Origin of the sequence: Mesobacillus harenae, from assembly GCF_013343715.1 — a bacterium.
GTDB lineage: Bacteria > Bacillota > Bacilli > Bacillales > Cytobacillaceae > Mesobacillus_A > Mesobacillus_A harenae.
Window position 1 is genome coordinate 57,274 of record NZ_JABUNR010000010.1, and the last position, 57,671, is coordinate 114,944.

Here is a 57,671-nt window from a genome sequence, read left to right on the forward strand (position 1 = left end):
CGGTTTTTATTTTCTCTGACACCTACTGCCAAAGTTTAAAGAAACGATCCCTAAATCTGTTAATCGGTGTTTCAGGCTTGCTCGCTGATTGCAATGAGGTTTTTATATCAATTAAACCATATCCAAAATCATGATCCTTTCCCTTAGAGCCAAGATCAATAGCAGAGGATTTTATCTTATCCATTACTTCTTTATTCGAAAGCTCTGGATTAGCCGAGAGCATTAACCCGGCTAGCCCGGCAGCATGTGGAGCAGCCATCGAAGTCCCCGAAAGAGCAGCGTACTGTTTATCAAAAAACGTGCTTAAAATATACTCTCCAGGTGCAGCGATATCAATATAATCTCCGTAGTTTGAAAATGGAGCCCTTGATCCGTCAATACTCACCGCCGAAACACTGAGGACTTCAGGGTACGAAGCCGGGTAGGTCGGCTGATTCGAACTATCATTTCCAGCTGCTGCCACGATTACAGCATTTTTACTATATGCATACTGAACAGCTTCCTCAAGAAGAACAGAAGGCTGGTAGTTGCCCAGGCTAAGATTAATAACATCTGCTCCGTTATCTGCAGCCCAGATAATCCCCTTTGCAATATCAAATGTCGTTCCATATCCTTCAGGACCCATCACTTTTACAGGCATGATTTTATTGAACCAAGTAACACCGGCAGTTCCTTCACGGTTATTAGTTTCAGATGCAATAATTCCAGCTACATGGGAGCCATGTCCATTATCGTCATCAGGATTATTATTATCATCTACCACGTTATAACCTTTAACTAGGCGATTTCTCAAATCAGGATGATCAAGGTCAACTCCTGTATCGACAACTGCAATAGTAATATCCTCACTTCCTCGTGTAATGTTCCAGCCCAGCTCGGCTTCAATTAATGGGAGGTTCCATTGGTACTTTTCCCGATACAGCGAGTCATTTGGTGCATTTATTTCATTTTGCAATAGTATGAAATTAGGCTCTGAATATACGACGTTTTCCAGACTGCGGAAGTAATGCAGGAGCTCAGCAGTTGTTTTATCTTGTGATTTAAATATATGAGTTTGATCAAGTTCCTTTAATACCTTGCCATTAATCTGTTCTTCTATACGGTCCATTTGTTCAGGGCTAGGATGCCGACTGAACTTTACTGTTGCTTGATTTTGATAATAATGGCTTTTATTTTTTTTATTATGATAGATGAGGCGGATGGAAGGGTCCTTGTCTAGTCTTTCCTTTATATTTTCTCCTCTTTGAATGTTGTTAACCTTGACCATATTATTTTGTTCAGTATTCTGAGAACTGAGCCCCCTGACTGCCCAGATTCTCGACCCAGAATGAATCCTCTCCAAGTCATCATGGTGTTCATTTCCAAATGGCAAAAAAATAAATAGACCTAAAACTGCCAGGGCAACCACCGTGAAAGCAAGCACTCTGTTATTCCTCATATCTGCACCCCGTTCTAAAACTCTTTTTGCTATTAGGTTGCAATAACAACAGAGAAATAAATCCGGGAATAATTGGAATAACAAAAGCGGAGACGACTGGCCAGAAACGCGAAAACTGGAAGGTCCTCCGGCAGAAGCGTCCTTTGCTTCTGCCGGAGGAACTGAAGTTTTCCGAGTTTCTAGGAGTCGCAGCTAGAGGAAGCAAAAGTGGTACGCCTTTAGCAGTTTTTAAAAAAGTTTATGGTTCCTTGTATATCAGAAGGAAGAGACATATCTTACGCCGAATAAAACAAAGTTGCTTTCTCAGTTTTTTAAATTTGGCTCAGGTGCAAGGCAGCAAAATTGTTTTTAGTCTGAATTTTATTTATGGAGGAAAGAAAATGAAATGGGTTAAATGGATCATATTTACTTTTGCAATCGGCTGGGCCGCTGTAATCGGTTTATTCATCATCGTGAATTTAATCGACCTTACAGCTGACTTCAATAAAATGAGCAAAAAGGAAGTAACCGCAGCCTCTTTAGATTATCTTGAGACCAAATATAATGAAGAATTCTCAATCTTAGACATTAGTTACAGCAGGCCTCGCGGAGATGACCACGGTACCTTTACCGTGGAAGCGATCCCAGTTAAACAGCCAGAGATTAGCTTGCATATACGAGCCAATGAACGGATGGAAGAACCCGTGGATGATTATATCGAAATGAAATGGAGAAGAGATGCAAAAGAAATGCTTCGCCCGGTAATCGACAAACTATTTCCCGAGCGTTTAGGCTATTTTGTGAATATAGGTTATCAGCCAGAAGCTGCCGAACATTTGAAGGCAGATACATATGAGCAGTCAGCCCTGCCAAGAGAGCATAATCTTTACTTATTTATCTATCCGTATCGTGATAACTTGGAGGAACATCTTGATGAGGAATACAAAAAGTTCTATGAACTTTATCAGTATATGAACACCCATCCTTTAGGTGAATTTTCAATTGGAATCAATTATTTAAATACTAAAAATCAAGAGGAGGAAGCAAAACGGTTTGAATATGAAGATCTACATAACCAAAAGGTGATTTACTACTTTAACCTTGATACGAGAACCACTTCCCATCAGCAAGCACTTAAATCTGTAGATGGACCAGGAGATATGGCGGAATTTGGCCATTTTCCTTACAAAAATTAATACGTTTTTTCCGATCAGCCTAGGAATTCAAATCCTCTAGACTTTATATAGTAGTTATTTATTCTGAAATTTAAACTTGACTACCGTCTAACTCCTTCTTCTAGCAAGTTTCCTTCAAGAGCTAACTTCCGTGAGTATCTTGCCAAGAAGCCATTCAGGTTGATGCCTAGCTGATGAAGTCACAGAACGACTTCACTTCGCGTGTCGGTGCTGTTTAAGACGCTTGCGGTTTTGTTCTTCTCAAGACATTACGAGAATAGGAGTAAAACGTGTTTTTATGGCAAATTTACGCGTTATTCACCAGTATATTTTTCAGCATTAAGAGAAATCAGTTTGCCAAATCCCAAGAAACCGCTACAATTAAGCATAGACGTCTCTTGAATGTATGTTAAAATACAGTATCAGGAACGCTTGTTCTATATACATTTTTTCATCACTTCAAAGGATTAGAAAGTCCTTTGACGAATACTTAATCAAATCATTGACAATATACAAAGAAAGCGTCAATGTGTGTTGCAAGAAATGAAAGGGGTATGTTCGTGGCAAGAAATCAGCAAGCATTTGACTACAATGATGACGCGATACAGGTGCTCGAGGGTCTTGAGGCTGTCAGAAAGAGACCCGGAATGTATATCGGGAGCACCGATACCAGGGGTCTGCACCATCTTGTATATGAAATTGTAGATAACTCTGTCGATGAGGCACTAGGCGGTTATGGTGACCATATCATAGTTAAAATACACAAAGATAATTCAATCAGTGTCCAGGATAAAGGACGAGGAATGCCGACGGGAATGCATAAACTAGGTAAACCAACTCCTGAAGTAATCCTTACAGTGCTTCATGCGGGCGGTAAGTTTGGCCAGGGAGGCTATAAAACTAGTGGAGGTTTGCATGGTGTTGGTGCCTCTGTCGTTAACGCCCTGTCAGAATGGCTGGTTGTAACGATTAAAAGGGACGGAAGTATTTATCAGCAAAGATTCGAGAATGGCGGAAAGCCGGCAACCACGCTTGAGAAAACCGGTAAGACGAACCAGTCTGGAACGATGATTCATTTTAAGCCAGATCCACAAATCTTCTCTTCACTTACTTATAATTATGACACGCTCTGTGAGCGCCTTCGTGAATCAGCGTTTTTGCTAAAAGGGTTAAAAATCGAGATCATTGATGAACGTCATGATGTCCGTGAAGTCTTTCATTATGAAACAGGCATTGAAGCTTTTGTAACCTATTTAAACGAGGAGAAAGATGTTCTTCACCCTGTCCTTTCTTTTGAAGGTTCAAACAGCGGGATAGAAGTCGATTTTGCGTTTCAGTTTAATGATGGTTATTCAGAAAACGTTTTGTCCTTCGTAAATAATGTTCGCACAAAGGACGGCGGCACTCATGAAGCAGGCTCTAAAACGGCAATGACCCGAGTATTTAATGAATACGCAAGAAAAGTTAGCATTTTAAAAGAAAAAGACAAAAACCTCGAGGGTGCTGATATCCGTGAAGGTTTGGCTGCTATTATTTCGGTAAGGATACCAGAAGAAATCCTTCAATTTGAAGGGCAAACAAAAGGCAAGCTCGGAACAAGTGAAGCACGTTCTGCCGTTGATTCAGTTGTTTCCGAACAGCTGTCTTACTTTCTTGAAGAAAATCCTGATATCAGCTCACTCCTTATTAAAAAGGCAATTAAGTCTTTCCAAGCGAGAGAAGCAGCTCGTAAAGCCCGTGAAGATGCACGAAGCGGAAAGAAGCGAAAACGTTCGGAAGCTGTTCTATCCGGCAAGCTGACTCCGGCTCAATCGAAAAATCCCAACAAAAATGAATTATACCTGGTTGAGGGTGATTCCGCAGGCGGATCAGCCAAACAGGGGCGTGACAGAAAGTTCCAAGCCGTACTGCCGCTGCGAGGCAAGGTTATCAATACCGAAAAAGCCAAGCTTCAGGATATCTTTAAAAATGAGGAAATCAATACGATTATCCATGCTATTGGAGCAGGTGTTGGTGCTGATTTTAATCTTGATGATATTAATTACGAAAAAGTTATCATTATGACAGATGCGGATACAGATGGAGCACATATACAGGTTTTGCTTTTAACATTCTTTTACCGCTATATGAAGCCTTTATTAGAGGCAGGCCGCGTTTTCATCGCCCTTCCTCCGCTATATAAAGTAAGCAAAGGGACCGGCAAAAAGGAAATAATCGAGTATGCCTGGAGTGATGATGAGCTTCAGGGAGCAATGAAGAAAGTCGGAAAAGGCTACATGATCCAACGGTACAAGGGGCTAGGCGAAATGAATGCCGATCAGCTCTGGGAAACGACAATGGATCCAGAAACAAGAACGCTAATCCGTGTCCAAATCGATGACGCAGCTCGCGCAGAGCGCCGTGTGACGACTCTAATGGGCGATAAAGTTGAGCCTCGCCGAAAATGGATTGAATCAAACGTAGCATTTGGGCTAGAAGAGGATAGCAATATACTAGAAAACGAGAATATCTCCGTAACAGAGGAGGTTAACCCAGAATGAGTATCGAAAAATTTCGCGACCTTCCGCTAGAAGATGTACTTGGAGATCGGTTTGGCCGCTATAGTAAATATATTATTCAAGAGCGGGCACTTCCTGATGCCCGCGATGGCCTGAAGCCCGTGCAGCGCAGGATTCTTTATGCTATGCATGTTGAGGGCAACACCAATGAAAAAGGATTTAGAAAATCAGCGAAAACGGTCGGCAATGTTATTGGTAACTACCATCCACATGGAGATTCATCTGTATACGACGCGATGGTCAGGATGAGCCAGGATTGGAAAGTAAGGAAGTATTTAGTTGAAATGCATGGAAATAACGGAAGTGTTGACGGAGATCCCCCAGCAGCTATGCGTTATACGGAAGCCCGGCTTTCTGCGATTGCTTCCGAGCTTTTAAGAGATATCGATAAGCAAACAGTAGAGTTCATCCCAAACTTTGATGATACCTCAAGTGAACCCACCGTACTGCCGGCAATGTTCCCAAATTTGCTTGTTAATGGATCAACCGGGATTTCTGCCGGTTACGCCACGGACATCCCTCCCCATCATATAAACGAAGTAATTGACGGCGTGATTATGAGAATGGATAAGCCTGATTGCTCTGTTGAGGATTTAATGACGGTCATTAAGGGACCAGATTTTCCTACAGGCGGGATCATTCAGGGTGTTGAGGGAATTCTCAAAGCCTATAAAACAGGTAAGGGCAAAGTTATTGTCCGCGGACAAGCCGCTATTGAAGATATAAGAGGCGGTAAACAGCAAATTGTGATCACTGAAATTCCTTATGAAATCAACAAAGCAAACCTGGTCAAGCGGATCGATGAATTCAAACTTGATAAGAAGGTTGAGGGCATTTCTGAGGTTCGGGATGAGACAGACCGTACTGGAATGAGGATTGTCATTGAATTGAAAAAGGACGCAGATGCTGAAGGCGTCCTTCATTATCTATACAAAAACAGTGATTTGCAGATAACTTATAATTTTAATATGGTCGCCATACATAAGAAGCGCCCTAAACTTATGGGACTAGCCGAACTCCTTGACGCTTACATCGGCCACCAGAAGGATGTTGTCACGAAACGGTCTGAGTATGACCTTCGTAAAGCTAGAGACCGTCAGCATATTGTTGAAGGCCTGATGAAGGCACTCTCCATTTTAGATGAGGTTATTGCAACAATCAGAGCATCAAAAGATAAGCGTGATGCAAAAAACAATTTGATTTCACACTTTCAGTTCACTGAAATCCAGGCGGAAGCCATAGTCTCCTTACAGCTTTATCGGTTAACAAACACGGACATTACTGCATTACAGGCAGAAGCTGAAGAACTTAGAAAAAAAGTGGAAGAACTGCTTTCCATTCTAGAAAGTGAAAAGAAGTTAAACTCAGTTATTAAAAAAGAGTTAAGAGATGTTCGCAAACGTTTTGCTGACGAGCGGCGCACAAAGATCCAAGCCGAGATTGAAGAGATAAAAATAAACCTTGAGGTACTTATAGCAAGTGAGGATGTCATTGTAACGGTTACTAAGGATGGCTATGTAAAACGGACAAGCCAGCGTTCTTTTGCAGCCTCGAGCGGCCTTGATTTTGCTATGAAGGATACAGACCGGCTCCTTGCACATTTAAACATGAACACAAAAGATGTGCTTCTCCTGTTCACAAACAAAGGAAGCTATTTACACCTGCCTGTTCATGAACTTCCAGATATTCGCTGGAAAGACCTTGGGCAGCATGTTGCTAACATTGTCCCATTAGACAGGGATGAAGAAATTATTAAAGCTGTGCCTGTTACTGATTTTGAACAGCAATCATTCCTCGTATTCGTAACCAAAAATGGGATGGCCAAGAAAACTGAGCTGAAGCAGTATAAAGCACAGCGCTACTCAAAACCGCTAACTGCTATTAATCTTAAAGGCGATGATATCGTTGTTGATGTCCATCTAACTGATGGCTCAAAAGAACTGTTCCTAGTCACAAGTCTCGGCCATGCCCTTTGGTTCCCTGAGGATGAAATCAGCCCAATTGGAATTCGGGCAGCCGGTGTAAAGGGAATCAATTTAAAAGATGATGATTTTGTAACTGCCGGAAAATTGGTCGATAAATCAGCAGAACAGTCAGTGCTGATTGTAACCCAGCGGGGTGCTGCCAAGAGGATGAAGCTGTCAGAATTTGAGATCGGCTCCCGTGCAAAGCGAGGAGTTATTATGCTTCGCGAACTTAAAGCGAATCCACATAGAATTATAGGTGCAGAGATTGTCCGAAACGGTGATCAGATCTTTGTACAAACAGAGAAATCAGTCGTAGCAACTTTTGGTTCTTCTGACCTTCGTTTTAATGATCGATATTCAAACGGATCCTTCCTGGTTGATGAACAAGAGAGCGGCAAACTTAAAGCAATCTGGAAGGTAGAAGCCGAAACTGTTCAATCGGATAAGGGAATCCTTCCGACTTAATAATGACCAAAACCTTGCATAACCCTTGGGTTCATGCAAGGTTTTTTGGTTTTCCATTTCCAGCAAATGATGGCATGTATTTCCTTATTACTGGACATAATAGCAATATAGCTTTATGGAGGGTGATTCGTAATGAGAAGAGAATTGCTAATTGCATTCACGGCCTTTTTCTTTATGTCTTTATCTGCTTTAACCGGTGTCTATGCAGTGGAAGAGAAGGCTAAAATAGAAACTCTTTTAACAAAGCAGGTGGATGTAACAGGAGATGCTAAAAAAGATACCATTTATTTACGAGGCAATCCTTATGAGGATGGTTCTCTATTTTTAAAGGAAATCTACCTCGATATTGCTGCTACAGACGGGAAAACCTACAAAATCAACCTAGAAGGCGGATATGAACCTGCCATCCATTTTATAGATCTGAATAATGATGAGGTAAAAGATATTTTTATCGGGATCCCAACAGGAGACAGCGGAGGGATTTCCAATTACTTTTTATACACCCTAAAAGATTCTTCAGTAACAGACTTAACCCCTCCCGAGCCGCTTGTCATAGAAAGCCAGTTTAAAGATGGCTATCAGGCATCGTTAACCATCCAGGAAACCGGACAGTCCTATAGCTTCGATTTAAGTGACCGGGGGAAGGATTACGAACGTATGGGCCTTTATTTGAATGGAAAATTAAATGAGCCTTCTGAACTGATGGTTTTGCCTTACGGTACATTGAAACCAGTGAAAGTTAGTGGGAATAAGTATGGGCTAAAGGGTATTCAGAGGCTAAGCGGAGTTTTTAATGCAGACTCCATTGCGTATGTTAAATCAACGTGGTTTTTTGAAAAGGGAAAATGGATTCTTCAAGATGTTTCTGTAGAAAAAATCGTTCCTTCTAAGAATCAATAGGCAAGTGTAACCTTTTTGGCAAGCAATACATAGGCTATGGCAGGGATGGTTTTGGGAAAGGAGTCAACTGACCATGAGCAAATTTAATCCTGCCAAATTGAGCGTTAAAAATATTCCTCCTGCAACTCCTTTTGAGCCGGTTGAAGGTAGAAGATATACATTAACACATTCTGACGACACCGGTGAGCTCTTTTTAAGTATTGGCTATTTATATGATAAACAATCGATTAACCAGAAGCTTCGTGATGAAGTGCTTGCAGAATGGGCAGCTCAAAATGGAGAATTCCTTTTAATTGGAAAAGTCTATATAAGTAATGGGGACTATGATGAAAAATTCTCACGAATCCGGTACCTCATCTTCAAAAGAGAGCTTGAGCTTGCGTTGACTGGCATTATATATGGAGACCAGAGCTTGTTTGAATATTATCCTTGGCTGCTCGATGCTCCTATTTATATCCGATTCGAATCTATTTACCCTGAGTTCCGGGAAACCCTTTTCTGTGGGACCCCAAGACAATATTTAATCGCTTCAAGAACAAAAATTTCCGAGACATAGGCGGTATGGCCTGTGTTTTTTCTTTTGTAAAGGAAGCTTCGGAGCATTCGCCGCTTTATTGACAGCAATGCTAGTGCAACAATGCCAGTGAAGCAAATGGCTATTTGCATGCATCATTCTTATTTTCTGGCTCCTGTGCTGATAAAGGCCTATCGTCCCAAAGAATAAGAGGGAGTAAGGCATTTACAACATTTATCAAATTGGTAATCCATTTAGATTTAAGACTCTGAGAAACAAGACTAGTAAGTGAATTAAATGCTGCTCAGCAGAAATAAAAGGCTTTAAAAGCTGAATAAACGATAGCAATAGATACATAATAACATTATGTAAACTTAAAAGATTATAAAAGGATAGATTGTACAGTAAACTTAAAAGATCTATATTAATTCAGATCGTTAAATTTTAATAAATCTAAAAATCAATTCTTTAAAGATTTCAAAAGTGGCAGCTAAAATATTGAGTAGAATTACTGGAGAAGTAAAATGAACGTCCAGGAATTTAATGATTTTTAAAAATGGTTTAAAAATCACATTAGAACAAATAACACAAATCGTTGAAAAATTTCTGATTCCGTCTCACTATCATAAGTATACTCCTAATATGAGACTAGTTGTTTATCTCTTTATTTAACTTCCTAGAATATATATTATGGTCGGGGCGTAGTTTTAAAAAGGCAAAACATCTTTATTGCTGCTCTACCCTATGCTTATAGCTTCTATCTCTAACGTTTTCAATATCTATATAACCCATGCTGTATTCAATAACATCGTTAATAAATAAATTGTGGTTCTTTGCAAAGTCTTTAACATCCTCTAACAATTCTTGATCATAGGTGGTTTTGTACTGAATTCTATCTTTTGGTCTTAACTCTTTATTGAATGTGATATACCCTTGAGATAAAACTCTTCTTAATCCACTTTCAATTAGGTAGTTTACGAAAGTATCATTCTCAGTAGCCAATGCATTTAGTTGATCCAGTAAAGCTTTGCTTACATTTGTTCTGAATTTAACCCTCGAAGTGTCAGTTGTTTGTATCAGTCTTCCGTTTACTAATTTCCACATTATAAACACTCCCATTATAAAATTGGATGGTCAATGAGACGCTGTGTCAACCGTTCTCTTTTATAAGACACATACTCATTAATATTTTCATTGTATATGATTTTTCCAAGCTTAGGGAGATCATATTTACCTTTAACCCAAATACGGTAAATAGGATTGCCAACCTGACTAAATTCAAGTGTAATCTCTGAACGCAGTTTCCAATTTTGAAAGACCGATAACAGCCCCTCAGCAAATAGAAGACTTCCAGATGTAACATTCATAACATATCCTCTTTTTTGAACCCACCCATCCCCATCAATCACCCCTCTGACAAATGCAGGCAGGAATTCATTAGGAATGTCAGGAAAAGGAACGGTCAGGGATTTATTCGAGCTGATTCCCATCATCTCCAGATCGGTTTTAATCTCTTTTGAATTAATTATTAAAGTTGGAGTTAATCGTGTCTTTCCGGTTGGTGCCAGTATATAATCAGCCTCCATAAATTTCGCAACAAGCTGAAGAATTCCTTCATCCTTTTGTGAAAAAGTAATGGTATTTGTACGGGCACTGACACAGCCATCCGTCAGAAACAAGCCAAGCACCCAGGCCATTTCATTTGACCAATTCTTAAAGAAGTTTTCATTAACCTTATGCTTACGCGGCTGTCCGGAAGACTGACCTCGATTCATAGCAATTCCGTGTTTATATAAGATATTGCGAATCGCCCGGTCCGATAATCCAACTACCGGTATGATTTCTTTGTATAAATTTCCATCTTTGTACATCTTGATGATAAGCTCGTCGGTAATGCCCGGCTTTCTTGGCATGCTTCCTCCCCCTTATCGCTCCCATTCATAATTACCTGCTTCTATATTCATTATACAAACACGTGTTCGTATTTGCAATTTAGAGCATAAATTAATTTATAACATCCAACTTAAGCAGGTTGTTTATCAGACAATTTCCATTTTAGCTAACTTTTTTTAAAAAAATGCATAATCCCTCAGGGATTATGCATTTTTGGGGATGTTTTAAATGGTTAGACAGGTGCCATTATTGTTTCTATAGTTCAATTTTTCCCTTCTAAAACTTTCCCTAATATCTGAATTCCCTTGACAATCTCTCTTTCATCAGCATAGCTAAATGAGAGACGCAGATACTCTTTTCCTTCCTCTTTATCTAGGAAAAAGTATTGACCAGGGACAAAGGCCACACCCTTAGATAAGGCTTGTGATAACAACTGGCCTGTATCGATACCAGGTACCTTAACCCAAACAAAGTACCCACCTTTTGGCACGAACCATGAAACAGATTCTGGCATGTATGTTTCTAGTGCAGCCAATAATCTATCGCATTTTTTCTGATAGCTTTCTTTTAACTTAATTATATGTTCCTCAAAATTTAACTTGTTTAAGTATGTAGCCATTGTCGCCTCAGCATACGAATGTTCCAAGTCTTTTTTGAACCAAAACAACGCTTCAATCAGCTCCTTAACTCCCGATACCCAACCGATCCGAAGACCTGGTGCCACTATCTTAGATAAGGAGCCGACATAGATAACCCGATTGGCTTGATCCATTGACTTAAGGGTCTGTGGACTATTGACGAAGCCCAATTCTCCGTAGGCATCGTCCTCGACAATCAAGAAATTATAGCTTTCTGCCAGTTCCAGTAAATGTTGACGGCGCTTTGGTGTAAGGGTTGTCCCAGTAGGATTTTGAAAGGTCGGAATGCAATATAGAAATCGCGGTAAAGGTTGGCCATTACTCTTTCTATCCGCTAAAATTTGCTCGAATAGATCTGTACGAAGTCCTTCTTCGTCGATGGGCACAGTGATAAAACGATCCGTATAATTTTGAAAAATCTCAATAGCCTCCATATAAGTAGGAGCCTCAACCGCCACAACAGTATCTTTATCTACTAGAACCTGTGCAATTAGATCAATAGCCTGACAAGCCCCTGCAGTGATCAATAACTCTTCTTCACTAACAATGATACCCCGTTTCTCCATCCTTGCTTGGATATGCCTTTTAAGCCTATCTTTGCTTGGACTCCCTAGATACTGAAGAGGTAAATCTTGCTCCGATTCCAATAAATAAACTGCTGCTTCCTTTACTTCAGCGCTTGGAACTAGAGATGATTCTGGATAACCTGAATTCAACCGAATACAATGGTCAGGGACATCTGCTATCCATGAACCTGGTGGTTCATTCTTTAAAGCTAGTTTTGTATGATTTGAAAAAAAGGATTCAACCTTCATAACTATGTTAACCTCACTTTGGTAGTTTTCAATTCATCGATTCTTTTTCCGGCAGACAGATACTTACATACGTACAATTGGCAGTTGCCGTAATTCTTTTACATTATTAACACCAGACAACATCATAGAAGTTTGAAGATCCTGAAGAAAATTAGCTAAAAATTGTTCGACCCCTTTTTCGCCCCCTGCAGCTAAGCTATAGACGAATGGCCGGCCAATCAAGACAGAATCAGCCCCAAGAGCTAGTACCTTTAAGGCGTCAATCCCTCTTCGAATCCCACTATCAAATAAAACAGGAACCTGGCCATCTACGACCTTTACGATTTCAGGCAGAGCATCAATGCTAGAAATAACACCGTCTAATTGCCTTCCGCCATGGTTTGAAACGATTATTCCATCAACGCCATATTCAATGGCCCGAAGAGCATCTTTAGGGTGTAAGATCCCTTTTAATAGGATTGGCAATGACGTTCTCTTTTTCAACCTTTTGACATGCTCCCAATTTAACGCTGGGTAATTAATATTCGTTATAATACTTTGAAGTATCGTCTGGGAATCCACTTTATCCAGTGTTGATAAGAATACAGGATCTGATTCATAGTTTCCTTGACCAAAGCCTTGTGCTAATGGTGAAAAGCGATGGCGCAAATCGGCCTCCCTATAGCCTAGTGTAATCGTATCTATTGTTAATACTATTGCTTCATAACCTGCTTCTTCAGCTCGTTTCACCATATTAAAGGAAATTTCCTCATTTTTGGACCAATATAATTGAAACCATTTAGAACTGCCGCTTGCAGCTTGAGCTACATCTTCAATTGAATAACTCGATACAGTACTTTGGATAAACGGAACCTGATATTTAGCCGCTGCCCGGGCAACAGCCAGATCTCCCTGTTCATCAGCTAACTTTAAAACTCCAACTGGTGCAAGTAACAGTGGAGTAGGGTATGTACGTCCAAACATGGTTATACTCGTATCTAAATTAGACATATCATTTAAAACTCTCGGAATTACTGAATATTTCTTAAAGGCATCGGCATTTTTCTTTACTGTTTCCTCACCGCCAGCCCCAGAAGCGATATAACTAAAAGCAGGAGCAGACATAGCTTGTTTTGCTGCACTTTCTATTTCCTCGAAACTAATTGGAAAATAGTCCTCTGTATTAATAGATTGAACGATATTATCATTACTTTTAAAAGACGAAGACATCCCTTCACCACCCTTTATATTTTTTCATATCCGATAATAAAAATAAGTTTACCATTTTCTCATTCGTCAAAAAAGCAAAAATATTCTTGGTCTTTCCTCCGAAATTTTAATTTCTCAAATTATCCATAAAATTGTATTGCATAAATATACATTTTAATGTTATTTTAATTCTATTAACTTTTTAAACAAAGGGGTTTTTGAAATGTCTGTCGGATCTATTAAAGCAATTAAAAAGGGGACTGTTGAAGAAAAAACACCATACTCGGTAAAGCAACTTTTAAAATTTGCTATCCCTTCTCTATTCGGAGTGCTATTATTTTTAATTCCTATTTCTATTAATGGAAAGGTAACAATTGGCCTTGGTGTCATGGCTGATTGGCTTCAGAACGCGATTGGCCCATACATACCTGCGTTTATGACAGCTGTTCTTTGTGTATCGGCAGTCAGTGCATTAGCCGTCAAACTTAAACCGGTATCTTTTGTTAAGAATAATAGCTTTTTAGATTCACTTCTTAATATTAGTCCGTTTTGGTTAGTGTTTCGTGTAATTGGAGCTATTTTTGCTATTATGACCTTAACACAAGTTGGACCTTCTTTTATAACTTCCGACTTTACAGGTGGAGTTGTATTAAATGATTTAATACCTGTTCTGATGGTTTGGTTTTTATTTGCTAGTTTATTTATGCCGTTATTATTAGAATTTGGACTAATGGACTTCATCGGTACAGTCGTTCGTAAAGTAATGCAGCCACTCTTTAAATTACCAGGCCGTTCTTCTGTTGATGCTATGGCATCATGGATGGGAAGTGGTACAGTGGGAGTTTTACTGACAACACAACAATATGAATCTGGATATTATACAAAACGTGAGGCTGCCGTTGTAGCCACAAACTTTTCCATTGCTTCGATCGCCTTCAGTTTAGTTATTGCAAAATTTTTAAGCATTGATCATATGTTTGTTCAGTTTTATTTTACTGTTGTTGTAGCAGGGATCATTGCTGCTATTATCTGTCCGAGAATACCGCCTCTTTCTCGTAAAAAGGATACCTACTATGAACCAATCGGACAGCAAATTGATGAAATTGTTCCAAATGGGGTCTCATCTTTTCAATGGGGCCTTAAACAAGCAGTTGACAAGGCTGACCAAGTTAAGAGCGTAAAGGATATTGTGAAAAAAGGGGTATATAATGTATTAGATATTTGGATGGCACTGATTCCACTTGTTATGGCACTAGGTACAGTTTCTCTTATCATTGCAGAATTCACACCTATTTTTAATTACCTTTCCTATCCATTTGTACCATTACTGAATTTACTGCAGCTTCCTGAGGCAGAAGCAGCCGCACCTGCAATGATTGTTGGCTTTGCAGATATGTTTTTACCAGCTGTTATCGGGAGTGGCATCGAATCAGAGATTACAAGATTTGTGATTGGCGTAATGTCCCTAACACAGTTAATCTACATGTCTGAAATTGGAATTTTACTAATCAAGTCAAAAATTCCTCTATCTATTTTGGAGCTATTTATCATTTTCCTTCAACGCACGATCATTACATTACCCATAACAGCTATAGTGGCACACGTGTTATTTTTCTAATTCATTTAAAAAGGTCCTTACCCACAAACCTTAGGCTTTGTAGATTTTTTCAGGTATCATCATGCAAGTTTTAAAATAGCCTTAAATAAAAGTATAATTATACTAGTTATCTTAACCTTTAAATGAAATATACAAATGGCGAACATGGCAGAGACAACCCTTGCCTTGTTCGCTTTTTTTATTTAATGGTTATTTTTGTACTTTTTCCTTTTGAATATGCCAATATCCTCGTTCGCTATTCCACGATCTTATATGAATTTCCTTATATATATATTCTGATGGTAGGCTCGTCGGTAATGCCTAGATTTCTCCGCATCCTTTCTTTTACTTATCCCCCCCCTTCAGAAACTGCTTTTTTCACAAACAAATGTTTGTGTGAATGAATTAAAGCATTATTAACAATTAAAAAATGAGCTCACTGCCGTGTCCGCTGAAATGGGTAGAACTCCCTCACACAAAACTGTCAGCACTGAAATAAAGAAAATAACCCTACAAGAACACTCACAGAATCTTACCTGCAAACGCCCTCATAGGGTTTACTAATACTTATGCAGTTCCAAACGTTATGCCTGTTTCCTTCAGCAGCTTTCGATAGGCGATGCTCATCCGGTCACAGTTGAGATGCAATTCTGCCTGGAGATCCAGCGGCAGCAGCTCTGGTTTTTGGTTTTCAACAATAGCCCGATCCTGCTCAATCAGCAGGTCCTGGAACTCAACGAAAACCTGATCTCCTTCCTCTAAAGCATAATTCCGCTCCATTACCATAAATGCTGTGCTTTGCTGTTCATTCACCGGTAATACGATGAGAAACAGCTGAAAAAATTCATTTGTATTGCTGATTTTCTTTGTAAATGCTGCACATAGCGGATTATACACTTTATACGTATACTGGGATTGAACACCATGCCCTCGACCATCAGGATCAGGCTGATACACTTCAATTTCATCACTTACCAGGACTCCATTTTTCTGATGAACTTGATAATCACTAATTTCAGGAAATTCACTGTCACCGAGCAGCCCTTCATGAACAAACATCAGATGGGAAACATCCAAGAAATTTTCGATTACGCGCGGGCCCGCAGCGTTAAGCTTATAAGGGCCCATGTGAACTTTTGTGAAATCAGGACTATTTAATTTTCCTCCGCCGATCATTGGCTTTTCATCCTGTGGCTGTTTGATGCATACCCAGATAAAGCCAAACTCTTCCGTACAAAAGTATGAGTTCGTTCGAGCTTTTGCAGGAATCGCCCTGTTCTTTGGCATGGAAGGAATACGAGTGCATTTTCCGCAGCGATCATAGGTCCAGCCATGATATGCGCAGACAATTCCATCATCCACAACCTTGCCAAGCGATAAAGGGACACCACGGTGAATGCACAGATCCTTTAGAGCATGGACTCCATAGGCAGTGCGGAAAACGGCAATCTTTACACCAAGCACTTCCACTGCTTTTGGAGAGTCAGTTAAATCAACTGAAAGGCATACAGGATGCCACTGTTTAAGTAAAACGGGATCTTCGATCAACACCTCCATCTCCCTTCCTTTATTTTGGAATCGTACCCTTCACTCCTTCTACAAACCAATTCATTCCAAGAATATCTTCTACAGACACTGTTTCACCATCAGCCACCTTAATTTCTCCTGTTTGATCTTTAATTGGACCTGTAAAGACATTTAATGTGCCATCAATTAATTCCTGCTTTTTCGCATTTACTAAATCCTGTACGTCCTGTGGCACATTTTTACCAAAAGGAGCAATGTCAACCATGCCCTCTTTCAGGCCATTCAGGGCTGCTCCCGATTTCCATGTTTCATCGACAACGCTCTGAACAACTTCAACATAATAAGGGCCCCAATTTAAAACAGGATTTGTTACGTACGTTTCGGGTACATAATGGCCCATATCTGAATCATTGCCCATTCCCCAGACACCGCGTTCAGCTGCAGCCTGGATGCCGGCTGGTGAATCCTGGTAGTTTGCTAGCAAATCTACACCTTCATCCAGCAAACTGATCGCAGCTTGTCTTTCTGTTGCAGGGTCAAACCAGGTATTGCTCCAGACAACCGATACTTCAATATTTGGATTGACGCTTTGGGCACCTAGAGTAAAGGCATTAATCGTATAGATGACCTCTGGGATAGGAAATGCACCCACATATCCAATTTTATTGTTTTTTGTTAATTTTCCGGCAGCAACTCCAGCTAAATACCCTGGCTCATACCCTTTTCCCTGGTAGGTTCCTATATTTTCAGCAGTTTTATAACCAGTAGCATGCATAAAGACAACATCTGGGTATTTTTTCGCTACATTAACCGTGGGATCCATATACCCAAAGCTTGTTGTGAAAATAATATCGTGATTTTGGGCAAGCTCCTCAATCACTCGCTCTGCATCTGGTCCTTCAGGAACGTTTTCAACTGTTGTGGACTCAATTGAAAAGGTTTCGTCCACCATTTCTCTTCCTTTGTCATGCTCAAACGTCCAGCCTCCATCTCCTGGCACACCAATATAAACAAATGCGACTCGAGGTTTTACAATTTTCTTAGGCTCGGTAGATTCACTATCAACAGCTTTTGCAGGTTCTTCCTTGACCGGATCGCTTGCTGATTCCTGTGAACATGCAGCTAGGATTGAAAACATCATAATAAGTAAGAACAAGCCCAACAATTTTTTCATTTTATTTCCCCCTTGGATTTTTAACGTTTTATTCTCGTTAATGCTGGACCCCATCACCACCTTTAATAAAAACATTCAATTAAAACCGTTGTTCCCGGAAGTAGGGTATTCCTAATGATGTCGGTTCAGCAGGTGGGTTGTGCCGGTTTTTCCAGCCGATAAACATTAAAACAAGTATCGTTGACACATACGGCAGCATTTTTAAAAAGTAGGATGGAATACCAATATCAAACAGCTGGATTCGGAATCCGAGTGCATCAAGCCCACCGAAGAAATAGGCACAAAGCAAAGCGTACAAAGGGTTCCAGCGGGCAAAAATGATAAGTGCAATTGCAATCCAGCCCCTGCCTGCTGTCATTCCTTCGATCCAGTTTGGTGAATACACCATGATTAAGTAAAATCCTGCAAGACCCATAAGCATTGATCCGGCAATTACATGAAAGTATCGATAGCCCGCGACTGAGATTCCCATCACATCGGAAGTTGATGGACTGTCCCCAACTGCTTTTAAATGCAGTCCCAAAGATGTTTTGTACATATACAAATACAACAGAACAGCCAGTGCGACGCTTACCCATATAAATAAATCCAGGTTAGAAAAAATTCTGCCGATAAATGGGACTGACTCCAGCCAGGGGAGCTTTATCTTTGGGACCGATACGGCCAGAGCTGTTCCTGCTATCGCTTTCCCCAGATAAGCGCTTAGACCTGTTCCAAACAATGTAATCGCCAACCCGCTGACAATTTGGTTTGACCGCAGACTGATGCAGAGAAATGCGTGAATAAATCCAAGCCCCGCAGCTGCAAAAACAGCAGCAACCAGCGTGACAAAAAGGTTTCCTGTTTGAATAAACACGATGCAGGAGATCACCGCTCCGATGAGCATAATTCCTTCTGTTCCTAAATTAATGACACCCGCTTTTTCACTAATGATACCCCCGAGCACCGCAAACAGAAGGGGCGTGCCCGAGGAGATCGCTGCAGTTATTAGTAATATAAATAAATCCATTAAAGATCTCCCTCTCTTTTCTGCTGAATCTGGTGAACTATTTGCCCTCCTCGCTTACCCTCTTCAAACGATATTTGCTGAGCATCTCTCCGCCAATCAGGCAAAAAAGAATCGAACCCTGCAGCATTAAAGACATGGATGATGGAAGCCCGATCGTTTGAACGCTGTATCCGCCGACAATTAATCCTCCAATAAAGACAGATGAAACTATCATTGCCCACGGGTTAAGTTTTGCAATCCAAGCGATGATAATTGCTGTATAGCCATACCCTGGGGAAATGCCATACATAAGCCTGTGCGCTGTGCCGGAAACCTCCAGCATCCCCGCAAATCCTGCAAGCCCGCCGCTGATCATCATCACTATGAGAATATGTTTGTTCGCTTTTATTCCTGAATAAGCTGCAGCTGACGGGTTTGCACCAAGCAGTCTTAGCTCATATCCCCAACGGGTTTTTGAAAGCAAAAATGCGAAAACTGCGACAGCAATCAAAGCAAAAATCAATCCGAAATGAAGCCTGCTTCCGCCGATAGTTGCCAGCATTTGAGACGGGGTGAAAATTGGTGTTCCCGGGAAGTTAAATCCCTCAGGATCACGCCAGGGGCCAAAAACGAAGTAATCTAATAGCAATAGAGCAATATAATTGAGCATCAGTGAGCTTATTAACTCATTAACCTGAAAGAAGGCTCTCGGGATAGCGGTTAACAAGCCCCAAGCCGCGCCAGCAGCAGCACCCGCAAGCATCATCACCGGAATATATAAGGGTCCTGGTAAATTAGGGGCAAAGATCGTGACGGCTGTTGCTCCGATTGCTCCTGCGATTAGTTGACCCTCTGCTCCAATGTTCCAGATTGAAATTCGATAAGCGATCGCTACGCCAAGACCGCAGAGCAGGAGCGGGATAGCTTTGACAAGTGTTTCACTAAATCCAAAGCTTGATCCGAAGGCTCCTTGCAGCATTTTGCCATAAACAACAGCGGGGTTCATCCCGTTTAAGGCGATAAACAGTGCACAAATAGCAAGCGCGGCTCCGATGGACAGGAGAGGGATCCACCAGCCACCTGACTTTTTATGTGGGTCGTATTCGATCCTGAATGGGAGGCTTCTGAACCTTCTCAATCCTTTTTTCATTGGTACAGATGGTTGGCCCGCCGTTATTTTCTGATTCATAGAACAGCTTCCTCCTTCCCAGTTAGTCCAGCCATTAACTGGCCTATATATTCTTTATTTGCCTGTGCTCGATCAAGCTCTCCGATAATCTCGCCACTGTAAAGGACAAGAATTCTGTCTGACAACTGAATAACTTCGTCTAAATCCTCTGAAATAAGGAGAATTCCGCTTCCAGAGCCGCGCAAATTGACAAGCATGTGATGCACCGCTTCTGTTGCACCAACATCAAGTCCTTGGGTAGGATGAACGGCTATCATCAGCTTTGGATCTTGATCAACTTCCCTTGCAAATAAAAGCTTTTGCTGATTCCCTCCAGAAAGCTGCCGGACTGGGCTATGCAAATCCGAAGCGCGGACATCAAACTTTTTAATAAGCTCCTCTGCCCATGTCTTGTTCTTTTTCTTTTGGAGCAAACCATACTTTGTTCTGCTTTTTGTCCGATAGGTTTTTAATAGCAAATTGTCGACAATTCCCAAACTCCCTGCCAGACCGCTTTTCATCCGATCTTCCGGAATATGGGCAATTCCTTTATCAATTAAATTCTTTACGGTCGGTACCTTTAAGTTTGCATTGTTAAATGCAACCCTCCCGCCAGTCCAGGGAATCAAACCAGTTAAAGCTTCTGCCAGCTCCTTCTGCCCATTTCCAGCTACCCCAGCAATGCCGATAATTTCATGTTCAAAAATGGTAAAGTTTATATCCTTTAACGCATCATTCCCATGAGTGCCACGGACAACAAGGTCTTCAACTTCTAGAATCGGCTTTCCACGCTGTTTTTTCTTAATTGAAATGCCGTTTGACATCTCGCGGCCGACCATAAGCCGGGCAAGTTCCTGGACATTTGTATTTTTGCTTTCCAGGTTGGCAATCATTTTCCCTTTTCTCATAACCGAGATTCGGTCAGACACAGCCATTACTTCCTTCAATTTATGGGTGGTGATAATCATGGTTTTTCCATTCTGTTTCAATTCCTGCATCGTCCTAAACAGCTGGTCGGCTTCTCCTGGTGTCAACACGGATGTTGGTTCATCAAAAATGATTATATTTGCGCCTCGATAAAGAGTTTTTACGATTTCAACCCGCTGCTGCTCTCCAACCGATAACTGCCAAACTGGCACTCCGGCTGGGAAACGAAGGCCGAACCGATCAGCAATATTTTCGATTTCCCGCTTCTTTTTGTTCATCCATGAGGTCCCGCGCCACAGTGAGCCTTTTTCACCGAGAATGATATTTTCAAGTGCTGTTAGTGTTTGGACAAGCCTGAAATTTTGGTGGACCATCCCAATCCCAAGTTCCATTGATTCTTTTGGAGAGCGAATCCGAACTTCCTTTCCTTGGATAGAAATAGTGCCGCTATCTGCTTTATAAAGTCCAGAAAGCATGCTCATAATTGTGCTTTTTCCGGCTCCATTTTCACCAAGCAAAGCATGGACTTCTCCTTTTTCAACCATAAAACTAACATGGTCACTGGCGGTTACCTCACCGAACCTTTTAACAATATCTTTCATATCAATTGCATACTGCGGCAACCGAATTCACCTCCATTACAATGTTGTTTTTAAATAAGACTTGGCTTAATCCCGTCAGCGTAAATTCAATTTATTTTTTATCATCCAATAAATCGTAAAGCGTACATGCTAAAATTTTTGCTGCATCGTTTAAGTCTTCAAGCCTGATATTTTCATCGGCCCTATGACCATTGGCTTCTTCCAGTACTTTAGGTCCAACACCAAACATAATGGTCGGAATATCGGCAGCATAAAAGTGCCGTGCATCGGCGTAAATCGGAACACCGTTTATTTCCAAGCTGCCTTTATTTTTCATAATCATTTCCCAGTTTCCGGCTAGTGCAGAAATGAGCGGAGTATCCTCTGGTACCGGTCCAAAGCTTTTGGCGTCAAGGATTTTTCGGATTTCTATCTTTATTCCGTCCATGTCTGCCGCCGCCTGCTCAACTATTTCTCTAAATTCTATTTCTGCTTTGTTTCCATCTTCCTCAGGGATCACTCTTCGGTCGACCCTGATTTTGCATTCATCTGGGACGACATTCGTGTTGATCCCGCCAGAAATAAGACCGACAACAAGAGTAGGAGAATCAATTCCTGAAATGGATGAAATATTAGCTCCAAGCGTTTGCCGGTATTCGTATAAAGCCGCCAAAATTTTGGACCCAGCTTCAATTGCATCGGCTCCAGTATGAGGCAGCGCGGCATGGGCCGATTTACCGGTAACCTTAATTTCAAAATGCAAACAGCCGTTATGAGCATTGACAGCTGAATAGGTAAATCCGGCAGCAATCACCTGGTCCGGCTTTATTACTTGCTGATCCAGCAGCCTTTTCGGTCCTAACTCTCCTCCTGTTTCCTCGTCGAACGTGAATGCAAGATCAATGCTGCCTTCTAGTCTTCGATTAAGCTGTGTTTGCTTTAAAGCCATAACGGCATATGTATAAGCTGCAATATCAGATTTGGAAACAGCTACACCTCGGCCAAACATCTTGCCATCGATAACCTCTCCTCCATATGGATCAACGCTCCAGCCCAGACCAGGGGGAACAACATCTCCGTGGGCATTTAGAGCGATGCGCGCTCCGTTTCCAGCACCGAAAACTACTTTAGCTACAACGTTGGCCAAACTGATCATTCCGGCTTCCTTCACTTCATTAGCATCCACTTCCAATAAACTGGTGTGGCCGAAGCCAAGTTCACCAAGCTGCCGATGCAAAAGCGAGGCTATTGGATAGCAGTCTCCTTTCGGATTATCTGATGGGATTTGCACTAGTTTTTTCAAAAATTCTGTCATTTCTCCTTGATGCTCATCAATCCATCTAACGAGCGCTTGTTTATCTTGAATCATGTAACTCCTCCTCTTTGCTGCTAATATGCTAGCTGGTACAATAAATCGACCAAAACATTCAATCCGTTTTCCAGATCCGTTTCCTCTGTGAATTCCAATGGTGAATGGCTTATTCCCGCTCGGCTAGGTACAAACAATAAGGTAGTTGGGTAAACCTTGGCAAAAAACTGTGCATCATGCCCAGCACCGCTGTTCATTTTATGGAAGGCTAGCTCGTTTGCTGTACAGATCTTTTGAACTAAACGATTAAGCATTCCATTCATCTGAACCGGCTTAACCTCGTGCCATTTTTGAATAGAAATCTCCAATCCTTTGTCTTTGGCGATTTCTATAAATTCCCTTGAAAAACATTCACAGAAAGCATGTAAAACAGATTCTGACGGATGTCTGGCATCTACGGTGAAGATGATCTCGCCAGGGATTACATTTGATACATTCGGTTTGGCGTGAATTTCGCCAACCGTTGCAACCAGATCCTCATCGTATTCTTTTGTAAATTCAAATAACTTTGTGATCATCGTTGAAACTCCATGAATTGGGTCCTTTCGCCATTTCATTAGTGTTGTTCCAGCGTGGTTGGACTCCCCGGTTACAGTAACGTGAAACCGTTTCTGTCCGACAATCGCCTGCACAATACCGATCGATTTTTGATAGTTTTCAAGAGTTGGACCTTGTTCGATATGTAGCTCAATAAACGTCTGAATATCTCTGCGGATCGGATATGGATGATCCGGCTCAAAACCTGCCCCTTTCATTGCCTCTCCAAACCTGATCCCAGCTGAATCTTGTAAGCTCTGAATATCCTGCATCGAGTATATTTTGGTCATCATTCCAGAACCCCAGCATGCAATAGGGAAACGGCTTCCTTCTTCCTCACAAAGGGAGACAGCTTCGAGATTGACGGCTGGCTTTCCATACTTCTGGCTAAGCTTTTCTATAGCGAATATGGCAGCAAGGATCCCATAAGCTCCGTCATATTTTCCGCCTGATTTAACTGTATCCACATGGGAGCCAACAAGAATGGTTGGAGCGAAAGGATCATCTGCAGCTAGCCTTCCGAACAAGTTTCCAATCGTATCATAGCTTGTTTGAAGGCCAACCGATTCCATCCACTCTTTTAGTGCCTGCTGCGCATCCTGCCAAGCTTTGGAATAAAGCGTTCTGGTCACCCCTCCTTCAGGCACTGCTCCGAACGATGCCAGCCACTCAATGGCTTCTTTTAGATTATCTGGAAATTGTTCCATTGCACACCTCCCTTAGGTTTAGATACAAACACCTGACTTTTCCTGTGATAAACCTGACCGGTCGTCATAAATAACCTTCCCGCGTAACATGGTTTTTTTTATTTTCAACTGAAAAGTCCTGTTTTCGTAAGGAGAAAAAGGATTTCGAAACAGAAATGATTCTTTATTGGCGAAGGTTGATTCATCCAAAGAAATGAATACCAAGTCAGCATCGATGCCAGCCTGGATACACCCTTTCCTGCTGCCTATACCGAACCTGTCTGCCGGATTTGCTGTTCCGAGCGGCAGAATTTTCTGAAGGCTGATTTTCCGCTTCAATGCTTCATCAATCAATCCTAGCCACGTAAATTGGACTCCTTGTATGCCGCCCCACGCATCCCAAATTGAATCTGTTGATTTCATCGAATAAAGGCATGGTGAATGGTCAGATCCGATCGTATCAATCCAGCCATTTTCCACGCAGTCCCACAGGGCTTCCACTTCATGTCTGGGCCTTAACGGCGGAGCGCATTTGAGGATAGCGCCTGTTTCTAAAAAATCATCTTCATCAAATATCAGATAATGAGGACACGTCTCAACCGTTGCATCGACACCGCTTCTTTTTGCCTGTTGAATTAATCCGACGGTCTTAGCGGAGCTAATATGAACAAAATGAACCGCTGTACCAAGTTTGGCAGCCAGGTCCAACGTATAGCTGACAGCCGATTGCTCCGCTGATACAGGTCTGCTCGCGAGGAAAGCTTTGCGCTCGTTCTTTTCCTTGCCGTTTTTATAAAAGCTTGTAAGTCTATTAATCACTTCATTGTCTTCTGCATGAAGGGCAAGCAGTTTCCCGTGATTCTTCGCTGCTATCATCGCCTGCTTCAAATCCTTCTTCTGAAGGAAGGGGAAATCATCGATTCCGCTATTACACATAAAAGCCTTCCAGGCGACAATCCCTTTACTCATTTGCTCTAATTCAGTTTCGTTTGAAAGATTGCCTCCTGTCAGCCCGCCCCATAGCGCATAATCGATATGGGATAGAGAAGTTAAGTGTTTCTTCTTGTTCATTAAATTAGAAAGACTTGTTACAGATGGAGCAGAGTTCAGCGGCATATCAAAAATGGTTGTTGTTCCGCCCGCCGCCGCAGCACGGCTCCCAGTCTCGATTCCCTCCCAATCCGTCCGTCCAGGATCATTAAAATGGACATGGGCATCAATAAATCCGGGAACAACAAGGCATCCCCCCGCATCGATTACATTGGCATTATCTTCGTACAATTTTTCAGTTTGATTTATTACCACTGCTGTTATTCGTTCACCGTTTACTTTAATGGCAGCTCTTTTAAACTCTCCGCCTGTGAAAACTATTCCATTTTTAACCCATTGCGTCTTTTCCATTTGTCCCTCCTAACTTCCCCGATACGTGCTGTATCCTCCAGGTGATATAAGCAGAGGAACATGGTAATGAGAGTTTGGTTCAGAAAGCCCGAAGCGGATAGGAACACAATCCAGGAATAATGGTTCTTCCGATGATACACCAAGCTTTCGATAATAATCCCCGACGTAAAAACGAATTTCATAGATTCCTTTTTTCATCGTGTCTTCCTTTAGAAGGGGTTCATCCACCCTCCCATCACTATTCGTACAGCTAGCTTCCACTAGTTCATATTGACCTTCAGAATCTAGCATCCACAATTCAAGCGTAACGCCGGCAGCAGGTTTTCCCTGGCTCAAATTAAGCACATGCGTTGTCAGCCTGCCGCTCATTTAGGTGAGCTGCCTTCAAATTCAAGGATGTCAGATTGTGTCATTGAAAACCGCTGGAATCCAAATGGCGGTCGAGGTTCAGTAAAGACTTTGCCTTCTGGAGAGGAGGGGATCTCATCAAGCACTGTTTCCCAGGTCCGGTTATTTGATTCAAAACTAACCGTTTCAAGTTGAGGAAAACGCTCTAATATCCTATAACCGATTCGATAGATTAAATTTTGTATGGATGGGGAATTCTCTTCATGGAAGACGGTATAAGCAATATCTCTTACCTGTTCTGCTGCAACATACCCTTCGGGCGTTTCTCCCCTAGCTTCTTCCAGATCCTTATAACGCCAGGCGATATTCAGAAAGATAAACAGCGGGCGATCATATGATTCAGGCAATGTTGTATACTCATCCTTAATATAGCCAAAAAATGAACTACCCTTTACCTTAATCAGCTTCAAATCCTTAAGGCTGCTGACATGGTCGATTGTTTCGATTTCACTGCCAGATCGTTTCAAATCAACGGAAGCACAGGCCTGCTCGTTTAATGAATAACGAAAGACAAGCTGACTCGGTTCATAAGTTTTTCCTGCTGATACAGGAAGCTCTTCAAAAGGAATTTGTTCACCAGAAACTTTGATCGCAGACATATGCTCATATGTTTCAAGAAAACGCAGACCAACGAATTCAAGAAATCCCTCTGCTGTTGACCCTTTATAATCCCCAGCATGCTTAAGAATGAAATTTTTCATTGAATCGGTTGCGACAATTGCATCATTGTCTCCCTCTTTAAAAGACGGAAATAGTACCTCTCCTTCGACTGCCACCTTTACATTCATCCCAAACAGTATATTGTTGCGGCCCGTAAAGGCTGATTCAGGGATGGTGCGAACGTTAGCAAGAGGTTTAGCATAAGTTCGGTAAACCCATACATCCTCTTTTCCATAACTCATTGTTCTAGTCATCAGGTATGCCTCCTTACAAAATGATATCGTTTAACCGGAATCCGGCAATTTTATATACTTCCTGCAAAGCAACAGCGAATTCCTCTTCTTGGTTCAAGGTAACCCGCTGCTTCATTGCGGAAAGAATGGTATCCTTGCTTTGGCCTTTGACTGCCTTGATAAAAGGGAATTCAAACTTTTTAACATAAGCCTCATTTAATGAGGTAAACACGGCAAACTCTTTCTTAGAGAGCTGATCAAGACCCGCACCCGCTTGTTCTTTTTTTGAGGCCTCTGTCAGTTTTAATCTGGTTCCTAAGTCAGGATGAGCACGGAGCAATGATAGCTGCAATGACTTTTCAGATTCCTCCACAATGGCAATCATTTGTTCGAGGAGCTTTTCCCGCGATGTTAGCGGCAGTCTTTCCCACGCTTTCTCACCAATCCACGGAGAGTGTTCAAACACCCAGCCGACTTTCCCAATAAATTCTTCTTTGGTCATTAGATTTATTTTTTCCATCCAACTGCACCTTCTATTTCATTCTCATTTAAGTTTTTAATTGCACGTTGAACTGCTCTGATAATTCCTCCATATCCTGTACACCGGCAAAGATTCCCGGAAAGCCCTTCTTTGATTTGCTCCTCTGTAGGATTAGCATGGTAATTAAGCAATGCTTTTACTGCCATAATCATTCCTGGTGTACAATAGCCGCACTGGAAGCCACCTTCCTCCAAAAAAGCAGATTGGATTGGGTCAAGGCTTCTTTCGGCCAACCCTTCTATCGTACAAATCGATGTTCCATTTGCCTGGTAGGCCATTACCAGGCAGGAATTAACCAGCTTGTTATCCATATGAACTGCACATGTTCCGCAGCGGCCAACCTCGCAGGAAAATTTAGTACCTGTCAGTTCCAAATCCTCCCGTAATAGATCAACAAGACGTGCTGCCGGTGCTACCGTTAATTGACGATGGAACCCATTTACCTCGAGTTCAAGCTCTATTTTTACTGGCTGTGGGGAGGGGGTTGCCATTATTACCTTCTTTACATCCATTTATCTCCCTCCATAAAGCTCACTTTTTCAAGAATAAGTTCTGGGGAGACGGGAAGCTTGTTGATCCAGCAGCCTGTCGCATTATAAATGGCCTGAGCAATCGCGGGAGCAACGGCAACAGTCCCTATTTCACCAACCCCTCGAGGGCCGAATTCATCTCCTTCATATAACTCTTCAACTGCTTCAGTAATCATTTCGAATGGAACGTCAAAGATGGTTGGGATCAAATAAGTATCAAAGTTATCGTTAAGATAGATTCCCTTTTCGATGATGGAATGTTCCATCAGGGTATATCCGAGGGCCATTGCACCCCCTCCTTCAATTTGCCCGCGATACCCCATCGGACTGACAACAGGCCCCGCTGATACAGCCTGTTCCATACCCGTTACCTTCACCCTTCCTGTTAGAATGTCCACTTCCACTTCGACAATCACCGCTGCAAAGGCATATAGAAAATGGCTTCCTGCAACTGTCGCATCAGGACTCACTGGGAAATCAAATGAAGTCTGAACAGAGATCGAACGGTCTTGGACTAAGGCGCTGGCAAGATCAGCAAAAGAAAGGTACGCTTCGCCAGACTGTTGAGCATCTTTTAGCCAGATCCCCCCAGGTCCCATCTCCATTCGATTAGCAGGGGTTCCTGTCGCTAGTTCCGCCAGATCAATCATCTGGCTTCGGAAGGAATCCTTCATTTTCTGCAATGAGTGCCATACCATGCTTGTTGCCCGCGATGCCGTCGAGGAACCTGAAACAGGTACCAGATCCGTATCGCCGATAACGATGCTGATATCTTTATCCAAGCAGTTAAATTCCTCCAACAATATTGTTTCAATCACTGACAGAAGTCCCTGCCCGCACTCCTCAAAACCAAAGGCAGCCGCAATTTTTCCATCCTTTGTAAAAGAAAGCCTTCCCCCTGCAGGATCCATCCTCCCGGCACCAAGCCCTCCGCCGTGCATGGTAATAGCTGCACCGGTCCCTCTTGCCTTCCATCTTTCGTTAAGATCCCCTTTCTCGTTTCTCAAGTCAGCTCTTTTGAAAAAGGACTTTTGAATCGCTTCAAGAACATGAGTAGCGCCATTGGTCGGAGCAATACGTTGCCCTAATGGTCCTGGGTCCTCTGCTTCCCTTAAATTCAAGCGACGGAATTCTAAATAGTCAATCTGCAGCTTTTCGGCAAGGCGATCCATCTGTCCCTCCAGGGCAAATGTTATTTGGTTTCCGCCAAAGCCTCTGAATTCACCAGCAACACCATTATTTGTAAAAACGGAAAGTCCTTCTGTTTCCATATTCGGAATCTTATATGGACCAGAAACATGCTCCACCGCAAAATCCAAAATCGCCGGGCCCAACGTGGCATAAGCACCAGTATCCGCAATAATCTTTACCTTGTGGGCAAGGATTTTTCCATTTTTGTCAGCACCTGTTTTCACAGTGATTTTCATAGGATGACGTTTAAGGCCTGCCTTGACTGATTCTTGTCTGCTTTGGTGGATTTTAACTGGGCAATTTGCTGCTAAAGCTAATAAAGCTCCATACGGCTGAATGTTTAATTCATCCTTCCCGCCAAATGACCCGCCCATCGGACTCGAAACAATTCGGATATCTTTTTCCGGTATATTAAGAATTCTTGATAGCTGAAAACGATCTTTAAACCCATGCTGAGTCCCAGCATAAACGGTGATTTTTCCTCCCGGTTCAGGAACTATTACCCCGCCTTCAGTTTCCATGTAGGCATGCATCTGTCTTGGAACGTCATACGTTTCCTCAATGATCACAAAGCTTTTTTGAAAACCATCCTCCACATTCCCTATGCTGTAGCCCGCCCGGTGCAGGATATTGCCATCGGGGTGAAGAAGGGGGGCACCTGGTTCAAGTGCTTTTTCCGTACTGTCAATAACAGGAAGTCGACGATAGTTCACCTCAATCAGTCCCAATGCCTTTTCGGCAATTTCCTCTGTATCTGCAGCAACCGCTGCAAGAGCATCGCCAACGTAGCGGACTTTGTCTTTGCAGAGCACTGGCTGGTCTGGAAAAATGATTCCGTACCCGTTCAGGCCTGGAACGTCCTTATAGGTAACCACAGCTCTGACGCCAGGAAGCTTTCTTGCTAGATCGGTTGAAATCGAGACAATCTCAGCGTGCGGTTCTGAGCTTCTTAAAATTTTTCCGTACAGCATATTAGGAAAGGTTAAGTCAGTCAGGTATTTTATTCCCCCGGTCACTTTACCAGGACCATCAGGACGGATTTTCCCTTTCCATTCTTTTAAACTTGTGTTCATTAGCATAAAGTCCCCCTTTATCCCGCTTTTCCAACAATTCCGGAGACAATCAGATTCGCAGCCGCTGCTTTTTTATAGCCGGCAGAGGAAAACGGATCAGTGTTCACATTCATTTCGTCTTTAATTGTTTGTATGGCTTTAGTCAATAACTCGTGGCTCAGGATACAGCCATTAAGGACCTGTTCGGTATGAATAAACCGTTGCGGCGGAGATGTACTGCCGCTTGCAGCCAAACGGATTTCCAGTATCTCGTTTTGTTCACTGGTGCGGCAATAGCCTGCAACCGTTAAAATGCTTGGCGAAAATGCTTCCCGGTGCCCAAGCTTTTTATAGAAATATTGCCCATTGTTTACTCCATCTGTTTCAGGCACTAAAACATAAACAAGAATAAGATTTTTTATGGAACTTTCCATTCTAATGTAATCGGATAGTAAAGTAAGGAGTATTTCTTTTCCATCAAATAGAGCCAGACTTGCATCCATTGCTAGCAATGCAGGGATAGAGTCGCCAAACCGGTTAGCAATATTCCCGCCAATCGTCGCTTTATTGCGGACTGCTGGAGCTGCAATTGATCCGGCAGCTTCCGTAAGAAGAGGAGCAGAAACAGCTATTTCTGAATGCTGTCTGCATACATCCAAAGAAGTTAGGGCACCAATCCTGGTTACCGCTTGCCCATGAATAGGACTTTTTATGATACCCTGCATTTCTTTTATACGCTCAAGGCTAATTAGATTAGCTGGACACTCGATTCCTTTCTGCCAATGAGTCTGCATAAGAGTTCCACCGGCAATATACTGAGCATCCGGACCGAACCGGTGTTTTAGCTGCCATGCATCTGCCAGGTTTTCTGGCATCCAAATAGCTGGTGAATCAATCATGACTGTTCCCTGTCTAATCATGGTCTACCCCAGTCCTTTCATTGCCTCGTAGTCCTCCGCTGTATCAATATCGAAAAAATCTGAAGCATCGTTATAATCGATAAATAAGCCTTTCGCTGAATATTTTTGTAAAAGCCTTCGGGCTCCTTCGTCCCCTTGCAGTCTGAGCAAGTCAGGGACTGCCCTAGGTGAAAAAATAATTGGAGGTCGAGGTATCCCTTGAAACCGGGCTGCAACAAACCATTTATAGGGATCATCCTGACAGTGCTTTTCGTATTTAGAACATAAATCGTTGATCGTGCTAACGGATATAAATGGCTGATCAGCCAGGAGAACGAGGATTCCCTTTGGCTTTCTCTTTAAAGCAGCATTCAAACCGTATAATAGGGAATTGGCTTGGCCTTTACTAGAATTCGGGCATTCCGCCTGTGACCATTGTCCGTATAGAGTAGGCTCGAACATGGAGGGCGCTATCCAGTAAAGTCTATCTCCTTCTCTCGTCACAACGATCGTATGTTTTACGCTAGTTTGAAGTGCTTTCTGGATTGATAAACCTCCTACTGAACACGTTCCAAGCGGCAGAGATAACTTATTCGCTCCCATCCGAGCGCTCTTGCCTGCGGCTAGAACTACAGCAATGATTTCGTTTTTATTATTCATGAGCTGATGGCCCCTTCCGCTTTTTTAACTCTTTGCCGCTGGATCAACTCGGCGACAATGCTGATCGCAATTTCCTCCGGCCCCTCTGCTTCAATCGCGAGGCCAGCCGGGCTTGTAATCGCTGATGGAATTTCCTCGCCGTTTAGTAATCTTTGTGTTCGCTTTCGCGGACCAAGAACCCCCAAATACGCAAGCTCCTTATTCCTTATATGTTGCAGAATTTCTTGATCCCTTTGAAATTGGTGAGTCTGGATTAAAACAGAATCATTTTTTGAAAGCTTAAGTCTGTTCATGATTTCGCGAGGAAACCCTACGATACATTCATTAGCAGATGGGAATTTCGCTTCCCTGCATAATTCATCCCTCCAATCAGCAACTGAAACAGAAAAACCGGCTGCTGATGCAATCCTAACGAGTGGAATAGCATCTGCTCCTGCACCAAAAACAATTAAGCGCGGTTTCGGCCGAAACGAGTGAACGTAGATTTCCGCCCCCAGGTCTGGCAAATACCTTATCCCGCTTTTAGGAGTTTTGTTATGAAATATGGCTATAGCCCTTTTCACTACCTTAGGTACTCCACCATGCCATTTCCCAAAAAGCTGTCCATCATCTGAAAGAAATAGATAGTCGGAAACAGTCCCTCCAATGGTTAATTTCTTTATAATCGTTACTCTGTTACCCAAATCAAGCTGGTATTTTAATTTGCGGAGCTGATCATAGAAGAAGGCATCAATCGGTTCCAAAAGAACCGTGACAGCTCCATTACACCCAGCACCTTGTCCCCATAACGAGTCATCCTCTGATTGCATATCATACTTGATTGTTTTCGCTACGTTTTGTTGTATCACTTCAGAAACCTGGCAGGAAAGATCGTTTTCAAGACAGCCTCCACTTAACAACCCTGTTTTTTCACCATTTTCTCTGAGCAGCATCGACGTTCCTTCTTTTCGATAGGCGGATCCATCGACCTTAATGATTGTAGCGAGAACAGCTTTTCCGGATGACAAAAATAAGGCATTAAGTATCTCATGTATCCCTTCCATTTTAGCCACTCCTACTTTTCTAAATCTTGCGAATGCTTTATTTCATTCATATTAGCTAAAACAAAAGGCACTCGCTACAAACATGTTAAGAAATCTCACACGCTTTTGCCTTCATTTTCTAAAAATTGCATGTATACTTGCCTTAGCTATTTAAAAAGGACAAAAAAAGACATAATCCTCAACGGAGGAATTATGCCTTTATTCAAACAGTTTATAACGGTTAATCCTTATTTAATCCAAAGGGTAAATAATCCCTCTGTTACACCAAGATTATACATATAATAAATTCCAAAAGCGGAGCTGATAAGACCCGTCCCTTGAAGGAGAACTTTGTTTACACTGCGGTTTTTGGAACTGACCATAAACGGAATGCCAAGGATCGTCGTAAAAGCTAGCATTCCTACTACCGTCCCTAAGCCAAATACCAATATGTAAAGAACACCCTCCCAAACATTACTGACTGTTGTCATCGTTAATAAGATCATTGCGGCACTCCCAGCGAGCCCGTGGATAAAGCCCATGAATATGGATTTATTATACGGAAGAGAGTTTAGTTTAGCTGAGCCTGAACTGGTTGAACGGACCTTTTTAATTGCAGACAAACCGAAGAATACCAGCATGATGCCCACCAAAAACTCGAGTGACATCGCCCATATTTCAGGTATATCTCCCTTTAAAAGCATAATAGAAATTCCTACTAAAAATAAGGTCAATGTATGGCCAATCCCCCAGAACACACCGATTAACGAAGACTTCCAAAGTTTATTACTCTCACCAGCAACCGTCGATACGGCTATAATGTGATCCGGTTCAATCGCATGTTTTATCCCGAGAAAAAAACCGAAAATCAAAATAGAAAATAATCCTGCCTCTTCCATTGGGCAACCTCCTGTTGTAAGTTTATATTTTAAAGGAAAGAGAGTACCCGCCTATCATTAAAGAGATTAATATTTTCGCCATCTTACACTTTCCTTTCCTAGCAATTCCTTTCTGGCAAATGCATGAGCATGCTCAATCAGCTTTTCAATAGTGCCTGTATTTGAAGCAAGGATACGCACCATGAGTCCACCCTCCGGTAAGGCCGACAAGCCAAACCGCACCTCTTCAAACTTATCTGCAAGTGTCTCATACAGCGTGTCCAGGAATTCCTTGCTAGCTTTTTGGTGAAAAATAAGAAATGTTCCTACATGTGTATAATGGTCCATCTGCATCATTCCAGCCATTTCATCATCCGGCTCAAGCATCAGATGATCAAAAATGAGCAGTTTTTCCCCATTAAAAACTTTAAGCTTGGAACGAATCCAATCGTATTGAAAGAAACTTCCATCTTCAGCCCAACCAGGTGTGATAATATCGCTGAAAAACAAGCATGATTCCTCTTCCAACTGGACTGATGTTTCCTGGATAAAGCGCGCACCTTCATAGGCAATTAATGGATCAGGGAAAAATTCCAGAACACTGCCTTTTCCTAGCCTTACGTCCATTCTTTGGTAAACTGGCTTTTTAGGTGTTCTATATACCTTTGTTGAAGACTGGGTTGTAACCGCTAACTCTGCCCCATCTTCGACAGCCAAACTCGTAATATATGTATCTCCATCTACATATCCTCCTCCAACATGAATTAGATAAAGAGATGGTGAGTTTTCTTCCAGATAAACCGGGCGGGTCAATTTTAAAGCACCTTCATAATAACAGGACGAAATAATAGTTTTTTGGTCCTTTTTTTTAGCCTGAAGTTTAAGGACTCCTGTATAGGTCATCATTCCAGTCCGATTAGCAGGGCGTTCTTCTTAATCCAGGCAACCACCTGATCTAGACCCGTTTCATCTTTCAAGTTCGTGAATATAAATGGCTTCTCCCCTCTTGCTGCAATCGTATCCCGCTCCATAACTTCGAGGCTGGCACCAACATAGGGAGCCAAATCAATCTTATTGATAACAAACAGATCTGATTTAATCATCCCTTGTCCGCCTTTTCGTGGAATCTTTTCTCCTTGTGCAACATCAATAATATATATCGAAAAATCAACGAGCTCAGGGCTGAAGGTCGCAGCAAGATTATCTCCTCCGCTTTCAACGAAAATTAACTCAAGATCCGAATGCAATTCCTTTAATTCATCAATTGCAGCAAAATTCATTGAGGCATCCTCCCGAATTGCTGTATGGGGACACCCCCCTGTTTCGACTCCCATGATCCGGTCCTCAGGCAAGACCCCGTTTTTCATAAGAAACAGCGCATCTTCTTTTGTATAGATATCGTTTGTTACAACTGCCATACTTAATTCTTTTTCCATGGCCCTCGTTAACTTTTCAACTAGCATCGTTTTCCCTGCACCAACAGGGCCTCCAACTCCAATACGAATCGGTTCCATGTTAAACTCACCTTCTCCCCAAAATTTTAAGACATAAATAAACGTACATGCATACGCTCATGGCGCATTTGAGCAATTTCCAGCCCTGGACTTACTGCTCCAAAATCATCTTTTATCAGCCCAACGATCATTTTCACGGCTTTATCAATATTTGGCTGAATGTCAACCATGATCCTTTGCCCATCCGTTTGTCCGAGTGGTATACCTCGAACACCATTTTGGACTAGCGAGGAAATACTGGCGAATAAGTAGGTGCCAATTGCTGTTTCCTCGGGGACTTTCAGGTGATGGGCGACCGCCGCAAATACTATTGCTGAATGGCCGCTTGCTCTTTTTTCCTTTATCGCAGTTAAGTAATCAATTAAAACAGGGGACGGATAAAGTTCGACACACAGCTTTGCCATTCGTTCGCCTATCCTTCGGTTGCCCGTTCTCGTTTCCTGAGCAAGGGTTGACACGAATAGCAGCCGGTCTGCTTCAAGCAGGTCTCCTTCAGCCTTTCGATCCAATGCTTCATATGCTAGGCTGCAGGCTAATCCATCAGTGAAAACAAGTTGTTTTCGCAAATAAACAGTCAGAGCCTGTGCAAAACTCGCTTTATCCGTAATCAATTGTTCCTGAATATAGGTTTCAAATCCGAAAGAGTGAGAAAATGCTCCAGATGGAAAATTCGAATCACATAACTGAAGCAAGGGAAATAAATGATTAGTCATGACTATGCCCAATATGGCGAAACGCTTTTCTTACCTTTCGATTTTCCCGCTGATAGGGTATCTCTAGCTTTTGCAGCAGTTCTTCGACCAAATAATCATACTGTACAAGCATCTCGTCCCCTTCAAACTGTGCAGGTAAATGACGATTCCCAAGCTGATGGGCAATGTCCCCCATTTGCCCAATCGAAGTTGGCTTGATCGTTATTAAATCATCGTCTTTAACTGAAATGACAATCATGTTTTTTTCATCCATATAAAGGACATCCCCATCTATCAGCTCGCGGTTTTCCTTTAAGCGTACTCCCAGCTCTTTCCCGTGATCTGTTACAACACGCTGGACCCTTTTCACCAAATCATCACTTTGCAAATATACGCGCTCGACGTGCGGAGCTCTTTTCGATAGTGAAGCAATATTTCCAACTATTTTTTCTATAATCAATTTTTTCACCTCAGAATAAAAAATATCTTTGTGCCATAGGGAGCACTTCAGCCGGCTCACACGTGATCAGTTCACCATCTACCTCTACTTCATATGTTTGCGGATCAACCTCAATAACCGGTGTTTCTCCATTAAAAATCATGTCTTTCTTTGTAATCGTTCTTGTTCCTGACACAGTTTTCACTAATTTGTTGAGCCCTAGATCTATATGGACGCCTTTTTCGTAGGCTGCTTTCGAAATAAAGGTAATGCTAGTTTTGTATTTGGCCTTCCCAAAGGATGCAAACATGGGACGGTATAAAACAGGCTGTGGAGTTGGAATGCTGGCATTCGGATCCCCCATTAGACTATGGGCAATCATGCCTCCTTTTAAAATTAGTTCAGGCTTGACTCCGAAAAAGGCCGGGTCCCAAACCACTAAATCTGCAAATTTCCCAACCTCGATTGAACCAACATGCTCGGAAATACCATGGACAATCGCGGGATTAATTGTATATTTAGCAATATAGCGTTTCACACGAAAATTATCTCCTACGCCTTGATCTTCTTTCAGCTTTCCTCTTTGCTTTTTCATCTTATCGGCCGTTTGCCATGTACGAGTAATCACTTCTCCAACACGGCCCATTGCCTGCGAATCAGAGGAAATCATACTAAAAACCCCTAAATCATGTAAAATATCCTCCGCTGCTATCGTTTCCTTACGAATTCTCGAATCAGCAAATGCGATATCTTCAGGAACACTCGGATCAAGGTGATGGCACACCATTAACATATCTAAATGTTCTTCTAGTGTATTAATCGTGTACGGGCGGGTCGGATTGGTGGAAGACGGCAGAATGTTCTGGAAGCTCGCTGCTTTGATAATATCCGGTGCATGCCCTCCGCCTGCTCCTTCTGTATGGTATGTATGGATGACGCGCCCATTAATGGCAGTGAGGGTTTCCTCCAAAAATCCTCCTTCATTAAGGGTGTCAGTATGAATCGCTACCTGGACATCATACTCATCGGCCACCTTTAGGCTTGTATCAATTGCTGAAGCAGTGGTTCCCCAATCCTCATGAAGCTTCAAACCAATTGCGCCCGCTTCGATTTGTTCCTTTAACGCCGATTCACTGGACGAATTCCCTTTTCCCAAAAAGCCTAAATTCATAGGAAACTCTTCAGCAGATTCAAGCATCCGGTGAATATTCCATTCTCCTGGTGTACAGGTGGTTGCCTTCGTGCCAGTAGTAGGGCCGGTTCCACCTCCGAGCATGGTGGTTATTCCAGACGATAAAGCCGTTTCTATTTGCTGAACAGCAATAAAATGAATATGAGCATCAATTCCGCCTGCCGTTACGATCATACCTTCAGCCGCAATAACTTCTGTTGAAGCTCCGACCACAATTGTAATATTATCCATAAGCAAAGGGTTTCCAGCCTTGCCAATAGCAGCAACCAAACCGTCTTTGACACCAATATCCGCTTTATAAATTCCTGTATAATCCACAATAATAGCATTTGTTAAAACTAGGTCTACAGCTTCATCTCGGCCAGCCAGGGGATGCTGCCCCATTCCATCGCGAATTACCTTACCGCCGCCAAACTTTACTTCATCACCGTAGGTTGTATAGTCTTTTTCAATTTCAATAAATAGCTCTGTATCCGCCAGGCGGACTGCATCTCCTGTCGTTGGACCGAACATGTCAGCGTACTGCTTTCGAGGCATATGAAAGCTCAATTAGCTCTCCTCCTTTACTGCGGAACCATTCGTTAAATTATTTAAGCCAAAGATTCTTCGTTCACCTGAAAAAGGGGTGAGCTCTACTTCCTTTTCATCTCCTGGCTCAAACCGGACTGCTGTTCCTGCCGGTATACTTAAATGCAGACCAAATGCTTCGGCCCGGTCAAACTTCAGCGATTTGTTTACCTCAAAAAAATGAAAGTGTGAACCAATCTGAACAGGGCGATCACCGACATTTAATACTTTGATCATGAAGGTTTGCTTACTTTCATTGCATAAGATCGGGTCTTTTTTTAATATGTATTCTCCGGGTATCATTGCTTTCCCCTCCTTTTATCGAATTGGATCGTGCACGGTTACTAGTTTCGTCCCATCCGGAAAAGTTGCTTCAACCTGAATGTCAGGAATCATCTCTGCTACACCCTCCATGACATCCTCTCTTGCAAGAATGGTTGTACCGTACTGCATTAATTGCGCAACGGTTCTCCCATCACGGGCTCCTTCAAGCACTTCATATGTGATAATGGCAATTGCTTCAGGATAGTTTAGCTTTAACCCCCGGCTCTGCCGCCTACGGGCAAGATCAGCCGCCACCACAACAAGGAGCTTTTCTGTTTCTCGGGAAGTTAGTTTCATTTTCAATTCATCCCCCTTTCATGAAAATGCAATAGCGTAATTAAACCATACACCTTACGTAAGTAATCTTAACTACTCATGTTATAAAACCTAACATATAAATAAAATACCATTTATTTTACGGTTTGACAATACGGTATTTTCAGAAAAATCAACCATCAATAAAAAAGCTGCCCTTATTGAAGGCAGCTGCGATTGTTTAGGATAGGGATGTAAGCCCTTCCATTTTTTAAAAATCTCTCTATAGCTTTTCCATCACAAATTTATGATGCAGCTGTCTTTCTAATTTTTCTAAATTGCCTCCGTCTGCTACAAAAGCTTTAAGATTTTCAGCCATTAGCAAACCAGATTGTTTATCCACATGCTTGACGTTTAGCAGCCGTATGATTTTCACAATGTCTGGAGTCACATCTCCGCGGTGCAATTTACCCGGTATTTTCTTCCATAATTTTTCCCACTCATCTAAAACTTCAATCTCTGCAAAGTATTGCTTTTGTAAACCGCATAACCAGCCAACACATGATGTATTGCGCTTTTGACAGCCTTCATTTTCGCTTAAAAACTTACATCCCTGGCAGCATGTGTTTCCACTGTTAATACATACTGTGCAAATTTCATTCGCCCCAACTTCCTCAAACACTTTCAAGCCATACTCGATAAGCTCGTTCTTTTCTATTTCCATGCTTATGATCGCCCACTTTATAGGTTTATGAAAGATAATAGGGGTATCCTTCCCTTATAGCTGCATTTTCACTATTAATGGCCTCAATATAGAATGAAAATAAATACCGTAACAAAGTCAGCAGTAATCTGACTTTGCTCCGGTTTAATTCCACACAGCCAGTGTTAGAAGAGGGGTGCTTTGGAAAGTCAAACGAGTGGCTAGAGACTTTTATAAGATTGTCTCTAACATGACATGCCCGCTATTATTGTATTCCTTTTCCATTTTGAATTTTAAACAGCCGCGGTTAAGAGGAAGAATCAGTTGCCAAAAGACAAAATTGAGCTTTATTTACCTTCTTCATCCAGAAACTTTTCAATCGTTTTTTGTTGGCCATTTTCCGTAAAAATAAAGGTGACAGCTTCGCCATCATGTAATGATTGAACCTGCTGTATGGCTTCATCGCTAAGCTGAAACGCTGACTTTGTATGATCCATACTGATTTCGACAGTATGAGGATCCATTTGGCCGACTAGCAGACCTGTCCCTTTTGAAACCTGTGAGTTTTCGATAATTATGTCCATCAAGACCCGAGTATCCTCTTTATTAGCTGTTAAGAAAACCTCAATTACATAACGTCCATTAGGAAGGTCATTTATTCTGAACTCATTTTGCAATTCTTCATCTACCTCTATTTTCAATTCCTGAATAGCTTGTTTGGATAACACTTCATCGGAAAATTGTTTTACTTTGTTTCCAGCTTCATCGTATAAAATATAGTCGGCTTGTAATCCATTTGAAAAGGTAAGTTCCTGTATTTCACCTGATGTATTTTTAACTTTGTAGGTAATGACCGTGACACCATTGTCTTCCTTTGTTTCAATGGTTGTATGAAATATTGTTGCAAGTTCTTCTTTTTGAGGGGTTTCTGCACTTGCTTCTTGTGGGCTGACATTAGGATTGCTTCCTCCGCACCCAGCTAAAAGCCCAATTAGTAAAAATGAACTCATCATATAAAACATTTTTTTAGTGGCCATTATCTTATCCCCTTTAATTATTTTATCGTTTCAGCATTATAGTCGTATAAATGGAGTTTAAAGTTACATTACCAAGAGAAACTTTAAATAGTTAGTTTTCACAGCAAAAAAAATGCCTGAACCCGCTTTAAAGGGATCAGACACTTTAGATTGTAACTGAATTACCACCAGAAGAACGGAAGGAATGCCAGTGATGTGATTAAACCTATGGCGATTCCCCCAACAAAGCCACTCCCAAAGCCGTAACCTGGACCATAGTACCCTCCGTAGCCAAAACCGCCATAGTTCGGCCTCCCGCCAATAGGCCGGAGATAGACTTTACCACGTGTTACTCTATCAATAATCCCTATATGGGTTCTCCCATCTCTCGTGCGAATGCGTACACTTCTTCCGATCCCGCTTTTGCACATATTATAGTATTGATTTGCAGCCAATTTCTTCACCTCCACCCATTGCTGTTCCATACCATCATATGAAAGATTTTATGAGCCGAAATGGACAAACGTGTAGGGCCTAAGCGGAAATCTATAAATGATCTATGTTTGTGTATAATTTTAGTCACTTTGATAGTTGTTTTGAATTCCTTATGATAGGTCATTGTTTTCATTTATATGTAATTTGGGTATAATGAACCTATAGAACCACGTATAATAAAAAAGACCGCCGGTGCTGGTAACACCGAACGGTCGATGCAATACAAGGTTCCCTTCAAGGGGATCAGCATAAAAGCAGAAATAATCCACCTTTTGCCGGTTAGCTCAAGGGTGGATTATTTTTTTTGGTTAAATGACAAAATTGATACGATTAAGCTTGCAAAAGCACATGCAAACATTAGCGTTTCAAATACCGTCACAGCATCACCCCCTTTCATGGGGTAATGCTGACCACCCTTGAGATTCCTATACTATTGCTGCTTAATTATACCACATTTAACAGAACGTACGCTCTATAAACAGGTTCCCTTTAAATCCTGTTAATAACTCTCCAACGAAAATTTTTTTCTTAAGAACAATCCAGGAAAGTCCCAACCCTGCTAGTTTCTCCTTGGAATCACCGGCTGCTCAATTCCGTATCTCTCTCGAAAAGTGTGACTCAAAAGTACAAGCGACTCAGCCAAGTCCTTTAGTCTTCTAAGAATGTCTTGGTCGGTTATCTCCCCATTTGTAAAATGGTCATTATGGGCGTAAACCCCGCCGGGCACAACAGGAGATCGAAAATAACTCGCCAGTGGATGGAGCTGATGCTCAATCGCCAGATAATGATGGTACGTGCCCCCAGTAGCGATAAAACCGATGGCTTTCCCTTTTAGACTATCGTTCGGGATTAGATCAAAAACATTTTTCAGAGCACCTGTAAGTGATCCTCTATAAATCGGTGTTCCGATGATAAATGCATCAGCATTTATCACTTTTTCAATGACAGCTTTTGTATCTCCCCCATAGCTCAAAGGATCCCTGCCATCACAAAACTGCAAATCATAATCTGCGAGATTGATTACTTCAACATCAGCGTTCGTTGCTTCCTCTAAAAATTGAGCAGCTTTCTTTACCGCTGTATACGTTTTGGACCCTGACAGACTGCCTGAAATAGCCAGTACCTTCATACAAGAACACCGCTTTCCCGAAGTTCCTTTTCCTTTTGTTTTACTAGCGGAATAACTTCCTCGCCAAATCGCTGCAAGTCTTCTTCATAATGGAAATGCCCGGTCAAGACGAGGTCAACTCCTATTTTCTTTAGTTCAATTATTCTGTCTGCAACTTGTTCTGCTGTGCCAATTAGGCCGGTTTTAAAGCCGTCATTGTATTGAACAAGATCCTCAAACGTGGAGTTCGCCCACATTCCGTCTTTGTTTTTAGTGGATTGGCCAGCTTCCTTTACAGCTTCTCGAAAGCCTTTAACAGCATCATGGTCTGCGTTTGCTACGATATCTCTAAGGAGCTGAACAGCCTCTTCCTCTGTTTCCCGTACAATAGCAAACCCGTTGACAGCAAAATTTACCGTGCGTCCTTCAAGGGCAGCTAGCTGCTCAACTTCCTCAATTTGCTTCTTAAAGCCTTCTATTGTATTACCGTTCATGAAATAATAATCCGATACTCTAGCCGCCATCTTTTTGGCAGCTGATGAATTTCCTCCTTGGAAAATTGGCAAGTCTCCTCCTTGAACAGGTTTTGGTTTAAAGGGCGCTTCGTTAATTTCGTAATAATCTCCTTGGTATGATGTCGTTTCCTCTGTCCATAGAGACCTCAGCACCTGGATAAATTCTTCAGACCGACGATACCTTTCATCATGCTCTAACCACGGCTCTCCATATCCGGTAAATTCCTGTTTGAACCAGCCGCTTACAATATTTACGGCAGCCCTTCCACCGCTGATATGGTCTAAGGTAGCAAGCATTTTAGCATAAACAGCAGGATGCCATAAGCCTGGGTGGACCGCTGAAATTAATTTTAGTTTACTTGTTACAGAGGCGAGAGCAGAGGCCAAAGTAATAGCTTCAAGCTGGTTCTCGGCTCCGTAACTTGCAAAGAATCTAGTTTGGAGGAGTGCATAATCATATCCGTATTCTTCTGCTGTTAATGCATATCTTTTATTGGCCTCGAAGCTCCAATCTGTGTTTTGCTGATGCTTAGAAACAACAAGTCCTCCGCTTACATTTGGAACCCAGTATGCAAATTGTAAATTTCCCATAATCGATCGTCTCCTTAAAGTTTGGTAGACGAACGCCGCTGTCAATGATAAAATTTTCATTGATGACAAGAGCGTCCGTTTTGATAGGCTGGCGTCTGTTCATCATAGAAGAGGTGTTGCAGCACCTCTTCTTTTTATATTCGGTTTCTCTTTAAAAACCTGCTTGTCATAGTCTTTAAATACACTTAAAAATAAACAAAAACCCCCTCTGCTCATAAAGAGAGAAGGGGTTAGAACAACAAAATTGTACTTTCCACCTTCTCATCTTCGGAATCGTCTTACTTCCTCTGAATTTGGCACCGGGCATAAAAAATGCTGGTTGCCGAGGTTTCGCAGGGTCAGTCCCTCCACCTCTCTTGATAAGAAGAATTGTTACTATTAACTTATAATTTATATCATAATAGTCTGAATTGTGTTCGTCAATACATTTATATAATATTATGAACTTTAGAACGACATTAAAACAGATTTTAATTTAAAAAGAAGTTGTAACACTAATGGGCGTTAAGCAATAACCCATTTTACAGTTCTTTATCCTCTTACAGACTTTAGGACTGGTGTAAGTTTCATAGCCAGCAAAAGGTCTCCCTCAACTTTTATCTGCCCCATCATAAAGGCCAATTGCGGGTTTAAATTTCCACTTGCCAGCTTTAAAAAGTTTTCAGAAGAAAGTTTTAGCGTACATTGGGATTCGAATTGATCATCTTCACTAAATTCAATTTGACCATTTTCAAACTTTAGCTGGTAAGAAGCTTCTTCTTTTCCACTGACATCAAACTGGTATGTTGAATTTATTCCCTCGATTCCCGATGGATCCGCCTTAATTTTATCAACCAAACCTAGTAAAGCTTCCTTTGTTGGCATATGCATCCTCTTTTCTACTCTAATCTTTCGTTACAAAACGCAGACTTTGACTGTATGCGTTTCCTTATAGGCTAAACAAGTTTTATTCAACTGTAACTTTTGCTCCGATAACATCTTTTAAAATACTTTCAATCACTTCATCAGGGAGCCTTAATCCTACACCTGACGGATCTAGCTGTACCGCTGGGATCAACTGAGGGATTACCGCTGAGTCAATTTGATACTCAGCAAAATCCTCAGGCAATCCAATGTCTTTTCTTAGGCTTGAAATCGTTTCAATACATTGAGCAAGACATTCTTCTGGATTTGCTGCTGGATTTTCAACGCCAATCGCTTGAGCAAATTCGCTTATTTTTCTTAAGTAGAGGGCTGGCAGGTTTCTCATTACGTTAGGCAATAAAACTGCAATAGCCAGACCGTGCGGAATTCCATACTTAGCCCCTAATGTATGGGCAACATTATGAACAGGGTTCTCGCCAAATGTCAGCACAAAGCTATTAATGGCAAGTGTACTGCCCTGCAGCATATTTGAGCGGGCGTTGAGATTTGTACCCTCTGCTACAGCCGTTCTCAAGTTTTTCACTATCAACTTTAAGGCATGCAGAGCAAGTGCATCCGTCATTGGATTGGCTTTTGAGGTAAAATAACCCTCAACAGCATGAGAAAGAGCATCCATGCCTGTAAATGCTGTCACTTTAGCTGGTAATCCTACTGTTAAGTCGGGATCAAGGATGGCAATATCTGCAGTTATATATGGGTTTAACAGATTGCATTTAACCCCCATCGCTTCATTAAATATTACTGATATCGGAGAAACCTCTGCTCCAGTTCCAGCAGTGGTTGGAATCGCGATATGTGGAATTCCGATTGGCTCGGCTGCCGGCCATAGCTCTATGATGTTCCCTCTTAATGCATCAGCAATATTGTTTATTTTCTTGTGAAGGGCCCACTTAATTCCTTTCACAGTATCTAAAACACTTCCTCCACCAATCGCAATAATTGAATCTCCGTTACACTCTTTATAGTATTGAACACCATTGTTAATGTTAGATGATTTGGCGTCCTGCTCAATATCATCAAAAACTCCGGCTAGTTGGATCCCTGGAACTGATTCAAATATATCAATGATTTGCTGTGTCAAACCAGCATTTGTCAGCCCTTTATCAGAATACAAAACCGGTCTCTTACCACCTAAACCTTCAATTAAATCAGGAGTTAATATACGCGTGCCCGAACCGATCCTTAGAGCAGTTCGCTGGGAAATCTCTGAATAAGAAGTAATTTTCAAATTTATCACCTGCTTGGGATATTTTTAAACAAAAACGGATAACGCTAAATAGTACTTATAAAAAACTAGAATAGAAGCTTAAGTGCTGGACGCTGATTGTTTTCCGTAGTAAGTGAGGTATGAATATGTTTGGTTTCCGTATACTCATCTAACACACTTATTCCGAGTTCACGACCCACGCCACTTTGCTTATATCCACCAAAAGGGGCGTCATTTCTGAACATATGCCAATCATTAATCCAGACTGTACCTGCTTTAATTTTAGCTGCTAATTGATTTGCTTTTACGACATCGCGGGACCAAACTCCTCCGGAAAGGCCATAAATCGTATCGTTCGCTATTTTAATCGCTTCTTCCTCAGTGGAATAACGGATAACAGATAAAACAGGGCCGAATATTTCTTCACAGGCAATTTTCATATCATTGGTAACATTGGCAAAAATAGTTGGTTCGATATAGTACCCTGCATCAAGACCAGGTCCAGTTGCCCGCTTGCCTCCGCATACTAATCTTGCACCTTCATCAATCCCTGACTGAATATAGGAAAGAACGGTTTCCATTTGCTGTTTTGAAACAACCGGACCCATTCCAGTTGCTGGATCTAAAGGATTGCCAAGTTTTATTTGCGCACTCATAGCTGCTAACTTTTGAACAACTTCATCGTAAATGGAGTCATGAACGATCAAGCGGGTACTTGCCTCACAAACCTGACCTGAATGGAAAAACACACCGAGCAGAATGCCCGGGATCGCAACTTCCAAATCAGCATCCGGCAAAACGAGGGCTGGAGCCTTCCCACCTAATTCGAGTGTAACCTTTTTAACCGTTCCAGCAGCTTGCTGCATAATAGTTTTCCCAACCTCAGTCGAACCGGTAAATGCCACCTTATCAACTTCCGGATGAGTAACAAGTGCTTCTCCAACAGAGGAGCCAGGCCCTGTAACAACATTAAAGACACCAGGAGGAAGGCCGGCTTCAACCGCAATCTCAGCCAATTTTAAGGTTCCAAGCGGTGTGTTTGAAGCTGGTTTTAAAACAATTGAGTTGCCCATAGCCAAAGCAGGAGCAATTTTCCACATTGCTAACACTAATGGGAAATTCCAAGGAGTAATCGCAGCCACGACACCCATTGGCTCACGGACAATTTGATTTCTGCTTGGGCCTAATGCATTGACCAGCGGCAAAGTTTCCACGTATTTGTAATCAACAGCATAATCTGCCGTTTGCTGTAATGATAAAACCAGCTGCCTAATATCTGCGCCGCCTAATTTACGTAAAGTGCCGCCCGAACTGATTGCTTCTAAGTAAATAAGTTCCTTTGAATGCTCAATAATCTTATTTGAAAATTTGACAAGAACCTGCGCCCTTTCCGCCGGTGTTTTTTGAGACCATACACCAGATTCAAATGTCCTCCGGGCATTCTGAACAGCTTCATCGACTTCTTTTTCAGATGCCTTTGCTACTTTAGCCACTACTTCACCTGTAGCGGGATTGATTACATCAAAGGTTTCTCCACTGCTTACCGGTGTCCATTTACCGTTAATAAAGAGTGGGAATTGCTGAACCATTGTTTCTGTGCTCATACGTGAACCTCCCTATTTTTTCCATAAAAAGTGATCAATTATTAAAAAACAACTTCTGTTTTATAAATCTCTTCCATCGTTTTGCCCTGAGCACGCTTCAGTACTTCAATTCTGACATTTAATTGCTTCATCATAAAATCAAGGCCATCCGATTTCTTTACACCAAATGGACTTACTTCGCCTGGCCGCATCGTTTGATTCATCTCAACAGCAATTGGCATTAAGTCTGACAGTTTTTCTAATATGTACTCTAGCATACTAGAATCCTCTGAGATTAGCCTTTGCAGCAAGAATGTACCAAAGCCAATGTGTCTTGCTTCATCTCTTTTGATATTTGTAATTCCTTCAAGAAGTCCTGGCATTTTATTAATTTTTACGAGACTCTCATAAAATGACCAATATCCGGTTTCAGCAAGCACCCCTTCTGCAAACATATTGTAAGTAACTGAAGCATCAGCAATCGCTTTAGGAGACTGATCCTGAAATAGGCGTTCCATTGTTTGCGGCAAGATTTCATCGAACAACTTTCTGTAAGCAGGAGAATGTAATGAATTCAATTCCCGTTCAACGCCAACATTTTTTAAGAACAAGTTAAAAAAGTCAATATGTTTTGCTTCTTCATATAAGAAGCTCGTTAAGTACATTTCTTCTTCCATTGACCCTGTTTTTGAAATAGCATAGATAAGCGGCAGAATATCATGTGTGACCGCTTCCTCAGCACTATAAAAGAAAGAGATTAATTGTAGAAGAGAATCGCGCTGCTCGTCTGGCAATGAATCCCAGTCAGCTTTGTCTTTACTAAAATCAATGTCTCTTGGGTCCCATGCCCCAAACTTTTTAGCCTTTTCGAATAATTTATAAGGAAGTGAATCTCGGTTAAGACCTGTTTCACTAGTCGTAACATAATATCTCATTATTTTTCATCCCCTTCGTTTATTTTAGTTTTTAGCACTGTTACAGCTAACTGTTGATAAATGATTCGTTTAACTCGCTTGCATTGATGGAATATAAAACACCTTAGATCTAACCTCCTGTTTGAGGAGATCACCCCCTTTACGTAAACTAGGCTCCAAAGCCCATTAAGTGATACTGGTAAAACAAACTTATCTATTTTTCAATGGAGCTTTCAAAATTTTTCCTGTCGCATTTTTAGGAAGCTCTTCAATAAAATAGATTTTCCTAGGAACCTTATAATGGGCAAGCTTCTCCTTACAGAAAGAGATGATTTCTTCTGGTGTTTGCTCTTCCCTTGTAACGATGTAGGCTGCTATTTCCTCGCCAAATGTCGAATCGGCTTCTCCAATAACAGCACATTCAACTATGTTAGGGTGAGTGTATAATACTTCCTCTATTTCACGAGGATACACATTGTACCCACCGCGGATAATCATGTCTTTTTTTCGATCAACAATGTAAAGGAATCCACGTTCATCCTTTCTAGCCAGGTCACCTGTATAAACCCACCCATTGATGATTGCTGCTTTTGTTTCTTCTTCTTTTTTGTAATAGCCTTTCATAGCATTTGGGCCTTTAAAAATAATTTCCCCGACTTCCCCCACAGGAACTTCCAGCCCGTTTGGATCAACAATCTTTAGATCAATACCTGGCAGCGGGAGTCCCACAGAACCATGCTGTTTTTCTGAATTGGGTGGGAAGCAGCTAAGCATGACGGTACTTTCTGTTTGGCCGTAGCCTTCGCCAAGATCAACACCCATTGCTGTGTTAACTCTTTCCATTATCTCTATTGGAAGACTCGCACCTCCGCAGCCAGCCAGCCTAAGGTGAGAGAAATCCAAATCTTTTATCTGGGGAAGGTTAATAAACATTGTGTACATGGTAGGTACCCCCAGGAACACGGTTATTTTATTATCCGCGATCTTTTGCAGGATCACTTGTGGGATAAAGCGTTCTTCTAAATACATCGTGGCCCCTTTTAAAACACATTGCATCAAGCCTTGGAGTTTAGCGTACGCATGAAATAAAGGAAGAACAACAAGCACTCTGTCACCCGAGGATAACTCAGTCATTTCAGAACTGGTCTTCGTCATCCAACCCATATTTCCATGCGTAATTAACGCTCCTTTTGGTTTTCCAGTTGTTCCTGATGTGTAGATAATTTGAGCGTTATCATCTTCCCCTTTTTCCTCAAGAAAGAAATCCGAGGCTTCACCCTTAATCTCATCCCAAGAAAGAAAGGATTCATCATCTGGAATGGAAAAAACCATTTTGACCCTAGGTATACTTGGCTGAGCTTTTTTTACCTCCGCCAATCCTACTTCATCAACTACCAAGGCAATTGCGTCTGAGTCGTTCAAAATATAAGAAATTTCCTGTTCCTTAAAGGTCGGGTTGATTGGAATAACCGTTGCCCCCAGTGACAATAAAGCAAAATAGGCAATAGCATATTCAGGCTTATTAGCGATCATTAAACCAACGTGGGAGTTGTTCTTAATTCCATACTTTCTGAATCCAACCGCTTTTTCCTTAACCATTGCAGTTAACTCTTCGTAGGTGATTTGTTCATCTCTAAAAACAATCATTGGCTTATTCGGGCTTGTGTTGGCCGTATCCAGCAATAGTTGAGCAATATTCATGACTCAATCCTCCTTAAAGATTTCACGAAATGTATTCGTTTCCATAATTACTTATAAGGCAGCAAACCCAAACTTGTAAGGCAGCTGTTTCTTAGCCTCGATAATAAATGCTTATTTTCCAGCCCAATTAGGTTTCCGTTTTTCAGCAAATGCACGTGGACCTTCTTTCGCATCATCACTAGAAAAAACCGTGGCCGTGTATCGATCATTAATTGCCCATGCCTCAGGCGGAAAGCTCAGATTTGCATCCAAACCTCTATAGACAATCTCTTTACTTGCATTAACGGCAACTGGAGCATTGCTGGCGATTTCCTCAGCCAGTTTGATCGCAGCTGGCAAAACTTGGTCATGAGGGACCACCTCATTAATTAATCCCCACTGCTTTGCTTCCTCGGCAGACAGACTGTTTCCAGTAAGAATTGCTTTCATGGCAACCTTTACTGGAATTTGTCTTGGCAAGCGTAAAAGTCCTCCGGCACCAGCAATAAGACCGCGCTTAACTTCTGGTAATCCAAAGGTCGCTTTTTCGGAAGCAACTACCAAATCGCAGGAAATGGCTATTTCCGTTCCTCCTCCCAGGGCAAATCCGTTAACTGCTGCGATGATCGGCTTCGGTATATGATTTCTTACAATTCCTGCAAATCCCAAGTCTCTCATTTCATCTGTAACAGAGAAACCGCCTGAGGCAATCTCTTTCAAGTCAGCTCCTGCACAAAAAGCACGGTCACCAGCTCCTGTTAAAATGGCTACCCATAGCTCTGGATTTTCAGAAAACTCTTTTAATGCCGTGCCAACTTCCATCCATAAACGGCTATTTACAGAATTTAATTTATCTGGCCTGTTCAATGTAATGATTAAAATTCGTTCTTGCCTATCAACTAATATCGTTTCATATTCCACTAAAAATCCTCCCTCTTTGATCAACGTTCAATCTATTAAAAATACTTATTAACTCTCCCTCTAAAACATGTCTATTTTAATTTTAATTACCTTCTCCTCCTTTCTACATGGACTACCTTTCTAGTACAGGTGTACTATCTCTCAATCTATGTAAATGGATTCAGAGTGATCTCTTAGCAAACCCTATAGTAAGCGCTTACAATTACTAGTTAAGTTTAGATTAACCTTAAAAAGCCCGCTCACCTGATTCACCTTTAGCTAATTTACAACTTGATTCATGATTGCTTGATTTCGATAACTTTTCCACAGTGACAAAGACTTTTCTGATTGATGAGCAATAACATGTGCCATTTCGATTCCCTCATTAACCAAATGGGAATCAGGGAAGATTCGATTCACTATGTCCATTTCCCTAGCTGCCTGAGCACTGAGAATTTGCCCCAGCCAGATGAACTCTTTTGCTTTCGAATGACCTGCCAATTCAATTAAAGTGACGGTTCCAATATCCGTGGGAGATATATTGCTATAAAACCCAAATTTCGATAACTCGCTTGAAATCCGCAAATCGCAGGCCAGCGCTAATTCAAAGCCTGCTCCAATTGCACTGCCCGAGATAACCGCTATGGTTGGGCGAGGCTGGTGCAAAAGCCGTTTCATAACTTTGCTAAGCTGCTGTTTTTCCAGGTCTCGATCTGCCTCGTTTTGATCCTGCCTGCCAACAGCAAATACTTTTGGATTTGCACTTACGATCACAAGAACACGAATTTCTTTTGATTGTTCAATATTTGCAAGAGTATGGTCCAATTCTTCTAAAAATTGACCGTTTACACAGTTTATAGGAGGATTCCAAAGTTGGATAATAGCCACTCGGCCCTGTTTCTCCCACGTAACTGTCTGCGACATGTTCATTCCCCCTTGGGAATTGTAGTTGGTATGACATACGTAAAACTCTGATTACTATTCAGGATTTATAAATCCCCATCTCGCCAAAATGGCAGCTTATATATTCAATATCTAAATAAGCTGTTACCTTTTCTTATGCAATTTGCGTGCCAACTTACTATTTACTCTTAAATGGCATTCAGCCGCTCTACTTTACCCCTCCCCTGTGTTTAACTTGTAGTAAATACGAGACAGTGTGTTTTTTATGAGACACATTTAGTGTGTACAGAAACAGAAATAGATTTTTATAAAAGGCCGCTCCAAAGTTTGCATGAATTGTGAAAACAAAAGTTGATTGGAGCGGAAGGTGCGAGACTCCTCGAAAATGAAAAACCCATTTTCTCGTGCTTGGGCATTTTCGGGAAGCCTTTCAGTGTCGTGCGGGAGCAGCGAGACAGGTCCCCAATGCGCCGAGGAGAAAGAAAAACGGATCTGACTCTGAACAAGCAGAGCTTGTTCCTGCGGAGCTTATTCTCTTAGAAGCTTCCCTTAGTGTTCGGAAACGCGCAAACTGGAGGTTCCGCCAAAGAAGCGTTCTTTGCTTCTGATGGCGGAGCAGAAGTTTGCCGAGTTTCCAGGAGGAGAAGCTAGATAGGCTCAGCGCCCGCCCCGCACTAAGCGAGCACCTGGAAGCGGAACTTACGACTGCATTTATTAATAGAAACAAAGTTTACGAAAATAGCCTTTTTTTAACAATAAAACTATTGAATTGAAGGGATAAGGTGTCTTATGGAGAATACAGTTATAGAATTCATAAAGGAGTGATAGGATGCTTGTTAAGGATTCCTTTAATCAATCAGTCAAAGTTTTTATGAATAAGCAAATTCCTAAATTGTATGTTAACAGCACATTACGTGAAGCCATGGCATTCTTTCAAAAAAACAAATTAAAACTTTTGCCCGTAGTGGACCAACATGATAGTCTCCTCGGAGTAATGACCCACTCCTCTCTATTTAAAGCTCTTTTAGAGGATATTCCCCTAGATGCGAACATTTTGCCGTACATTATCCATGATGCAGTCACAGTAAATACTGAAGATAACTTATATGATGTCCGTATTTTTTTAATCAAGAGCCGGGTTGGGCACGCTGTAGTTTTGTCAGAACAAAATAAGGTGTGCGGAATTTTGGATACTTCGAGCATTATTCAAGCTTATGAATCAAAGGCTGGATCACTTTTTAACTCATTAGAATCCCTAATCGAGTATATGCAAACGGGAATCCTTGCCATAGATAGGAGCGGGGTTGTTGTCGTTGTAAATCAAGCAGCTGAGTCCATGTGCAGCATTTCAAAAGAAAATAGCACTGGATTGCATTATTCTGAAATTCTGCCTCAATTACACACAAGCTTGTCCGAATTTCATTCATCTGATATCCCGCTTCATAGAATTACCGTAAACAAGAAAAAACTGTTGATAACTTATAAATCTTTATCCAATGAAAGCACAGACTGGGGCGGTATTATACTTATTCAGGATTTAACAGATTATGAACATATCGCAAATGAATTAGAGGTTACAAAAAAACTAGAGCGCACGCTTCAAACAGTCTTGGACACTACTTATGATGGGCACATTGTTATTGATCTTAAAGGGAAAATAGAAATGATAAATGAAGCTGCCTGTGAATTCATCAGAAAACCTGAGGATAAACTTATTGGTCACCATGTTGCAGAAGTTATACCTGAGATAAAGCTTGAAGAAGCTTTAGCTTATGACTTTCAAGGGGAAAAGCTTGAAGCAATGGTGATTGGACAGCGCCGGTGCCTTGTCAAAAAAATACCCGTGTTTAGAGATAAAAAGCATGTCGGAGCAATTGCAAAGATTATCTATCAAAATTTAAACAAGTGGAAAAGCGTTATAAGCAGGCTGGATTTCCTGGAAAAAGAAGTGTCCTATTTCCGCGGAGAACTCTCCCTTATTGGCGGGGCTGCCTTTGATTTAGAGGACATTCTTACCGTAAGCGAAGAAATGGACAAAGTAAAAAGGCTTGCCCGCCAATCAGCACCAGGTTTTTCAAATGTCCTGCTGTTAGGTGAAAGCGGTACTGGAAAAGAGCTATTTGCAAGAGGAATCCACGCCGCCTCGAATCGTTCGGGAAGCTTTATTAAGGTAAACTGTGCGGCGATTCCAGCTGAACTATGGGAATCAGAGTTCTTTGGGTATGAAGATGGTGCTTTCACGGGAGCTAAACGTGGCGGGAAACCAGGAAAGTTTGAATTAGCTAATAATGGCACACTTTTTCTTGATGAGATAGGAGATATGCCGCTAGCCATGCAAGTTAAATTGCTAAGAGTATTACAAGAAAGAGAGTTCGAGCGTGTGGGAGGAACAAAAACGATTCGAGTAAATGTACGAATTATCGCTGCTACTAATAAAGAGATGGAACAGATGGTCGCCAATAACGAGTTTCGAGAGGATTTGTATTACCGCCTTAATGTAATTGCAGTTCGAATTCCTCCTTTACGAGACCGGCTAGAAGATGTACCTCTTTTAGCTACTTCGATCACCAAGAAATTTAGCCATCTGATGGGATTAGGTCAAATCAAGATTAGTGATTCTGCGATGATGTCACTAGCTTCCCATACTTGGCCTGGAAATGTAAGAGAGTTAGAAAACGCAATCGAACGAGCAATGAATTGCATACACGGCAATACTTTAGAAAAAGAGCATCTTCCAGAATATATCCAAAAACCGAAATCCATATCAAGATTGGCAACTCCCGCTCCACAAGTGGATACAACTATTCTTGAAGTAGAGGTTTCTGATTTTTACCAGCAAAACAAACTAAAGGCCGAAAAGGATGCGATCGAAATGGCACTACGGCAAACAGATGGAAACCGGTCAGCAGCTGCCAAATTATTAGGAATCAGCCGGAGCCAGTTTTATAAAAAAATAAAAAAGTTTCAATAAACACTTGATTGCAATGGTGAAATCCAACCTTCTAACACAAAAAGCCTATTCCGTACACGAGAAATCGTGGAGGAAAGGCTTTTTTTAAAAATATAATTGCTAAGCGAATTCTGGCCGTTAAATACAGAATTGCCTAGTGTTAAAAAACTTTTGAAAAGAGTACGAAGGCTCCTACCAGGAGCCAGACCAAAATCCCGGGTCATATTGTAGGAAAGGCTCTTTTGCCAGGAATTTTTGGACTAGTTCCTCAGGATCCGGACTCACAAGAATTTGTTTTAAATTTATCGTTCATACTGATCCCCTTTCATCACAATTAGCAATTAAGCAATTAATATTCCGCTCGTGACTTTTCATGCAGGGCGCGTCTTTACATTAACTATACTATAATAACAGAGGTAAAATCACATAGATTATAGTATATCCATCCAAATCTTTATTGCGGTACCTGATATAAGAAGCGCCAAGATAATTTGAAGTGCTTTAGTATTCATCTTCTTACCAGCCATAGCTCCTAGTGGCGCAGCGATGATGCTTGCAATAATCATAATCAGGGCAGGATAGAAAGCAACTTGCCCAGTTGAAAGCTTTCCTACAGTAGCCCCGATAGAAGAAATGAATGTTATCGCGAGTGATGAGGCAATTGTCATCCTTGTTGGTATTTTCAAAACCACAAGCATAATTGGCACGAGTAAGAATGCTCCGGCTGCCCCAACAATACCAGAACCAATACCCACTATTAAGGCTAGTCCGGCAGCTAGGCCCTTATTAAATTTCACTTGATCAAGAGGAATGTCGTCGATTCCTTTTTTAGGAACGAACATCATAACAGCAGCAATTAAAGCAAGAAGTCCGTAAACGATATTAATTCCATCCTCAGACATAGCTTTAGAGCCAAATCCGCCGATAAAGCTGCCGATTAGGATACTTCCGCCCATATAAAGGATAAGGGTTTTATTTAAATATCCGCCCTTCCGGTATGCCCAAACTCCTCCAATTGTAGCGAAGAATACTTGAACGGCAGAGATCCCAGACACTTCATGGGCACTGAACGCTGCCATTCCAAAAAGCGGCGGAATGTATAAAAGCATTGGGTATTTAATAATAGATCCGCCAATCCCCAGCATTCCAGAAATGTATGAACCGACAAAACCAATTAAAAAGATTGTAATTATAAATGATAAATCCATGGTAGATCCCCCTTTTTAAGAAAAGCGCAAGCGCCTTGAACAGTCCGACAAGCGCTGGAGGCCCGAAGGTGAATTCCTTCTTTGACTTCATCGGCTATGCATCTGCCATCTTTGCAGCCTTACTCCCACGAACGTAAGCCGGTGGGAGCATGACTTCAAAGAGGTGCTTCTTTTGATGTATGACCTTCGAGCTGCCCGAAGCCAATCCAGGCTAGGCGCCATAGCTAGACAGTTGTCAATTTTTCTTTTTTTCTCCTAAAAAGGGAACCGAGACTGGTCCCCTTTAGTTTTATCCCTTCTTTATAAAAAATGTATATACGCCGTTTTCCTCAGAAGAATCCATTAATTCGTGTCCCCCTGATTTAGCCCATGCAGTTAGATCGTTTTTTGCCCCTTTATCGGTCGCGAGGATCTCTAAAATCTGCCCAGATTCTAACTCATTAATTGCTTTCTTTGTTTTAACGATTGGCATTGGGCAAGCAAGGCCCTTAGCATCTAAAACTTTATCTGATTTCATTTTTGTAATCTCTCCTCTTTAATGTTTAATTGCTTTCCCGAACGTAAAAAGATTTTGTCTATCGAACCGCACAGCGGTTTGGTCCAATTTCCATTTCACGCTGTTTATCATTATCAGGTGAAATTTTTCCCATATTGGTTTCACGGATTTCCTGGTACGCATTCGGCTGGGGCGGAAGGTTCTCAGTCACTAACTTTCTGAACTCATCTTCATCCTCAATATTCAACCCATGATTTTCATCAAATAAAGTACCAAGTTTCTTAGAGATACTGCCATCTTTGTTTAATTCTTCAATGATCATAAAGTGCGCAGGCAATACTACTAGTTCAGCAGATAGTTCTTTATAGCGCTTGTAAAGGGATTCTCTTAAATCCCCAACCCAGTCTTCCGCCATTCCGGCTAGGTCAGGTCTTCCAATTGAATCAATGAACAGAATATCTCCAGAAAGGAGGTACTTTTCATCAATAACAAAAGATGTCGATCCGATTGTATGTCCAGGTGAATAGATTGCATGGATGTTAATCTTGGTATTACCGATTTGTACATCATTTCCATTCTCAAGTGCCTGGTATTCAAACGTTACTTCGGTTGCGTCTTTAGGAGGCAGCCAATATGTCGCACCTGTTGCTTCAGCTATTTTTCTTCCTCCAGAAATATGGTCAGCATGAAGATGTGTATCAAATACATGAGTAATACTTGCTCCGATATTTTTGGCAAAATCAAGGTAAACATCCGTCATGCGAGTGGAGTCAATAATCGCTGCTTCCCCATTTGAAACCACCATGTATGAAAGGCAGCCTTTTCCGATACGGACGAATTGGTAGAGTTCCCCTCCGTCTGTCAGATCTCCTACTTTAATAGGCTCAAGATACTCGCTCCATGATTTCATTCCACCTTCAAGGTAAGTAACAGTTCTTCCTGCTTCTGAGAGCATTTCTGCTACCATAACCGATGAACCTTCCTTAGCACAGACAACTAGTACTTCCTTATCTGTAGGTATTTGCTCCAGAATTTCTTCTACTCCATCAAGTAGCTCGAAGTAAGGAATATTTAAGTAATCAAAATTTTCTCCTTCAATTTTCCAGTCCTTAAAATCTCCTTCGTTCCGAACATCCAAAATAAAAAATGCTTCCTTGTTAATAACCTTTTTAGTCACTTCTTTTGCAGTCATTGGATTTACCGGCATCTTTATACCCCCTATAGTATTATTAAATTTAAAATTTTTTAAGTAATCAACAACCCAAAGCTAAACGGTATTGGGTTGTTGTTTTGCTAACACTAGAGATTTAAGCTGGCAGTAGCCCCAGTCCATTGACTCATGCCTGGAACGACGTTTACAACATTTGCAAAGCCTTTTTCGGTAAGCTTTTGTGCAGCTAAATCGCTTCGGCTTCCCGTACGGCATACAACAAATATTTGAGCTTCCTTGTTAAGCTCATCTAAACGATCTTCAAGTTCGCCTAGGGGAATAGAGATTGCATTTGGAATGTGGTTAAACGCAAATTCTGCTTCTTCTCTTACATCAAGCACGACAATCGATTCATTTGATTGTATCTTCTGTTCCACTTGTTGATTATCGATCACGTGCGGATGATTTTGTTCTAGTTTCTCTTCACCCGCGGCTTTTCTCAGGTAATGCTTAAGGGCAGATCCTTCTTCAATTGTTCCGAGATATTGATGACCAGTGCTTTGTGCCCAGGCTTTCAAATCAGCTGTTGACCCCTTGTCAGTTGCCTGAATTTCCAGCACCTGGCCGGCCTCTAATTCATTTATTGCCTTTTTAGTTTTCACAATAGGCATCGGGCAGGCTAGCCCTTTAGCATCTAAGATTACATTCGCTTTAATCGTTTCCATCTTTGAACCTCCTATTTAAATACATATTAGGGTATTTATATTCCGAAAAAATTTTACTCTT

General features: G+C 41.6%; 53 protein-coding genes and 1 riboswitch (1 of these 54 running past the window's edge). Of the genes, 7 read left to right on the plus strand and 46 right to left on the minus strand.

Features of this window, described 5'->3' with window-relative positions; genetic code table 11:
* Positions 1-22 precede the first annotated feature (22 nt).
* Positions 23-1,438, minus strand: coding sequence for a S8 family peptidase (locus HRJ06_RS13345; protein WP_174733433.1), 1,416 nt, complete (start codon positions 1,436-1,438; stop codon positions 23-25).
* Positions 1,439-1,818: 380 nt separating this feature from the next.
* Between HRJ06_RS13345 and HRJ06_RS13350 the strand changes: the two genes are divergently transcribed.
* The 5 genes from HRJ06_RS13350 to HRJ06_RS13370 all read left to right on the plus strand — a co-directional run bounded on the left by HRJ06_RS13350 (position 1,819) and on the right by HRJ06_RS13370 (position 9,038).
* A complete protein-coding gene (locus HRJ06_RS13350; RefSeq protein WP_174733434.1) occupies positions 1,819-2,613 on the plus strand; it encodes a hypothetical protein in 795 nt (264 codons plus the stop codon).
* Positions 2,614-3,152: 539 nt separating this feature from the next.
* Positions 3,153-5,132, plus strand: coding sequence for a DNA topoisomerase IV subunit B (parE, locus tag HRJ06_RS13355; protein ID WP_174733435.1), 1,980 nt, complete (start codon positions 3,153-3,155; stop codon positions 5,130-5,132).
* Positions 5,129-7,582, plus strand: a complete 2,454-nt coding sequence (gene parC, locus HRJ06_RS13360; protein ID WP_174733436.1) for a DNA topoisomerase IV subunit A — start codon at positions 5,129-5,131, stop codon at positions 7,580-7,582. Before parE ends, parC begins: the two co-directional genes overlap by 4 nt.
* 132 nt (positions 7,583-7,714) lie before the next feature.
* Positions 7,715-8,482 carry a hypothetical protein gene (locus HRJ06_RS13365; RefSeq protein WP_174733437.1) on the plus strand — a complete coding sequence of 256 codons (768 nt, stop codon included), beginning with the start codon at positions 7,715-7,717 and terminating at the stop codon, positions 8,480-8,482.
* Between the two features lie 73 nt (positions 8,483-8,555).
* Complete coding sequence (locus HRJ06_RS13370) at positions 8,556-9,038, plus strand: staygreen family protein (protein WP_174733438.1); 483 nt, start codon at positions 8,556-8,558, stop codon at positions 9,036-9,038.
* Between the two features lie 684 nt (positions 9,039-9,722).
* Here HRJ06_RS13370 and HRJ06_RS13375 read toward each other — a convergent pair.
* The 4 genes from HRJ06_RS13375 to HRJ06_RS13390 all read right to left on the minus strand — a co-directional run bounded on the left by HRJ06_RS13375 (position 9,723) and on the right by HRJ06_RS13390 (position 13,551).
* Positions 9,723-10,100, minus strand: a complete 378-nt coding sequence (locus HRJ06_RS13375) for an rRNA methyltransferase (protein WP_174733439.1) — start codon at positions 10,098-10,100, stop codon at positions 9,723-9,725.
* A gap of 14 nt (positions 10,101-10,114) precedes the next feature.
* The gene (locus HRJ06_RS13380; RefSeq protein ID WP_174733440.1) at positions 10,115-10,909 is read right to left on the minus strand and encodes an LAGLIDADG family homing endonuclease; all 795 of its coding nucleotides are present in this window, start codon (positions 10,907-10,909) and stop codon (positions 10,115-10,117) included.
* Positions 10,910-11,151: 242 nt separating this feature from the next.
* On the minus strand, positions 11,152-12,342 hold the full coding sequence (locus HRJ06_RS13385; protein WP_174733441.1) for an aminotransferase-like domain-containing protein: 1,191 nt from the start codon (positions 12,340-12,342) through the stop codon (positions 11,152-11,154).
* Positions 12,343-12,405: 63 nt separating this feature from the next.
* Positions 12,406-13,551, minus strand: coding sequence for an alpha-hydroxy-acid oxidizing protein (locus HRJ06_RS13390; protein ID WP_174733442.1), 1,146 nt, complete (start codon positions 13,549-13,551; stop codon positions 12,406-12,408).
* A gap of 202 nt (positions 13,552-13,753) precedes the next feature.
* Between HRJ06_RS13390 and HRJ06_RS13395 the strand changes: the two genes are divergently transcribed.
* Positions 13,754-15,148 carry a YjiH family protein gene (locus tag HRJ06_RS13395; RefSeq protein ID WP_174733443.1) on the plus strand — a complete coding sequence of 465 codons (1,395 nt, stop codon included), beginning with the start codon at positions 13,754-13,756 and terminating at the stop codon, positions 15,146-15,148.
* Between the two features lie 546 nt (positions 15,149-15,694).
* On the opposite strand, the gene HRJ06_RS13400 is transcribed toward HRJ06_RS13395, so the two are convergent.
* From HRJ06_RS13400 to HRJ06_RS13570, 36 genes are all read right to left on the minus strand, one after another.
* On the minus strand, positions 15,695-16,678 hold the full coding sequence (locus HRJ06_RS13400) for a Rieske 2Fe-2S domain-containing protein (protein WP_338421096.1): 984 nt from the start codon (positions 16,676-16,678) through the stop codon (positions 15,695-15,697).
* Positions 16,679-16,694: 16 nt separating this feature from the next.
* Positions 16,695-17,828, minus strand: coding sequence for a BMP family ABC transporter substrate-binding protein (locus HRJ06_RS13405; RefSeq protein ID WP_174733444.1), 1,134 nt, complete (start codon positions 17,826-17,828; stop codon positions 16,695-16,697).
* A gap of 79 nt (positions 17,829-17,907) precedes the next feature.
* A complete protein-coding gene (locus tag HRJ06_RS13410; RefSeq protein WP_174733445.1) occupies positions 17,908-18,837 on the minus strand; it encodes an ABC transporter permease in 930 nt (309 codons plus the stop codon).
* 37 nt (positions 18,838-18,874) lie between these two features.
* Positions 18,875-20,005 carry an ABC transporter permease gene (locus tag HRJ06_RS13415; protein ID WP_174733446.1) on the minus strand — a complete coding sequence of 377 codons (1,131 nt, stop codon included), beginning with the start codon at positions 20,003-20,005 and terminating at the stop codon, positions 18,875-18,877.
* On the minus strand, positions 20,002-21,534 hold the full coding sequence (locus HRJ06_RS13420) for an ABC transporter ATP-binding protein (protein WP_338421097.1): 1,533 nt from the start codon (positions 21,532-21,534) through the stop codon (positions 20,002-20,004). Before HRJ06_RS13420 ends, HRJ06_RS13415 begins: the two co-directional genes overlap by 4 nt.
* Positions 21,535-21,604: 70 nt before the next feature.
* Positions 21,605-22,861 carry an ArgE/DapE family deacylase gene (locus tag HRJ06_RS13425; RefSeq protein WP_174733447.1) on the minus strand — a complete coding sequence of 419 codons (1,257 nt, stop codon included), beginning with the start codon at positions 22,859-22,861 and terminating at the stop codon, positions 21,605-21,607.
* A 20-nt stretch (positions 22,862-22,881) separates the two neighbouring features.
* On the minus strand, positions 22,882-24,105 hold the full coding sequence (locus HRJ06_RS13430; RefSeq protein ID WP_174733448.1) for a M20 family metallo-hydrolase: 1,224 nt from the start codon (positions 24,103-24,105) through the stop codon (positions 22,882-22,884).
* Between the two features lie 18 nt (positions 24,106-24,123).
* Positions 24,124-25,485, minus strand: a complete 1,362-nt coding sequence (gene allB, locus HRJ06_RS13435) for an allantoinase AllB (protein WP_174733449.1) — start codon at positions 25,483-25,485, stop codon at positions 24,124-24,126.
* 9 nt (positions 25,486-25,494) lie between these two features.
* A complete protein-coding gene (gene uraH, locus HRJ06_RS13440) occupies positions 25,495-25,854 on the minus strand; it encodes a hydroxyisourate hydrolase (RefSeq protein ID WP_174733450.1) in 360 nt (119 codons plus the stop codon).
* Complete coding sequence (gene pucL, locus HRJ06_RS13445; RefSeq protein WP_242035245.1) at positions 25,851-26,807, minus strand: factor-independent urate hydroxylase; 957 nt, start codon at positions 26,805-26,807, stop codon at positions 25,851-25,853. Before pucL ends, uraH begins: the two co-directional genes overlap by 4 nt.
* 13 nt (positions 26,808-26,820) lie before the next feature.
* The gene (gene uraD, locus HRJ06_RS23290) at positions 26,821-27,306 is read right to left on the minus strand and encodes a 2-oxo-4-hydroxy-4-carboxy-5-ureidoimidazoline decarboxylase (protein WP_242035246.1); all 486 of its coding nucleotides are present in this window, start codon (positions 27,304-27,306) and stop codon (positions 26,821-26,823) included.
* Positions 27,294-27,839 (minus strand): (2Fe-2S)-binding protein, encoded by a 546-nt coding sequence (locus HRJ06_RS13450; RefSeq protein ID WP_174733451.1) that lies wholly within the window; start codon positions 27,837-27,839, stop codon positions 27,294-27,296. Before HRJ06_RS13450 ends, uraD begins: the two co-directional genes overlap by 13 nt.
* Positions 27,830-30,121, minus strand: coding sequence for a xanthine dehydrogenase subunit D (gene pucD / locus HRJ06_RS13455; protein WP_174733452.1), 2,292 nt, complete (start codon positions 30,119-30,121; stop codon positions 27,830-27,832). The genes HRJ06_RS13450 and pucD overlap by 10 nt, the downstream gene beginning before the upstream one ends.
* A gap of 17 nt (positions 30,122-30,138) precedes the next feature.
* The gene (locus HRJ06_RS13460) at positions 30,139-31,020 is read right to left on the minus strand and encodes an FAD binding domain-containing protein (RefSeq protein WP_174733453.1); all 882 of its coding nucleotides are present in this window, start codon (positions 31,018-31,020) and stop codon (positions 30,139-30,141) included.
* A gap of 3 nt (positions 31,021-31,023) precedes the next feature.
* Positions 31,024-31,659: a nucleotidyltransferase family protein gene (locus HRJ06_RS13465; protein WP_174733454.1), complete on the minus strand. Its 636-nt coding sequence runs from the start codon at positions 31,657-31,659 to the stop codon at positions 31,024-31,026.
* Positions 31,656-32,702 (minus strand): XdhC family protein, encoded by a 1,047-nt coding sequence (locus HRJ06_RS13470; RefSeq protein ID WP_174733455.1) that lies wholly within the window; start codon positions 32,700-32,702, stop codon positions 31,656-31,658. Before HRJ06_RS13470 ends, HRJ06_RS13465 begins: the two co-directional genes overlap by 4 nt.
* A 227-nt stretch (positions 32,703-32,929) precedes the next feature.
* The gene (locus HRJ06_RS13475) at positions 32,930-33,580 is read right to left on the minus strand and encodes a sulfite exporter TauE/SafE family protein (protein WP_174733456.1); all 651 of its coding nucleotides are present in this window, start codon (positions 33,578-33,580) and stop codon (positions 32,930-32,932) included.
* A 66-nt stretch (positions 33,581-33,646) separates the two neighbouring features.
* Entirely contained in the window at positions 33,647-34,372 is a 726-nt protein-coding gene (locus HRJ06_RS13480; protein WP_242035247.1) for an urease accessory protein UreD, read from the minus strand.
* Positions 34,373-34,461: 89 nt separating this feature from the next.
* A complete protein-coding gene (gene ureG / locus HRJ06_RS13485; protein ID WP_174733457.1) occupies positions 34,462-35,073 on the minus strand; it encodes an urease accessory protein UreG in 612 nt (203 codons plus the stop codon).
* A 26-nt stretch (positions 35,074-35,099) separates the two neighbouring features.
* The gene (locus HRJ06_RS13490) at positions 35,100-35,786 is read right to left on the minus strand and encodes an urease accessory protein UreF (RefSeq protein ID WP_174733458.1); all 687 of its coding nucleotides are present in this window, start codon (positions 35,784-35,786) and stop codon (positions 35,100-35,102) included.
* The gene (gene ureE, locus HRJ06_RS13495; protein WP_174733459.1) at positions 35,779-36,225 is read right to left on the minus strand and encodes an urease accessory protein UreE; all 447 of its coding nucleotides are present in this window, start codon (positions 36,223-36,225) and stop codon (positions 35,779-35,781) included. Before ureE ends, HRJ06_RS13490 begins: the two co-directional genes overlap by 8 nt.
* Before the next feature lie 10 nt (positions 36,226-36,235).
* Positions 36,236-37,945 (minus strand): urease subunit alpha, encoded by a 1,710-nt coding sequence (gene ureC, locus HRJ06_RS13500; RefSeq protein ID WP_174733460.1) that lies wholly within the window; start codon positions 37,943-37,945, stop codon positions 36,236-36,238.
* Complete coding sequence (locus tag HRJ06_RS13505) at positions 37,946-38,266, minus strand: urease subunit beta (RefSeq protein ID WP_174733461.1); 321 nt, start codon at positions 38,264-38,266, stop codon at positions 37,946-37,948.
* 15 nt (positions 38,267-38,281) lie between these two features.
* Complete coding sequence (locus HRJ06_RS13510) at positions 38,282-38,584, minus strand: urease subunit gamma (RefSeq protein ID WP_174733462.1); 303 nt, start codon at positions 38,582-38,584, stop codon at positions 38,282-38,284.
* 241 nt (positions 38,585-38,825) lie between these two features.
* Complete coding sequence (locus tag HRJ06_RS13515; RefSeq protein WP_174733463.1) at positions 38,826-39,266, minus strand: DNA mismatch repair protein; 441 nt, start codon at positions 39,264-39,266, stop codon at positions 38,826-38,828.
* A 326-nt stretch (positions 39,267-39,592) separates the two neighbouring features.
* Complete coding sequence (locus tag HRJ06_RS13520; RefSeq protein ID WP_174733464.1) at positions 39,593-40,282, minus strand: BsuPI-related putative proteinase inhibitor; 690 nt, start codon at positions 40,280-40,282, stop codon at positions 39,593-39,595.
* 161 nt (positions 40,283-40,443) lie between these two features.
* On the minus strand, positions 40,444-40,716 hold the full coding sequence (locus tag HRJ06_RS13525; protein ID WP_174733465.1) for a hypothetical protein: 273 nt from the start codon (positions 40,714-40,716) through the stop codon (positions 40,444-40,446).
* A 599-nt stretch (positions 40,717-41,315) separates the two neighbouring features.
* Complete coding sequence (locus HRJ06_RS13530) at positions 41,316-41,885, minus strand: NADPH-dependent FMN reductase (protein WP_174733466.1); 570 nt, start codon at positions 41,883-41,885, stop codon at positions 41,316-41,318.
* Positions 41,882-42,970 (minus strand): dimethylsulfone monooxygenase SfnG, encoded by a 1,089-nt coding sequence (sfnG, locus tag HRJ06_RS13535; RefSeq protein ID WP_174733467.1) that lies wholly within the window; start codon positions 42,968-42,970, stop codon positions 41,882-41,884. Before sfnG ends, HRJ06_RS13530 begins: the two co-directional genes overlap by 4 nt.
* Before the next feature lie 258 nt (positions 42,971-43,228).
* Positions 43,229-43,336, minus strand: a riboswitch (SAM riboswitch).
* 165 nt (positions 43,337-43,501) lie between these two features.
* Positions 43,502-43,834, minus strand: a complete 333-nt coding sequence (locus HRJ06_RS13540; protein ID WP_174733468.1) for an SCP2 sterol-binding domain-containing protein — start codon at positions 43,832-43,834, stop codon at positions 43,502-43,504.
* A gap of 82 nt (positions 43,835-43,916) precedes the next feature.
* Positions 43,917-45,122, minus strand: coding sequence for an iron-containing alcohol dehydrogenase (locus HRJ06_RS13545; RefSeq protein WP_174733469.1), 1,206 nt, complete (start codon positions 45,120-45,122; stop codon positions 43,917-43,919).
* Positions 45,123-45,187: 65 nt separating this feature from the next.
* On the minus strand, positions 45,188-46,705 hold the full coding sequence (locus HRJ06_RS13550) for an aldehyde dehydrogenase family protein (RefSeq protein ID WP_174733470.1): 1,518 nt from the start codon (positions 46,703-46,705) through the stop codon (positions 45,188-45,190).
* A 41-nt stretch (positions 46,706-46,746) separates the two neighbouring features.
* A complete protein-coding gene (locus HRJ06_RS13555; protein ID WP_174733471.1) occupies positions 46,747-47,619 on the minus strand; it encodes a R2-like ligand-binding oxidase in 873 nt (290 codons plus the stop codon).
* A 189-nt stretch (positions 47,620-47,808) separates the two neighbouring features.
* The gene (locus tag HRJ06_RS13560) at positions 47,809-49,299 is read right to left on the minus strand and encodes a class I adenylate-forming enzyme family protein (RefSeq protein WP_242035248.1); all 1,491 of its coding nucleotides are present in this window, start codon (positions 49,297-49,299) and stop codon (positions 47,809-47,811) included.
* A 111-nt stretch (positions 49,300-49,410) separates the two neighbouring features.
* The gene (locus HRJ06_RS13565) at positions 49,411-50,199 is read right to left on the minus strand and encodes a crotonase/enoyl-CoA hydratase family protein (RefSeq protein WP_174733472.1); all 789 of its coding nucleotides are present in this window, start codon (positions 50,197-50,199) and stop codon (positions 49,411-49,413) included.
* 258 nt (positions 50,200-50,457) lie between these two features.
* Positions 50,458-51,102, minus strand: coding sequence for an enoyl-CoA hydratase/isomerase family protein (locus HRJ06_RS13570; RefSeq protein ID WP_174733473.1), 645 nt, complete (start codon positions 51,100-51,102; stop codon positions 50,458-50,460).
* A gap of 808 nt (positions 51,103-51,910) precedes the next feature.
* Here HRJ06_RS13570 and HRJ06_RS13575 point away from each other — a divergent pair.
* Positions 51,911-54,052, plus strand: a complete 2,142-nt coding sequence (locus HRJ06_RS13575) for a sigma-54-dependent Fis family transcriptional regulator (RefSeq protein ID WP_174733474.1) — start codon at positions 51,911-51,913, stop codon at positions 54,050-54,052.
* A 410-nt stretch (positions 54,053-54,462) separates the two neighbouring features.
* Here HRJ06_RS13575 and HRJ06_RS13580 read toward each other — a convergent pair whose 3' ends face one another.
* From HRJ06_RS13580 to HRJ06_RS13600, 5 genes are all read right to left on the minus strand, one after another.
* Positions 54,463-55,239: a sulfite exporter TauE/SafE family protein gene (locus tag HRJ06_RS13580; RefSeq protein WP_174733475.1), complete on the minus strand. Its 777-nt coding sequence runs from the start codon at positions 55,237-55,239 to the stop codon at positions 54,463-54,465.
* 289 nt (positions 55,240-55,528) lie between these two features.
* Complete coding sequence (locus tag HRJ06_RS13585; protein WP_174733476.1) at positions 55,529-55,756, minus strand: sulfurtransferase TusA family protein; 228 nt, start codon at positions 55,754-55,756, stop codon at positions 55,529-55,531.
* Between the two features lie 58 nt (positions 55,757-55,814).
* The gene (locus tag HRJ06_RS13590) at positions 55,815-56,942 is read right to left on the minus strand and encodes an MBL fold metallo-hydrolase (protein ID WP_174733477.1); all 1,128 of its coding nucleotides are present in this window, start codon (positions 56,940-56,942) and stop codon (positions 55,815-55,817) included.
* Between the two features lie 92 nt (positions 56,943-57,034).
* On the minus strand, positions 57,035-57,610 hold the full coding sequence (locus tag HRJ06_RS13595) for a sulfurtransferase TusA family protein (RefSeq protein ID WP_174733478.1): 576 nt from the start codon (positions 57,608-57,610) through the stop codon (positions 57,035-57,037).
* 53 nt (positions 57,611-57,663) lie between these two features.
* Positions 57,664-57,671, minus strand: the final stretch of a protein-coding gene (locus HRJ06_RS13600) for a rhodanese-like domain-containing protein (RefSeq protein WP_174733479.1). 289 nt of this gene lie beyond the right edge of the window; 8 of the gene's 297 nt are visible here — the last part of the coding sequence; the start codon falls outside the window, past its right edge; it ends in the stop codon at positions 57,664-57,666.

Coding starts and splice junctions, on each gene's coding strand:
- HRJ06_RS13345 (WP_174733433.1), bottom strand. CDS start 1,438: ATGAGGAATAACAGAGTGCTTGCTTTCACGGTGGTTGCCCTGGCAGTT.
- HRJ06_RS13350 (WP_174733434.1), top strand. CDS start 1,819: ATGAAATGGGTTAAATGGATCATATTTACTTTTGCAATCGGCTGGGCC.
- parC (WP_174733436.1), top strand. CDS start 5,129: ATGAGTATCGAAAAATTTCGCGACCTTCCGCTAGAAGATGTACTTGGA.
- HRJ06_RS13365 (WP_174733437.1), top strand. CDS start 7,715: ATGAGAAGAGAATTGCTAATTGCATTCACGGCCTTTTTCTTTATGTCT.
- HRJ06_RS13370 (WP_174733438.1), top strand. CDS start 8,556: ATGAGCAAATTTAATCCTGCCAAATTGAGCGTTAAAAATATTCCTCCT.
- HRJ06_RS13375 (WP_174733439.1), bottom strand. CDS start 10,100: ATGTGGAAATTAGTAAACGGAAGACTGATACAAACAACTGACACTTCG.
- HRJ06_RS13380 (WP_174733440.1), bottom strand. CDS start 10,909: ATGCCAAGAAAGCCGGGCATTACCGACGAGCTTATCATCAAGATGTAC.
- HRJ06_RS13385 (WP_174733441.1), bottom strand. CDS start 12,342: ATGAAGGTTGAATCCTTTTTTTCAAATCATACAAAACTAGCTTTAAAG.
- HRJ06_RS13390 (WP_174733442.1), bottom strand. CDS start 13,551: ATGTCTTCGTCTTTTAAAAGTAATGATAATATCGTTCAATCTATTAAT.
- HRJ06_RS13395 (WP_174733443.1), top strand. CDS start 13,754: ATGTCTGTCGGATCTATTAAAGCAATTAAAAAGGGGACTGTTGAAGAA.
- HRJ06_RS13405 (WP_174733444.1), bottom strand. CDS start 17,828: ATGAAAAAATTGTTGGGCTTGTTCTTACTTATTATGATGTTTTCAATC.
- HRJ06_RS13410 (WP_174733445.1), bottom strand. CDS start 18,837: ATGGATTTATTTATATTACTAATAACTGCAGCGATCTCCTCGGGCACG.
- HRJ06_RS13415 (WP_174733446.1), bottom strand. CDS start 20,005: ATGAATCAGAAAATAACGGCGGGCCAACCATCTGTACCAATGAAAAAA.
- HRJ06_RS13425 (WP_174733447.1), bottom strand. CDS start 22,861: ATGATTCAAGATAAACAAGCGCTCGTTAGATGGATTGATGAGCATCAA.
- HRJ06_RS13430 (WP_174733448.1), bottom strand. CDS start 24,105: ATGGAACAATTTCCAGATAATCTAAAAGAAGCCATTGAGTGGCTGGCA.
- allB (WP_174733449.1), bottom strand. CDS start 25,485: ATGGAAAAGACGCAATGGGTTAAAAATGGAATAGTTTTCACAGGCGGA.
- uraH (WP_174733450.1), bottom strand. CDS start 25,854: ATGAGCGGCAGGCTGACAACGCATGTGCTTAATTTGAGCCAGGGAAAA.
- pucL (WP_242035245.1), bottom strand. CDS start 26,807: ATGACTAGAACAATGAGTTATGGAAAAGAGGATGTATGGGTTTACCGA.
- uraD (WP_242035246.1), bottom strand. CDS start 27,306: ATGGAAAAAATAAATCTAATGACCAAAGAAGAATTTATTGGGAAAGTC.
- HRJ06_RS13450 (WP_174733451.1), bottom strand. CDS start 27,839: ATGGATGTAAAGAAGGTAATAATGGCAACCCCCTCCCCACAGCCAGTA.
- pucD (WP_174733452.1), bottom strand. CDS start 30,121: ATGAACACAAGTTTAAAAGAATGGAAAGGGAAAATCCGTCCTGATGGT.
- HRJ06_RS13460 (WP_174733453.1), bottom strand. CDS start 31,020: ATGATTAGACAGGGAACAGTCATGATTGATTCACCAGCTATTTGGATG.
- HRJ06_RS13465 (WP_174733454.1), bottom strand. CDS start 31,659: ATGAATAATAAAAACGAAATCATTGCTGTAGTTCTAGCCGCAGGCAAG.
- HRJ06_RS13470 (WP_174733455.1), bottom strand. CDS start 32,702: ATGGAAGGGATACATGAGATACTTAATGCCTTATTTTTGTCATCCGGA.
- HRJ06_RS13475 (WP_174733456.1), bottom strand. CDS start 33,580: ATGGAAGAGGCAGGATTATTTTCTATTTTGATTTTCGGTTTTTTTCTC.
- ureG (WP_174733457.1), bottom strand. CDS start 35,073: ATGGAACCGATTCGTATTGGAGTTGGAGGCCCTGTTGGTGCAGGGAAA.
- HRJ06_RS13490 (WP_174733458.1), bottom strand. CDS start 35,786: ATGACTAATCATTTATTTCCCTTGCTTCAGTTATGTGATTCGAATTTT.
- HRJ06_RS13505 (WP_174733461.1), bottom strand. CDS start 38,266: ATGATACCCGGAGAATACATATTAAAAAAAGACCCGATCTTATGCAAT.
- HRJ06_RS13510 (WP_174733462.1), bottom strand. CDS start 38,584: ATGAAACTAACTTCCCGAGAAACAGAAAAGCTCCTTGTTGTGGTGGCG.
- HRJ06_RS13515 (WP_174733463.1), bottom strand. CDS start 39,266: ATGGAAATAGAAAAGAACGAGCTTATCGAGTATGGCTTGAAAGTGTTT.
- HRJ06_RS13520 (WP_174733464.1), bottom strand. CDS start 40,282: ATGGCCACTAAAAAAATGTTTTATATGATGAGTTCATTTTTACTAATT.
- HRJ06_RS13530 (WP_174733466.1), bottom strand. CDS start 41,885: ATGAAGGTACTGGCTATTTCAGGCAGTCTGTCAGGGTCCAAAACGTAT.
- sfnG (WP_174733467.1), bottom strand. CDS start 42,970: ATGGGAAATTTACAATTTGCATACTGGGTTCCAAATGTAAGCGGAGGA.
- HRJ06_RS13540 (WP_174733468.1), bottom strand. CDS start 43,834: ATGCCAACAAAGGAAGCTTTACTAGGTTTGGTTGATAAAATTAAGGCG.
- HRJ06_RS13550 (WP_174733470.1), bottom strand. CDS start 46,705: ATGAGCACAGAAACAATGGTTCAGCAATTCCCACTCTTTATTAACGGT.
- HRJ06_RS13555 (WP_174733471.1), bottom strand. CDS start 47,619: ATGAGATATTATGTTACGACTAGTGAAACAGGTCTTAACCGAGATTCA.
- HRJ06_RS13560 (WP_242035248.1), bottom strand. CDS start 49,299: ATGAATATTGCTCAACTATTGCTGGATACGGCCAACACAAGCCCGAAT.
- HRJ06_RS13570 (WP_174733473.1), bottom strand. CDS start 51,102: ATGTCGCAGACAGTTACGTGGGAGAAACAGGGCCGAGTGGCTATTATC.
- HRJ06_RS13575 (WP_174733474.1), top strand. CDS start 51,911: ATGCTTGTTAAGGATTCCTTTAATCAATCAGTCAAAGTTTTTATGAAT.
- HRJ06_RS13580 (WP_174733475.1), bottom strand. CDS start 55,239: ATGGATTTATCATTTATAATTACAATCTTTTTAATTGGTTTTGTCGGT.
- HRJ06_RS13585 (WP_174733476.1), bottom strand. CDS start 55,756: ATGAAATCAGATAAAGTTTTAGATGCTAAGGGCCTTGCTTGCCCAATG.
- HRJ06_RS13590 (WP_174733477.1), bottom strand. CDS start 56,942: ATGCCGGTAAATCCAATGACTGCAAAAGAAGTGACTAAAAAGGTTATT.
- HRJ06_RS13595 (WP_174733478.1), bottom strand. CDS start 57,610: ATGGAAACGATTAAAGCGAATGTAATCTTAGATGCTAAAGGGCTAGCC.